Consider the following 56,956-nt stretch of genomic DNA (forward strand, 5'->3'; position numbering starts at 1 on the left):
CTTTCTCCAGGCGCAACCTGTGGTTTTCGTTGTACAGCGCGCTGTGGCCCGGGTCCAGATGCAACTGCCAGACGGCATCGTCGGCAGCTACCAACTGACAATGGGCGGCAATACTCTGGGTCAGGCCGGCCACGCCCAGACGCGGATACACTTCCAGCCAGCGGGCAGCAATGCCGGCGGCGGGTGGAAGGTCACTGACGTCCTCATCGACCACTGCGGTCTCTGCCGCCAGGTCAGCTGCGGGCTCCCAGTCACCCAGATACTGGCTGACATCCACCTCATCATCACCATCACTCGGATCGAAACTGTCGTCCATCGGTGGACCTTGCAGCCACTCGGGCGGTTCATCCGTCGCCGGCGTGGCTGGTGCATCGGAGCGCAACGGTTGCACAGCGGCCGCGGGTACCGAGACAGGTTCCGGCTGCGGCTCCGGCCCGGCCACCGCCTCAGGTTGCGCGACCGCCTCTGCGGCTGGCGATGCAGGCGCAGTAGCGGCTGCTGGCAGAGTGTCTGGTGTGGTAACAGCAACGGGTGTCGCCACCGGCGATATTGGCGCGGTCGGCCTGGAGGCTCCGGAATCAGCCTCGGCTTGGCTGATCCCTGAAGGCTTTCCCGACTCCGGGTCCGGCGTCGGTGCAGCCTGGGCGGCCGGTGGGCTGGAAGCCACGCCTGCCGGCGCAGCGGTTCCGGTATGCTCCAGCGTGCCGGGGCGGAACGCCAGCATGCGCAGCAATGCCATCTCGAAGCCGCCGCGCGGATCGGGCGCCAGCGGCAGATCACGGCGCCCGTGCAATGCCAGCTGATAGAACAGCTGTACGTCCTCGGCGCTGATACGTCCCGCCAATTCGAGCACGCGCTCCTGGTCACCGAGACTGTTATCTGCCGCCTCGGGCAACACCTGGGCAATAGCCACCCGCTGCAGTGTGGAAATCAATTCGGCCAGCACACCGGCAAAATCGGCGCCCTGCTCGGCCAGCTCGGCAACCGCGGCCAGCAGACCTCGCGCATCGCCCGCGGCCAGTGCGTTGAGCAAACCGAATACCTGACCATGATCGATGGTACCGAGCATGCTACGCACTTCAGTCGCCTGCAGCTGACCATTACCGAACGCGATGGCTTGGTCGGTCAGGCTCAGACCATCACGCATGGAGCCATCGGCCGCACGGCCGAGCAACCACAGCGATTCATCATCAAACGGAATCCGTTCTTCGGCGAGCACATGCCGCAGATGCTCGACGACCTTTTCCGGCAGCATGTTCTTCAGCGAAAACTGCAGACAGCGGGACAGAATGGTGACCGGCAACTTCTGCGGATCGGTGGTCGCCAGCAGGAACTTCACGTGCGCGGGCGGCTCTTCCAGCGTTTTCAACAGCGCATTGAAACTGTGGCTGGAAAGCATGTGCACTTCGTCGATCAGGTAGACCTTGTAGCGTCCGCGGGAAGGTGCGTACTGCACATTGTCCAGCAGCTCGCGGGTGTCCTCGACCTTGGTCCGGCTGGCCGCATCGACTTCGATCAGATCGACAAAGCGCCCTTCGTCGATTTCCCGACAGGCTGAGCAGATACCACAAGGCTCTGAGCTGACACCGGCTTCACAGTTCAGACACTTGGCGAGAATCCGCGCAATGGTAGTCTTGCCGACCCCACGCGTTCCGGTGAACAGATAGGCATGGTGCAGGCGGTCATGGTCCAGCGCATTGATCAGTGCCTGCAGCACGTGGGTCTGGCCGACCATTTCACGAAACAGGCGCGGACGCCATTTGCGGGCTAATACCTGGTAACTCATCGAGGGCTGCTGTCCGGTGTCATTTGCAAGCAGCTACTGTACCCCAAAGGGCCCGTTGAATGCGAGATCCACGCCCGCTGCCAACCATCGGATTCAGCGGCGTGAAAGCTCCCTGCTCGCAGGTCGTTCTCCATCCCGGCCACAGCAGACTCCGCTGGCCGGGATGCAGCCCGCCCCCCAGGCCAGCGAAGCCCGCGCTATGGGATCAGTCCTGAATGTAGTCGTTGAAGATCAATGAAATGCGGTGTGCCGAGGACGCAAGATTCGGCACATTGAGCGTCTGGCGGCGATTCGTATCGCCCCGCGGCGTGCTGACCACCGAAATGGTGCCATCGGCTGGCATGCTGGCCGGCATGTACACATCCACGCCCCACTGGAAGGGCTGGTCCGGAAAGTACGGCAATGGATCACCGGTCGTCAGCGCCGGTGTAGCCTGATCATCATGCACGTGGATGCCGATATTGCCGCTGCCGATGGCCGGCTCGAGGATATTCACCGCAGGCTGGACGGGCCAGAGCAAACTGGTGGTGGCGATTTCCAGCACATCATTATCTGCGCCGCGATCAGCCCACCATTCCATGTCCCGGGTAATCACCAGCGCGGCATGATCATCACTGACCTGGGTATTGGTTTCAATCGCCGAGCCTTCAGGAGAGGTATTCAGTCGCACCAGGGTACTGTTGCGAATCAATGGCTGACGGTAGAAATGGTGCTCTGCGCGCCCCGGTCGCAACAGGCTGAATTCATAATGCGCTGCCGGATCCAGCGTTACCGGCCCCCAGTTTCCGTCCGCGGCAATACCAAAGGAGTCCATTGGCGTTGCCTGCAGACGTTCGCCGGTGTCCGGGTCCACCTGCCACACCCGCAGGGTCGTGCCCGCTGCACCGGTATTGGCCGGAAAATAGACCGCTCGACCGGCAATTTCAACCTCATTGGCTTGTGGCAGGATCTCGGTCCGCGCCGGCTCGACGCCGGTGAAGAATTCAAATTGCGCGGCAAAAGACGCTTCCGAGGTGGCCGCTTGCACGTGGGTTTCATCGGGAACGTAGGCATTCACCTCGCCAAGGGTTTCATTTTCGTCGACAAACAAGCCCATGCAATTCGAGCCACCCGGACAATTCTCGCCGGTCGCGCCATCGATGGCCACATAACCCGCCACCTTGGCTTCACGGGTCGGCGCGGTCAGATAGTAACCGCATACCGCAGTACCCAGGGAATGGCACGCAAGATAGACCTGATCCGCGTCGAAATTACTCAGCACCTGATTGACAAAGAGGTCCAGATCGCCGCTCAGACCACCCGTCAACGCCCTCCCCACGTCAGCCTGGGACGCAGTGCTGTATTCAAACGCAACCACATGATCTTCCGGATAGCCGTTGCTGGCAAAACGCATGGCCTGAGTTTGATATTGGGAGGCGGAACCTGCTGTTCCGTGGACGAAGATGATTGGCAGAATGCGCTCCTCATCCAGATCCGGCATGCTCGGACTGCCCGGGCCCGGAGAGGCAACCTTATCCGAACTCGAACCGGAGCCGCCCAGGCAGCCGGCAAGCAATACCGAAGAAACGATCAGACAGAACAAGCCACGCGCGGGAGCGCCGACCTTGGTGAACTTCATATCCATGCTGTAAACCTTTTTATTGTTATCGATAAACTGCACATGAGACATTAGCCAAGATCCGCTCACCTTGCCACTGATCCGGATAACGCATTACCAACGAACAGGCGAACGGAATCGACCGTGGACGGAAGTCGGAAAAACAGATTGGGGAGAAAACAGGAAAAGGCGGCAGTAAAACGGAGCACTATGGGTGGCAACCCTGCCAGCCACACCCCGGCACACGATATAACCGCTGCGGCTGCTCCCTTCCAGGCCTGACCGGGTTCACGGTGAATCGTTGCGAGGGGACCGACAGGGTCACCATAGCGTGCCCTGCAGATGAGGGCCGCGCTATTGTAGCGGGTTGCTCGCAAGTTACAACCCGCGAAGCGCTCAAAACCAAAGGTTTTTCAGAGATATCCCAGTTCAGCCCTGCACGTCACCAGCGGTTATACTCGGCGCAATTCGATATCGGAGCCCTGATCATGCAACCCGAAGACCTGAAGCTGCTGGTAACCCGTGAAATGCCCTTCGGCAAATACAAGGGGCGGCTGATCGCCGACCTGCCGGGTCATTATCTCAACTGGTTCGCCCGCGAGGGCTTTCCCAAGGGTGAAATCGGACGCCTGCTGGAACTGATGCAGGAGATCGACCACAACGGATTATCGGCACTGCTCGACCCCTTGCGCAGCAAGCCTCCGGTCAGGCGCCAATGAACAGCGCGATCATCAGCGGAATATAGAACAGCGCCACCACCGTGCTCAGCAGGGCGCTGCCGGCAACCTGAGCCGGGGCCAGATTGAGCAGCGTGGCAATCACCACGGTATTGGCCGCAATCGGTGTGATGGAAATCAGAAAGATCGCCTGGTAGACGTCAGTGTCGTAGATCTGCGGCCCGTGGCTATCCAGCCACCAGAACAGCAGCGCAATCAGCGGCCAGACCACGAATTTACCGAAGAAGGCCAGCGCGGTGAAACGCAGGTTGCCAGCCAACCCGCGAAAGCTGAGGATGCTCATACCGATGATCATCATGCCGAAGATGCTGTAGGCTCCGCGCAGATTATCGAACAACGGCTCGAAGATATCCGGTATGCCTATGCCGCCCAGATTGAGCATTACCGCTGCAAAGAATGCATAGAGCGACGGCAGACGCGCCATCTTGATCAGGCAGTCGCGCACGCCATACAAACCGCGCGCCGCAAGATAGAAGCCGACCGAGTTCTCGTACAACGTGGTACCGAGCATGCATAGAATATAGATACTCAGGCCCTGTTCACCGAACAGCAGCAGGGCCACCGGTACGCCGAGATACCCGGTATTGCCGGTACCGACGGCCAGTGGAATGAGACTGGCACTGGCATCACCGACCCAGCGGCGAGCCACCACCAGGTGTGCACAGCCGATCACAGTACACAGCCCCAGCGTAAGGAAAGGCAGCAGGATCACTTCCGGCGACAGCGGCGCATTCATTACCCCCGAGAAGATCACCGAGGGCGTGATCATGTACATCATGATGCCGGCGATATGACTGCCGCTGGCCTGCAGAAATCGCCCGGCAACCCAGCCCAGTCCGACCGTCACGTAAAGCGGCAGCAATTTGTACAACAGGGCCAGCGCTGCCGTCATGGGAATCCCGCCAGAAAAAAATCTCAGTTTAACCATCCGCTCCGCGCATCACCACAAGCGGTGAGATGCTTTGTGAAAAATCAGCTACATCCATGCGCCGGCGGCCGAAGATGATAATATCCGGGTTCCATTTCTTTCGCGCCCGCAGGATCGTCCACGAATGGAAGTAATGAATACCCTGTTTGTGATCTGTGCCGGATTGCTGTGCGTCAGCATCCTGGCGAGTTCCATTTCCTCCCGACTGGGTATTCCGCTGCTGCTGATTTTCCTTATCGTCGGCATGCTCGCCGGCGAAGAGGGCCCCGGCGGTATCGCTTTCGACAACATCGACACTGTTTATGTCATCGGCAGCCTGGCACTGGCTATCATCCTGCTGGATGGCGGCATGCGCACGCGGGCGGAGAATTTCAAGGTCGCGCTCTGGCCATCCCTGTCGCTGGCCAGTTTCGGGGTATTGATCAGCGCCCTGATCACCGGCCTGGCGACCGCCTGGTTGCTGGAGCTGCACTGGTTGCAGGGGCTGTTGCTGGGCTCGATCGTCGGCTCTACCGACGCTGCGGCGGTCTTCTCGCTGCTGCAGGGCAAAGGCCTGAACCTGAAGCGACGGGTCGGCGCCACCCTGGAAATCGAATCCGCCTCCAACGACCCCATGGCCATCTTCCTGACCATCACGCTGGTGGAAATGCTGGTCAACGGTCAGACCTCCTTCAGTTGGTCGTTTCTGCTCATGTTGCTGCAGCAATTCGGTATTGGCGCCATCTGCGGTTTGGCGGGCGGCTTCTTCCTGACCTGGCTGGTCAACCGGGTCAGCCTCGATACAGGCCTGTACCCGCTGCTGATCACCAGCGGCGCCATACTGGTCTTCGCGGTTACCAACATCCTCGACGGCAGCGGCTTTCTGGCTATTTTCATTACCGGCCTGGTGCTGGGCAACAGTCGGCTGCGCAGCCTGCAGAACATTCTGCACATGCAGGACGGCATGGCCTGGCTGAGCCAGATCGGCCTGTTTCTCATGCTCGGGTTGCTGGTCACCCCCTCGGAGATGCTAACTATCGCACTGCCCGCCCTGGCAATTGCCTTATTCATCATCCTGGTCGCGCGACCGATTGCGGTACTGATCTGTCTGGCGCCTTTCGTCTTCTCCTGGCGCGAACGTCTGTTCATCAGTTGGGTTGGGCTGCGCGGTGCGGTACCGGTGATGCTGGCTATTTTCCCGCTGGTAGCGGGCCTGGAGCAGGCGCAACTGTTGTTCAATATGGCCTTTGTCGTGGTATTGGTGTCACTGCTGTTGCAGGGCGCCAGCCTGCCGATCGCGGCGAGATTGTGCCGCGTTGAAATTCCACCCACCCCCGAGCCGCTGCACCGCACCAGCCTGGACGTGGTGGTCGAAAGCGATTACGAACTGATGGTGTACCAGCTGAGCAATGCCAACTGGTGCGTAGGCGTGCATCTACGCGATCTGAAGATGCCGAAGGATACGCGCATCGCCGCGTTGTTCCGTGGCCGCAAACTCCTGCACCCTTCCGGCAGCACACGCCTGGAGTTGAATGACGTACTCTGCGTCATCGGCCACGCACGGGATCTGCCGGCGCTGTCCAAGCTGTTCAGTACCACCAGCGCTCCGTCCCGTCTGGACAGCCGCCGGTTCTTCGGTGACTTCATCCTTGAAGGCTCGGCATTGTTGGGCGATGTGGGCAAGTTCTACGGTTTCGAGGTGTCACCGGAAACGGCGCAGATGACCTTGGCGGCGTTTTTCGTCAAGCAGTTCGGCAACTATCCGGTGGTGGGTGACAAAACCGAATGGCAAGGCCTGACCCTGATGGTAGCGGCAATCGAGGATGACCTGATCCAGAAGGTCGGATTGAAACTGAACGATGGCAAGAAGGATCCAACCGCACCACCGGCGCCCTGATATTGCAGGCAGCGCCAGTTGACCAGTAACCTGCCATGAAACACAGAAAACCGGAGGCGCTATGAATATCAGTCAGGCGGCACGGACCACCGGCTTGACGCCCCGCATGATCAGGCACTACGAGAGTATCGGCCTGCTCCCCGGTACCACGCGGACGGCGGCAGGCTATCGACTGTTCAACGAGCAGGATCTGCACACCCTGCGGTTCATTCAGCGAGCTCGCAGCCTTGGCTTCTCCATCGAGCAGATCAGCCAGCTGCTGGCGCTCTGGCAGGACCGAGATCGCAGCAGCGCCGTGGTCAAGGGGCTCGCACGCCAGCATCTGCGGGAACTGGAAGAGAAGATCGCTGGGTTGCAGGCCATGCATGACAGCCTGTCGGAACTGGCCAGCTGCTGCCTGGGCGATGAACGGCCAGACTGCCCGATTCTTGAGCGCCTGGCTGACAATGAGCAGTCGGTCAGCCGGTAGTCTGCGGGGCAACCATCAACGCAGGAAGTTGAACAGACTCAGTCCGCTGACCTTGACGAAGCTCTGCTGCGCCGCCTGCAAGACAATACTTTCCATGCTCAGGCGGCTGAGTGCTTCAGCATAGTCCAGATCTTCCAGGCCTGATTGCACCGTGGTATTGATCAGGCTGGCTTCATCGTTTTCCAACTGAGTGGAGTCGATCACGTTGAGGCGCGCGCCGAGGCTTGTTTGCACACCCAGGACCTTGTTCATCGCATTGTCGAGGTTCTGCAGGCTGACCGACAGCATGTCGCTGCGCTGCAGTTTCCCCTCGGGGCTGTCGTAAGTGTTTTCCAGCGTATTGCGCAATAGGCGAACGGTATCAAGCACACTGCGCTTTTCTTCGCTGTTAACAGTGAATTCGTCGCCGGCAGCCAGGTCGCCGCTTAATGTCACCGCCATGCCAGCGTAGCCAATCTCATAGTTCCCATCAGCGTTCGGCTCTAACGCACCATCGGCTAGCTGAACGCCATCCGCACCTCTGACCTCATAGACAAACTGGGTAGGATCAGCAGGATCGGCGCTGATGACGATGCTGATACCGTCACGGGGAAAATCCTTCAAGAACGCCTCGTTATCCTCCACCGTGCCGGGAGAAACAGCCCCGCTGGCATTATTGGCTGGGGCGCTTGTCAGCCGAGTGGCATTGGGTACATCAACAAACAGCTCCTTGCCGTTGTCATTGATCGCCACCATCTTGGCGCTGCCAATCTGGATCGAACGCTGGCCCTCGTCACCGGCATAGGTATAGCTGCCATCGGCGTTCTTGACGAAAGGCTGGCTATCACTCTGGTAACCGCCGAACAGATACTCGCCACGGGCATTCTGACTGTTGAGCAGCCCATGGAGTTCGTTTTCACGCTCGGCCAGCTCCTGGGCCAAAGCCTGCCGGCCACCAGCGTCCAACGCACCATTACCCGCCTCCAATGCGATCTCCCGAACACGCTGCAGTACGTTATTCACCGAGTTCAGGATGGCCTCTTCCTGTGTCAGGCTGTTAGTAGCAGCCGTCAGGTTGTCTTTGTATTGGGCCAGCTTGCTGGCTTGCTGGTCCAGTTGCAGCAAACGCACCGAGGCGACCGGATCATCCGCCGGAGTGAGAATGCGCTTGCCGGAAGTGATCTGTTCCTGCGTTCGGGTGACCGCAGAATAGTTGTCCTGAATCCCGCGAACGCCGGTATTGAATGCCTGAATAGTGGAAATACGCATAGTTGTCGCCCCGTCAGCGCATGCTGTTGATCAATGTATCGAACACAGTGCGCGCAACTTGAATGATCTGTGCTGACGCGTTGTAGTACTGCTCGAACTGGATCAGATTGGCCGCCTCTTCATCGAGACTCACAGCCGAGACCGAATTCCGGTTGTTGGTGGCCTGCACCAGCATCGCCTGATTGGCATCCGCCTCGGTACGTGACTGCGCGGTGAAGGTGGCGACCTTCTGCACCAGATCGCCATAACCATCGAGCAGCGAGAAACCCCGCGCCCCGTCGCCCTGCCCCAGCACCTGACGGGTCTGCAGATCAGACATGGCCAGAGCGTTGCGGTTATCCGCCACGCCGGTATTGAAACCAACCGAGAAGCTGTCGCCATCCAGCGGCTTGCCGGATAACGTCATACTGAACGTGTGCCCATCGACCTCCCACTCAAAGGGCTGGCCAAGGGTAACCTCGATCTCCAGCGCCGGGTCTTCGCTGGTCAGCAGGCCCGTACCGGTACCGGTTTCGGTATAGGTGAACTCGGTGGCCAACCCCTTCAATGCCGCCAGATCCAGCGGCTGCGGCCCATCGACCATCAGCGGTTGATTGACATTGCCGGTACCGCGGTTGTTCAAGTCTGCCTCACTTCCCAGCGGCGCGGCGAAAGCCAGTTGCTGTGGTTCGGTCATGACCACCGAAAGCCCCTGCGCCGCCGAGCGCGTGGGCGTCAGCAGGTAGCGATCCCCAGCCTGGTAGTTGCCACTCTGATTGCCCAGATCGAGCCCATCGAAGGCGGCATAGCGCGGATCGCCTTCGCTCGCGTTCAGATCGAACGGACCGAGCACCCGGCCGTCAGCCACCCGCCGTACTGTGAACTCGGCTTCGCTGGTGAAGGTCAGCTCATAGTCCGAGGTACTCAATGCCGAGGTATCATCGATGCGCACATCCAGCGTCGACTCCGAGCTATTACCTTCGCGGCCACGGCTGCGCAGGCCCATATAGGCCTCGCTGTTGATATCCCCAAACAGGTCGCTGCCCACCTGGCCGTTAAGATCCAGTCCCTTGCCCAACTGCTGGTTGAACTCGCTGGCGATCGACAATGACATGCGACCCAGGGCATTGAAGGCCAGATCCAGCACATCCTCACGATAGTTGAGCAAACCACCCAGTTCGCCGCCGTTGATCAGCTTGGTAACGTCCTGAGCGGTGTTACCGCTGACCAGTTGAATATCCACCCGTGACGGGTCAGCGCGGCCCGGAGTGGCCTGCAGTATGGAGGCCTCCTTGCCGACCACCAGGGGCTGACCGGAACCTATGAACAGGTTGACGCTGTTATCGCCCTGATTGACCACGGTCACGCCGACATAGCCGCTGAGCTCGCGGATAGCTTCATCACGGGCATCCAGCAGATCATTCGGCACGGAGCCATTGGCCGAGGCCTTGGCAATGGCATCGTTGTAACCGGCCACCGACTGCGCCAGGCGGCTGACCTGCTGGGTGATGCCGGTCATCTGCTGGCTGATGAACTGATTCTGCGTGGACAGTTGTTGCTGCACCGAGTTGAAACGCCCGGCCAACCCCTGAGCCTCGGACAGAAACAGCTGACGCGCCGGTAGGCTGGCCGGGTCTTCGACGGCGGTCTGCAACGCATCAAAGTAATTCTGCATGCCGGTGGTGATTCCGGATGCGGTACTGGACAATGTGCTGTTCAGCTCCTCGATCTGGGTGTTATAGGCATTCACCTCGGATGCGGCCGACGTGGTCGAGCGCACCTGGTTGGTCAGAAACTGGTTATAGATACGCTGGATATCGACCACCTTGGTGCCGGTACCCATATAACCGGCACCGGTGTGCCCGGGGGGGTTGGCCGTCTGGATTGCCGTCTGGCGGGTGTAACCGGGCGTGTTGACGTTGGTGATGTTCTGCCCGGTAACCGAGAGATTGGTTTGCGCGGCGCGAAGCCCACTCAGACCGATGTTGAACAGATCTGCCATGCTTATGCCCTGCCTTCACTGGCGTTGGTATTCACGGCTGCCGTGGTATTTTCACTGATCAGCTTGCGTGCAATCTGCGATACCTTGCTGGCGTAACGCGGGTCGGTAGCGTAGCCGGCCTGCTGCAGTTCGCGGAAGAAGGCATCCGCGTCGCCGGTACGCGTCAGCGCCTGTTCATAACGACCATTGCTCTGCAAAAAGTCGACATAATCGTTGAAGCTCTGTTCATAGGAATCGTAGCTGCGGAAGGTCGCGCGCTCCTGCTGTTTAACCCCGCCGCGGTACTCGCTGGTCAGCACATTGGCTGAATCGCCCTGCCACTGGCCGTGGGTCTTGATGCCGAACAGGTTATGGCTGCTGCTGCCATCCTTCTCGCGAATGATCGACTTGCCCCAGCCAGTCTCAAGAGCAGCCTGGGCGACCAGATAATGCGGATCCACCCCCAGCCGCGCCGCGGCTTTCTCCGCCATCGGCAACATGGCCGCAGCGAACTCGGCCGGACTCTTGAAACGCGCCTTGGCATTGGTTGCCGCCACGGTTTCCGGACTGCTCTGGGCCGCCAGCACGGCGCGCATCGGCTGCCACTGACGGGAGGGCTCAGCCGACTCGACCGGGGTGGCTGTTTTCTCTGCCGCTGGCGTATTTCCGAGCACCACCTCACCATGCCCGACACTGATACCCAGACGCCGGCGCGCCAGCAAAGCCGAGTGGTCCGGGCGCTCGCCTGCGGCGGCACTGACAGCGGCAGCCGGCGCTGCCGCTAGAGCTTTTTCCGGCGACAGTTGCCGCAGCATCACGTCAGCCAACCCCATGCCCTGCTTTTCTGCAAGATGTACCGACAGCTGGCTGTCGTACATGTCCTGATAGAAGCGCGTCTGCGGGGTATTCAGCGGATTGCCCTCGGCGAATGCCTGGTTGGCATCGCGCATGCTCTTGACCATGACATTCAGAAACAGCGACTCGAACTGCTCGGCCACACGCTGCAGGTTCTCCGGGCTGTCGGCCTTACTGCCAGCCTTGAGCTGGGCCATGGCATTCAGGTCGGTATAGCTGAGACTGTTGCTCTGCATGGGTCTGTCCTCAGATGACAACCAGATCGGCGTTCAGCGCGCCGGCCTGTTTCAAGGCTTCAAGAATGGCCATCAGGTCGCCCGGTGCGGCGCCGACCTGGTTTACCGCACGGACGATTTCATCCAGCGAGACACCCGGGTTGAACACGAACATGCGGCTGTCGCCCTCTTCGATACTGATCTGCGAGCTCGGCGTGATGACCGTCTGACCACCGCTGAACGGCTCCGGCTGGCTGACCTGATAGTTCTCGCTGATAGTCACGGTCAGGCCGCCGTGGGTCACGGCCGCCGGCTGGACGCGTACGTCCTGGCCGATGACGATGGTGCCGGTACGGGAATTGATGACCACCTTGGCCGCAGCGTTGCCTTGTTTCACTTCGAGATTCTCGACCATGGCCATGTAATCGACCCGCTGGTTGGGGTCCAGCGGCGCGCGCACGCGGATAGAGCCACCATTGAGCGCCTGGGCCACCCCCGGGCCGAAGGTATCGTTGATCTGGTCGACCACCCGCTTGGCGGTGGTGAAATCCGGCCGGTTCAGGTTGAACACCAGATGATCGCTGCTGGCAAAGGGGCTGACGACGGCCCGCTCGACGGTAGCGCCGCTGGGAATCCGACCCACGCTGGGCACGTTCACGGTGATGCGCGAGCCATCAGCACCTTCGGCGCCGAAGCCGCCCACTACAAGGTTACCCTGGGCAATGGCATAGACCTGACCATCAAGGCCCTTCAATGGCGTCATCAACAGGCTGCCGCCACGCAGGCTCTTGGCGTTGCCGATCGACGACACTGTGATGTCGATGGTCTGACCGGGGCTGGCAAACGGCGGCAGATCGGCATGGATCGCCACTGCGGCGACGTTCTTCATCTGGATGCGCGTGCCCTGGGGTACGGTGATGCCGAACTCGGTCAGCATGTTGTTGAAGGTCTGCACGGTAAAAGGCGTCTGCGTGGTCTGGTCGCCGGAACCGTCCAGACCGACCACCAGGCCGTAGCCGATCAGTTGGTTGCTGCGGATACCGGCAATGCTGGCAATATCCTTGATGCGCTCGGCCTGGGCCAACGGGCTGACCAGTGCAAGGCACAGACAGATCAGAAATAATCGCATGGGTCTGCTCCTAGAAAGGCCACACCGGGCTCATGAAGAACTGGCTCAGCCAGCCGGGCTTACTGGCATTGGCAAAGGCACCGGTGCCGGAATAGGTGATGCGGGCATCGGCGATGCGAGTCGACTGCACGGTGTTGTCTGAGCCGACATCATCCGGGCGAATCAGGCCGGACAGGCGGATCAGCTCGTCTCCGTTGTTCAGGGTGATCCACTTCTCGCCACGTACCGCCAGCAGCCCGTTGGGTAACACATCGGCCACGGTGACCGTGATCGAGCCAGTCAGACTGTTGCTCTGGTTGGCATCGGCCTCGCCATTGAAGTCACGACCGCCACCCAGCTCGACGCCGGTGTTGATGCCGGCAATGCCGCTGCGACCGAACAGCATCGGGTTGGCGATACTGACGCTGCTGTCCTTGCTGATCTCATTCTCGGCCTTCTTCTGCGCCGCCATCCGCTCGGTGAGCACCACGGTGATCACATCGCCAATGCGGTTGGCCTTGCGGTCTTCATACAAGCTGATTTCAAACCCAGGCTGGTAGATGGCGCCATTGTTCAGTTCCTGAGGCATGGGCGTACGCGGCATCACTGGCGCATAGGCCGGATCGTTCGGCTTGGGCGGTGTCTGAACGCACGCCGCCAGGGTTGCCACACAGATTGCCAACAGGGTTACGCGCAGGGCTTTCATCTCATTGCACTCCAGGAACCGGTCGATCACAGGTTCTGACTGATGTATTGCAGCATCTGATCTGCGGTGGAAATGACCTTGGAGTTCATTTCGTAGGCGCGCTGGGTGGTGATCATGTTCACCAGCTCTTCCACCACGCTGACGTTGGAATTCTCCAGGGTGTTCTGCAGGACGGTGCCAAGGCCGTTTTCGCCGGGATTGCCGGCCTGCGGTGCGCCGCTGGAAGCGGTCTCCAGGAACAGGTTGCCGCCAATGGCCTGCAGTCCCGCCGGGTTTATAAAGTCGGCTGTCTGCAGTACGCCCAGCTCCTGAACGCCGGCATCACCAAACTGGGAAATCGATACAGTGCCGTCCTCGCCGACGGTGAAAGTCTGTACTTCGTCAGGCAGGGTGATGCCTGGCTCCAGCGGGTAGCCATTGGACGTCACGATGCGACCGTCGGAATCCAGGTGGAAACTGCCGTCGCGGGTGTAACCGATGTTGCCGTCGGGCATCAGGATCTGGAAGAAGCCGCGACCGTTGATCGCCATGTCCAGCGGCTGCTCGGTGGTCTGCAAGGTGCCGGTGGTGAAGATTTTCTGGGTGCCAGCCACGCGCACCCCGGAGCCCAGCTGCAGACCCGAAGGCAGCTGCGTATCCTGGGTGCTCTGGGCACCGGGCTGGCGCTTGATCTGGTACAGCAGGTCCTCGAACTCCGGGCGGTCACGTTTGAAGCCGGTAGTCGAGACGTTGGCCAGGTTGTTGGAAATGGTGCTGAGCATGGTGTCCTGGGCGGACAGACCGGTCTTGCTTACCCACAGTGCTGCGTGCATGCCTTGTCTCCTAGCTGGTCAGGAAGATCAGCTGATCTGCAGAAGTTTGTTGGTGGCCTGAGCGTTCTCTTCGGCGGTGCGCATCATCTTGATGTGCAGCTCGAATTGCCGGGCCAGGGATAGCATCGCGGTCATCTCTTCCACCGCATTGACGTTGCTGCCTTCGAGAAAACCGGTAACCAGGGTCACGGCGCCATCGGCCGGCTGTTCCTGACCGTCATTCATGCGCATCAAGCCATCTTCGCCCTTGTGCATGGCCGCCTGATCAGGCTTGACCAGCTTGATGCGATCCACCTCGGCGAGCACGTTGGGCGCTTCGCCCTGGGCACGGAAACTGATGGTGCCGTCAGTGCCGATTTCCACCTTGTCCGCCGGCGGCAAGGCGATCGGGCCAGCATTGCCGAGCACCGGCAAGCCGCCGCTGGTGCGGAGAATGCCGAACACGTCGATCTTCAGATTGCCGGCGCGGGTGTAGGCTTCGCCGCCGTCAGGTGATTGAACGGCGATCCAGCCGTCACCGTTCACCGCAATGTCCAGATCCCGTCCGGTTTCCTGCAGCGTACCGGCTGACATATCGGTTCCGGGGCGCTCGGTCATGGCGTATGCGCGGGTTGGCAGCCCCTCACCGAACACCGGCATGGAGCGGGCCTGCTCGAAATCCCGACGAAATCCGGTAGTGCTGACGTTGGCCAGGTTATTGGCATGGGCGCGCTGGGCCAGCATGTTCTGACTGGCGCCGCTCATGGAAAGAAAGAGGGATTTGTCCACGCTCTACTCCGCTTCGGCAATCTGACGGGAAATTGCCGTTTTGAATGATCTCGGAGTAGATAAAGCAGGGTTCATGCCAACTCATCAATAACGAAATATTGGCAGTGATTTCAAAGAGTTATAAAAAACAGAAAAAAGAAAACGGCAACAGCGGCAAATCAGATTGCCGCTGTTGCCGCTTTGTCGACGCGAGCGAGGCTTAACGCAGATTGATAATGGTCTGGGTCACTGCATCTTCGGTCTGGATGGTCTTGGCATTGGCCTGGTAGTTACGCTGGGCAACGATCAGGTTGATCAACATCTCTGACAGATCGACGTTGGATTGCTCCAATGCGCCGGACTGCACCAGACCTTGAGTGCCGGTACCCGGCGCACCGATTACCGCCTCACCAGAGTCGCTCGATTGCGCCCATGCTGTGTCACCCAAAGGTTTCAGCCCCTGCTGGTTGGCGAAGGTAGCCAATACCAACTGCCCTTGAGTCTTGGTCTGGCCGTTGGTGTAGCGGGCAATCAACATGCCTTGATCGTCGATTTCCAGACCAGCAAGATCACCGGTGGTGTAACCATCCTGAGATACCGCAGTTACTGCAAAGGCAGCGGAGTACTGCGTGGAACCATTGAGGTTCAGCTCGAAGCTCGTTGGTGAAATGGCGCCTGTAGGTTGCCCCGCCTTGTCCATCGGCGCCCAGCCGGTGATTGCTATCGGCTGCTGGGTCTGCAGCTGCCCGGTATCGGAGAATTTGAGTTGCGCCGGCCCTGCCACGTCATTCAGATCAACCGGCTTACCGCCGATCATCACATGCATATCCCAACTGTTGCTGTCGGTTTTGACAAAGTATTTGGTCATGACATGGGCGTTGCCCTGACTATCGTATACGTTCACTGACGTCGAGCTATTGAAAGTCGACGAGTCAGCAGGATCAAAGCTTGCTGTAGCGGCTACCTGACCCGCAGTTTCAGCAGCGGCACGCTGCTCAGGCGTGCGTGTTGACAGCAGTGCCGTCACACCAGCATCGTAGGTATCCTGATAGGCTTTTTGTGCATCCGCCTTAGCCGCTGCAATTTCCTCCGGGGAGGAGTTCGGATCAGAAATCACGCTGTCGAAGGCAGCACGAGCAGTCTCGCTTTGCGCTTTGATTGAGACAAGTTCCTCATCTGAAGGCGCCAGAACCGCATCATGCGCTTGTTTAAACGCACTCTCCCACGCCGGCAATCTGACACTCGCGGAATTCAGGTTCAAGGTCGAGGCTACCTTGCTGGTAGGGTTCGGGTTGGCCGCCCGGGTATCAACCCTGAGATCAGTCGGCACCCCTTCGGTGACCTTGCCAGTCAGCGGATCAACACCGTAACCCTGCAGCCGCTCGCCATTGTTGTTTACGATGAAACCTTCCTGGTTGGTGCCGAAATAGCCAGCGCGAGTGTAACTCAGCGCACCGTTGTTGCTGGTGACGAAGAAGCCGTTGCCGTTGATTGCCAGGTCCAGGCTGTTCTCCGTGTAGTTGATATTGCCCTGGGTAAAGATCTGCGCGACGTTGTTCAACACTACCCCACTGCCCTGGGCATTGCTGCCGGTACCCAGAATGGATGCCGCGTAGATATCGCCAAACTCCGCACGCGAGCTCTTGAAGCCCACGGTACTGGCGTTGGCAATGTTGTTACCGGTGATATTCAGATCGGAAGATGCCGCCCGGATACCACTGAGACCGATATTGAAAGACATGACTGACTCCTGTTGATACTTGTCGGACGACGTTACTTACCGATTGTGAAGACTTCTGACAGACCGATACTGCCCAGCCCCGCCAGGTTGAGAACCATTTCACCGCCGTGGCCCACTCCCAGCGAGACGCTATCCACGTTCGCCGGCAGCAAAGTGGCCAGCTGGATGGTTTCACCGTTGATGCTGGCCTGTGCCTCGAAACGGTATTTGCCGGCCGGCAAGACATTGCCGCTGGCATCTTTGCCGTCCCAGGCAAACTCGTTGATACCCGCTTCCTGCGCGCCCAGGTTGATGGTGGATACCACGCTGCCGGCATCGTCATAGACATTCACCGTTACCGCGCCACTGGCTTGCGGCAATGCCAGTTGCCCGGTAAAGCCGGCCTCGGGATCGATCATTGCCTGATCCGTTGGAATTATCACGGTCCGGCCCACCAGCGACGAGGCCTGCAGCGCCTGGGAGGACTGGAAACTGCTGGCCATGGCATCGATCGAGCTATTCATCTTCTCGATACCTTCAACGGTGCTGAACTGCGCCAGTTGGGCGATGAATTCGCCGTTCTCCTGGGGCGACATCGGATCCTGGTTATTCAACTGGGCGACCAGCAGTTCGAGAAATTCGTTCTTGCCCAGGTCATCACCCTTGGCAAAGCGGCCCTGATCAACCTGATATTGATCCAGCAGGCTGTTGCCGACGCTTATATTGCTCATTCGCCCACTCCCTTATTGGCCCAGCGTCAGCACGCGCTGCAGCATGGTTTTTGCGGTATTCATGATTTCCACATTGGTCTGATAGGCGCGCGAGGCAGCCATCATGTTGGCCATTTCTTCCACCACGTTCACGTTCGGGTAGAACACATAACCCTCTTCATTGGCCATGGGGTGATCGGGCTCGTAGCGCGATTGCAGCTCCGCATCCGACTCCACCACACCCAGCACCTGCACGCCCTGCCCGGCCTGATCCGTCGGTGCGAACAGCGAGCCACCGGCGGCCTGCTGTTCGTTGAATACGGTGGCAAACACCGCTTGGCGCGCCCGGTAGGTCTGGTCGACGCTGCTGGATACGGTCTCGGCATTGGCCATATTGCTGGCCACGGTATTGAGCCGCAGAGACTGTGCATTCATGCCGGAACCGGCAATATCAAATACCTGATTGAGCGACATGGTCAGTCTCCACGCAGGGCTGTCATCAGCCCTTTGAATTTGCTGTTGAGGAAAGTGAAGCTGGCCTGGAAGTCGATGGCGTTTTCCGTATAACGCGCCTGCTCGGCCTGGGTCTCCACCGTGTTGCCATCGACTGAAGCCTGGTAAGGCATGCGATAGCGCAGGCCGGCGGCCTGGTCGATGAAACCTTCCACATCGAGATGCCGGGCATGCGTGCGTGCCGCCTGGAAACCCTGATCGCCACCGGTCTGCTGGGCCTCCAGCACGGCGGAAAAATCCAGGTCGCGGGCCTGATAATTGGGCGTATCGGCGTTGGCGATATTGTTGGCCAACACCCCAGCGCGGTCGGCACGAAAGGCCAGCGCTTTCTCATGTATTCCCAGAGCGCGATCGAAACTCAAACTCATAATGACATTCCCCACTGTGGCCCGGCGGCCAGAGTTCTATTGCCGTTGCCATCAGCTTCAGCAATAGTTGTGCCATTATCATATAGACGTTATAAATCAAAGACTTATTGGTTTATGAGAAGATCGGGCGGCAAGGGATTTCCGCCCGGCGGCAAGCGTGTAACGGCTACCCGGCAAACAGCGGAACTCAACGGGCCTGGTAGATGATTCCCGGGCTGCATTGCACCATGCGGTATAACTCCGGCAGACCATTCAATGCCTCGGAGGCGCCGAGCATGAGGTAGCCACCGGGTTTGAGTGTGGCATGGATGCGGCGCAGGATGTCCTTTTTGACGTCTGCGGAAAAATAGATGAGCACATTGCGGCAGAACACGATATCGAACTTGCCGAGAATGCTGTAGCTGTCGAGCAGGTTGAGCTGACGAAACTCCACACGGCTGCGTACCGGCGTTTTCACCGACCAGCGGCCCGGCGCAAGCTCGTCAAAATAGCGGGTCAAGCGCTCCTGGGACAGACCGCGGGCGATGGCCAGACTGTCATACTGCGCAGCCTTGGCAGCTGCCAGCATGCTGGGGGAAATCTCGGTCGCAATAATCTGCGCACCACCGCGCAGCTGCCCCGGGTTGGCGCGCTCATATTCATCAATGGCCATGCTCAGTGAATAGGGCTCCTGCCCTGATGAACAGGCGGCCGACCAGATGCGCAGGCGTTGCCCGGGCTGATTGCTGATGAACTCGGGAATCAGCCGGCTTTTCAGGATCTCGAACGGGTAGACATCCCGAAACCACAGGGTTTCGTTGGTGGTCATGGCGTCTACGACGACCTCACGCAACCCCGAATGCGGTTGCTGCTGCATGTGCCGCATCAGTTCGGTAAGGTCTCGGATACCTCGCTGCTCCAGCAACCGGTTGAGCCGGCTGGCCACCAGATACTGTTTATTGTCACCGAGCACGATGCCACAGGTCCTTTCAAGAAAGTCCCGGAACAGGTTGAAGCTCTGATCAACTGCCGTCACACACAATGCTCCAATCCAGATGCATGAGGAACACCCTCACGCATTATGCCTCGCCTACCACCTGCAATCGTTGAATGACCCGTTCGGCGAGATCGTCGGGAGAGAACTTCGCCAGAAAATCATCCGCCCCGACCTTGCGCACCATCGCCTGGTTGAATACGCCGGAGAGTGATGTGTGCAGCATGATATGCAGGTCTTTCATCCGCGGGTCGGTTCTCACCTCGGCAGTGAGAGTGTAGCCGTCCATCTCCGGCATTTCGATATCCGAGATCATCATAAGCAGCGAATCGGCCGGTTGCACCCCGGCATCAGCCTGCGCCCGCAGCCAGTTCAGCGCCTCGCGACCATCATTGAGGGCAACCACTTCAATCCCCAGGGTTTCCAGACACCGAGCAACCTGCTTGCGCGCCACCGCTGAGTCGTCAACCACCAGCACCTTGTGGCTGGCTGCCTGTGTCAGCACCTTTGCATCGGCAGCGCGCTGCGGCACAGACTCTTCTCCGGCGATGACCTCGGCCAGTACCTTCTCGACGTCAATGATTTCCACCATCTGCTCGTCCACCCGCGTCACCGCGGTCAGATAATGATCGCGACCGGTGCCCCGTGGTGGCGGGTGTACGTCGGACCAGTTCAGGTTGACGATGCGCTCTACTGCTCGCACCAGAAAGCCCTGCACCCGATTGTTGTATTCGGTGATGATGACAAAGGCGCTGGACAAATCCTCCAGCGCACGCCCACCGGTCGCCTGGTTCAAATCAATGATCGGCAAGGTGCCACCGCGAATATGCGCCACACCGCGTACCACCGGATTCAGCTTGGGCAACAGCGTCAGGCGGGGGCATTGCAGCACCTCCTTCACCTTGAACACGTTGATGCCGTACAGCTGACGACCGCCCAGTCTGAACAACAACAACTCAAGTCGATTCTGGCCGACCAGTTGAGTGCGTTTGTCCACCGAGTCCATTATGCCCGCCATCAATCAACTCCTCTGAATACTGTTTGAACGGCATGGTCCTTGCTTGGCTTCACCCTTCAATAGAGAGACGCCGACATTCTGACGTGCGTCACCCCTGGGGTAAGGTTTGGATTCCATGCAGTTATCGGCACTTACAACCAGACTGATCGCGTTCTTTGCGCTGCTGAGTGCCGGCAGTCTGAGTGCCAGTCCGCTTATTGATCAGCTTATCGGCACCACCACCCATTATCTTGAGCAGAAAGTTGCCACACATCTGGCGGCCAGCACCCGTGACGCACGTTTCGAGATAAAGGTGAACAGACTCGACCCGCGCCTGCGCCTGCCGTTGTGTCCAGCCGATGCGATTCAGGCGAGCCTGGAAAGTCCCGACGTACCGGTCGGACGTGTCACCGTACGGGTCACCTGCGACAGCGAGGTGCAATGGCGGTTGTTCGTGCCTGCCACGGTGGAGTTGTATCATCAGGTGCTGGTGACAACGCGCCCGCTGCCGCGACATGGCGTCATTGCCGCGCAGGACATCACCCTGCGCGAGCGCAACGTCGGCAACCTCAGTGGCGGCTATCTGATGCAGCCGGAACAGGCCATCGGCATGCGCGTGCGCCGCCCGATTGCCGCCGATACCGTACTCAACCCCAGCCAGCTGGAGCAGGACGAGACGGTCAAGCGCGGCGACAAAGTGGTCATCAGCGCAGCCAATAGCCGAGTGTCGGTGCGCATGCCGGGAGAAGCACTGGAAAGCGGCAGTACCGGCAGCCAGATCCGGGTACGCAACCTCCGCTCCGATCGTGTAGTCAGAGCACGTATCATCGGTCCCGGCCAGGTCGAAGTGGCGATGTGATGTACCTGCCCCGAATCGGCTATACTGGCTGTCATTGCCCAAGCGCACAAAGTGTGCACTCGGTCACACATTTTATAACCCAGACCCCTAAAGTTCTGCCGATTGCAGCCGTTACAGCAGTAGGCATTCAGGTTCTGAGGACAAAATCATGGTCATAGATTTCAATACAAGCGGCACCAATGGCGCCGCACGCAGCAACCAGACCGGCGCGGCTGTCGGCAAGCGTGATGTAGCGGACCGCCCGACTGCCGAGACACAGAGCACCAGCGCACCTGCAACCGAATCACAGGTCAAGCTGAGCGACCAGGCTCAGCAACTGCAGGCGATTGAAGAACGCCTGCGTGATTTGCCGGAAGTCGACAGCGCACGCGTTGAGCAAATCAAGCAAGCCATTGCCGACGGCAGTTACCAGGTTGACAGCAACCGGATCGCCGACAAGCTGATCGCTCTCGAACAGTGATGTGATGGTGGCCGTGCAAACCAGCGGAGAATGAAGGATGCAGGATCTCAGCGAGCTTTTTGTTCGAGCCACAGACCACTGCGAGCAGTTCGCCGAATTGCTTGACCAGGAAAGACAGGCCCTGCTCGATCAGGACATGGACAGACTTGGCGCACTGACCCGGGCCAAGGCACCGCTGATTGAATCCCTGGCTGCCGACGAAAAGGCTCTTTCCGCGCAATGCAAGGCGCTCGGCAAACCCGAGAACCAGAGTCTGACCGATTTTATCCGCGCCTCGAACGCGCCGGCACTGGCTGACCATCATGCTGATTTTCTGGCCGCTGCCGAGCGCTGCCAGAGCGCCAATATGCACAACGCCAGGCTGATTCACCACAGTCAGCATATCAACTCCTCCCTCCTGGACCTGCTGCGCAATCAGGGCGAAGCCAGCCAGAATGTGTATGATCGCCGCGGCAATGCCAGTCGAACAGCGTCCCAACGCCCGATAAGCCGCGCCTGACATGGATGTTGCTGGCATGAAATGCCAGCTCCATTGACTCAACTGCCAACGAGAACCCGTCGTGTCAATGTTATTTGAACAAGCTTCCACCCCGCAGCCTCCCCGGGAAGTCACCACCAGTATCGAAATCCATTCCCTGCTGAAGAACCTGCAGCAATCAAGAACCCCGTTGAATGTCACCTTCGATGGCCGCAGCCAGATCGTGCAAAGCTATATCGTCGACGTCGATACAGTGAATGATGCTCTGCTCATTGATGAAATGATCCCGTCCATCGGCGATAAATGGGCCGATCAGGGCGAAGCGTTTCGGATAGATGCATGGCTGGATGGCGTGCATATGCGCTGGCAAGGCGCTGACGCACACAAGGTGCTGGTGGAAGGTACTCCCGCATTCAGCATGCCGCTGCCCGCCCAACTGATCTACCATCAGCGCCGCGGCGCCTACCGCGCCAACGTGCAACGCAGCATCGACACCTGCCTGGAACTGATCCACGCCACGCATCAACGGCGCTTCGAGGGAGAGCTGCTGGATATTTCCGCGACCGGCTGCAAGGCGCGGCTGTCAGGTAATCACGTCCAATCGCTGCAACCGGGTGAATGCTATGAGCTGAGTCGGCTACTGCTGCCGGATACTATCCGCCTCGACATCAATGTGGAGATACGGCACCGCGAATACCATGAAGCCACGGATACCACAGATGTCGGCCTGCGCTTTCACCACCCCGGAGCCCAGGCCCAGCGACATATCGATCGCTTCGTGCATTATCTCCAGCGCGAAGCGCGCCGCCTGGCCAAGGAAGACCTGTTCTAGAAAAGCCGAGCTGCAGCTTCCCGCTCAGGCCGGTCGGTGATCGTCATCCTCTTCGTCCACCGGCTGCGATTGAACATCAACCTCTTCCTGCATCTGATCAATAACCACCTGCTCGTCGACCCGCGGGTCGATGGCCGCTGCCAGCGGCGAGCTGGCCAGGTTACCGGCAGCAGGCATGAATTGAATCGGCGCCTCGTCAACCAGATGCTTGCCGGTAACCCGCTCGGGCCGAACAACCACCACCAGCAGCAGGCTGCTGCAGGCCATGAACACGTACAGCATGGGCGCACCGCCGACCTTCATCAGCACCGATCCGAGCAACGGCCCGATACTCGCACCCAGGCCAAAGGTGACCAGCAGCATCGCTGATAACAACACCCGCTCTTCCTGTTCGACGTGGTCATTGGCCAGCGCCACTGCGAGCGGGTACAGGGTGAAGGCCAGCAGGCCGAACAATGCAGTCAACAGCAGCAACATCTGTGGCCAGGCAACCAGTGCAATGAGCAGCGCAATCGTGGTCAGGATAACCGCGTTCACCTGAATCATCCGGCTGCGGTCCAGACGATCAGACAACCACCCCGCCGGCCACTGCGCCACTAGACCGGCGCCGATCGTGACCGCCATATACACCCCGACATGCTCGGTATCCAGGCCCACGGAACTGGCGTAGGCCGGCGCCAGGCCATAGAAAGAGCCGAGCAAAAGGCCGGCCACGCCTATGGTTGCCAACGCCTGGGGGATACGCTTGACGAATAGCCGTATCTCCAGCGGCGCCGGATGCAGAGGCGCCGGGTGCAGACGCTTGGTTACCGCCACCGGCACCAGGCACAATGAAGAACACATGGCTACCAGAATGATATGGCGTACGCTGAGCTCGGGCATCATGGTCAACACCAGCTGCCCGAGGCCCAGACCGAGGAAGGTCACCAACATGTAGCCCGCAAATACCCTACCCCGCTGATGCGATTCCGCCTGCTCATTCAGCCAGCTTTCCAGCACCATGTACTGACACATCATCGCCACACCCACCAGCCAGCGCAGCACCATCCAGACTTCCACACTGGAGGTCAACGCGTGGCCGAGCACCGAAGCGGTCACTACCCCTGCACTGGCAACAAAGGCACGGATATGCCCGACCTGGGCGATCAACCGGTGCCCTACAGACGCTCCCATGACCAGGCCGACGTAATAGGCGGTCATCAGCACACCCATCCAGATCTCACTCACGCCGGCAGCGGATAGACGCAGCCCCAGATAGGTACTGAGCAGACCACTGCCCAGTAGCATCAACAACGTGGAGAAATACAGCGACGAAAAGGAGGCGAAGGTACTGGGCAATGGAAGCTCCCGTTAAGCTGGGACACCGGCAGCGCGGCGAAAATGACAGCATTGTTGCTGCCGGACAAAAGTCATTCGTTACACAGGATAGCAGCTACGAGCGGGCCGGGAGGCCCGGAAATGGGCAAAATTCTGCTGCGGATATAGAGAAATGGTGCGCGAGCCCGGATTCGAACCGGGGACCTACCGCTTAGGAGGCGGTTGCTCTATCCAGCTGAGCTACAAGCGCAGACGACCGCAGGGCATCAATTTTGTGCTGCGCATAATACCCGAACAAAGCAGGACTTGACCACCTTGACAATTGCTGCCAAAGTTCGATCTCAAATGGCCAGCGCCGGAAATCCGTCGCAGAAACGAGACGTAAATCCGACACTTTGCGCGCCTTTGGAAATAATGGGTATAGAGTTGAGCAAAATGCCTTTATCCATTGTCTATGTGTCAGGGATTTTCCAAGTCCTGACGAGATGGCGGTTTGGATGGCAGGAAGCCATGCGGATTCCAACTGGCCGGGATCGATTCATTAGCTAAAGCGATAATTGTTGCCCATGAAAACAGCACTTCAGCACTACACCAGCCGGACAGCTGACAAGTTCGTTGTTCGTCTTCCCGAAGGCATGCGCGACCGCATTGCCGAAGTTGCCAAGCAACACCACCGCAGCATGAACTCGGAGATCATTGCACGCCTGGAACACAGCATGCTGGATCTCCCAAGTCTGCCTGAACAACCATCGCGCCAGACTCTCAATGAGCAGCGCCTGGAAGACCTGAATCATCCAGAACGGGAAATGCTCCTGCGCTTCAGAGACATGAGCCGTCGTCAGCAAAACGCGCTACTCGCTCTGCTGGCAAACGAGCAGGGCTGATTACCCGGCAGGAGCTGATTCGCCTCCTGCCTGCTCTTCCCGCCCGGATCGCAATAATGAAAAACCCCGCTCAGTTGCCTGAGCGGGGTTTTTTTCTGTCGGGATAAAGGTCAGCCGACGAAGGTGAGCAGAATGCCCGCCGCCACAGCCGAGCCAATAACACCCGCCACGTTGGGTCCCATGGCATGCATCAGCAGGAAGTTCTGCGGGTTCGCCTCCAGTCCCACCCTGTTGGAGACGCGCGCGGCCATCGGCACCGCGGACACGCCAGCAGAACCGATCAGCGGGTTGATGGGGTGCTTGCTGAACCGGTTCATCAGTTTGGCCATCAACACACCGCCGGCCGTCCCCACACAGAAGGCAACCATACCCAGCACCAGGATGCCGAGCGTCTTGAGCTGCAAAAAGGACTCCGAAGACAACTTGGAGCCCACCGCCAGGCCCAGGCCGATGGTTACTATGTTGATCAGCGCATTGCGACTGGTATCAGCCAGACGCTCGACCACGCCACTCTCACGCATCAGGTTACCAAAGCAGAACATGCCCACCAGCGGCGCCGCATCGGGCAACAGCAGGGAGATAAGCAGCAGCAGCACCAGCGGGAAGACGATCTTCTCGGTCTTGCTGACGACCCGCAGCTGGGTCATGACAATGGCACGTTCCTTTTCCGTGGTCAGCGCACGCATGATCGGTGGCTGGATCAATGGCACCAGCGCCATGTAGGAATAGGCCGCAACCGCAATCGGTCCGAGCAGATCCGGCGCCAGCTTGGACGTCACGAAGATCGACGTGGGCCCGTCCGCACCGCCGATGATGGCGATGGAGGCGGCTTCGCGCAGGGTGAACTCGAACCCGGGAATACCCCAGGCAGTCAATGCCAAGGCACCCAGCAGCGTACCGAAGATGCCGACCTGGGCCGCAGCCCCCAACAGCAGAGTACGCGGGTTGGCCAGCATGGGACCGAAGTCGGTCATTGCACCCACGCCCATGAAGATGAGCAGCGGGAACATGCTGGTGGGGATACCGATGTCATAGATGATTTTCAACAGGCCGCCAACTTCCGCCAGGCCGGCCACCGGCAGGTTGGCCAGCACGCCACCAAAACCGATTGGAATCAACAACAGCGGCTCGAAGCCCTTGCGAATCGCCAGATAGATCAAAAACAGACACACAATGATCATGAGCAACTGGCCGGGCGCCATATGATACAGCCCCGTGGTGTGCCAGAGCAGAGAAAGCTTGTCCATGAGGTGCTCCTTAAGCGATGGTCAACAAGGTATCGCCGACCATTACCGCATCGCCGACCTTGACGTTGACCGAACCGACCGCGCCGGACTTGATGGCGCGAATCTCGGTTTCCATCTTCATGGCTTCGAGGATCATGACAACATCGCCTTCATCTACCTGCTCACCGGGCTGCACCAGCACCTTGAAAATATTGCCGGCAAGAGGAGCCACCTGCGGATCACCTCCCCCAGCCGCCACCGGCGCAGCAGCGCTGGCTGACGCCGGAGCCGCGTCACCCAGTTGCTTGATACCGCTGATGTCGCCGCCATCGGCCACCTGAACCACGAAGTCCTTGCCGTTGACCGTAACAGTGTAAACACCCGGCTCGCCTGGCTGACTGGCCGGCGCCTGTTCCAGACCGGTGGGCGCTGGCTCGAAAGCAGCCGGGTTGCCGCGATTCTCCAGGAATTTCAGGCCAATCTGCGGGAACAATGCATAGGTCAGCACATCATCAATATCGTTCTCGGCCAGCTTGATGCCCTTCTCTGCGGCCAGATTGCGCAGCTCGAGGGTCAGCCTGTCCATTTCAGGTTCCAGCATATCCGCCGGGCGACAGGTAATGGCTTCGGCGCCGTTCAGCACCCGCGCCTGCAACTCAGCGTTGAAGGCTGCCGGAGCTGCGCCGTACTCGCCCTTGAGTATGCCGGCGGTTTCCTTGGTGATGGACTTGTAACGCTCACCGGTCAGGACGTTGATGACCGCCTGGGTGCCGACAATCTGTGAGGTGGGAGTAACCAGAGGAATGAAACCCAGGTCTTCACGTACGCGCGGGATTTCCGCCAGAACCTCGTCGAACTTCTCACCGGCGCCCTGCTCCTTGAGCTGGCTTTCCATGTTGGTCAGCATGCCGCCAGGCACCTGCGCCACGAGGATGCGCGAATCCACACCCTTCAGGTTGCCCTCGAATTTGGCGTACTTCTTCCGCACGTCACGGAAATAGGCCGCAACCTCTTCCAGCAGCTCCAGATTGAGGCCGGTATCGCGTGCCGTATCCTGGAAAATAGCCACAACGGATTCGGTCGGCGAATGCCCATAGGTCATCGACATGGAGGAGATGGCGGTATCAACGTTGTCGATACCCGCCTCAGCCGCCTTGAGGATAGCGGCGGTGGACAGCCCCGCCGTCGCGTGACACTGCATGTGCACCGGAATGCTCAGGGTCTGCTTGAGGCGCGTCACCAGATCGAATGCCACATAGGGGTTGAGAATACCGGCCATGTCCTTGATCGCAATGGACTCGGCACCCATGTCCTCGATCCGCTTGGCCAGGTCCACCCACATTTCCAGCGTATGTACTGGGCTGGTGGTATAGGAGATCGTACCCTGAGCATGTTTGCCGACCTGCTTGACGGCCTTGAGTGCGGTCTGCAGGTTACGCGGATCGTTCATCGCGTCGAATACCCGGAACACATCCACGCCATTGTCGGCGGCGCGCTCGACGAACTTTTCCACCACATCATCTGCATAATGGCGATAACCCAACAGATTCTGACCACGCAGCAGCATCTGCTGACGGGTGTTGGGCATGGCTTTCTTCAATGCACGAATACGCTCCCAGGGATCCTCACCGAGATAGCGAATGCAGGAGTCGAAGGTTGCACCACCCCAGGACTCGACCGACCAGAAGCCGACTTGATCCAGCTTGCCGGCAATCGGCAGCATATCGTCGAGACGCATGCGGGTAGCGAGGATGGATTGGTGCGCGTCGCGCAGGATGACGTCAGTGATACCTAATGGCTGTTGCTTCAGGTCGGTCATAAAGATATGGCCTTTTCTCTGTAGTTTTTTATAAGAGCGTTTTTTCAGGTGCGACGCGCACGATGCTGGCTGACAGCCGCACCTATGACAGCGAGCAACTCGGGATCGATTGGTTGCGGAGCGGCAGCGGCCATGCGTTTCGGCTTGGCGGCGGCAGGTGCAGCCTCGGGAAAGAATCGATTGATGACGAAGGACATCAGGTTGATCAAACCAACCAGCAGGACCAGAAAGACGAACACCGCGCCCACACCCAGCACCATCAGTTCAACGCCTTCCATTAACATCTCGGAAGAAGTCATTATTCTTATGTCTCCAGTATCAGAAAAGCGCACCACAAATGGACGCGCGTTCGGCATTTTTACGGAACAAGACTCCATTCCGCCGCGTCAAAACCGGCCTAATGTATCCTGATGTGACATTCATGGCAATCAATGCGACATCGGAAACGCAGCCAATCTAGAGCAGGAATAGCGTCGCCAACCCAAGAAAAATGAAAAATCCGCCGCTGTCGGTGATGGCGGTAATCAATACGCTGGAACCCAACGCAGGATCTCCGCCAGTGCGCAATCTGACCAATGGAATGATCACGCCCATCAGTGCAGCCAGCAGCATATTCAGGAACATGGCTGCCATCAGCACGACTGACAGGGCAACGCTGCCATACAAAATGAATGCAATAACGGCCAGCACCAGCCCCCAGCACACCCCGTTTATCATTGCCACACCTGTTTCCTTGCGCAGCAAGCGCCGCCCGTGCGCCACCTGCACCTGGCCGGTGGCAATGCCACGAACAATCATGGTGATGGTCTGGTTACCGGAGTTGCCGCCGATCCCGGCAACAATCGGCATCAGCGCTGCCAGCGCCACCAGCTGCTCTATCGCTCCCTCAAAAAGGCCAATGACCCGAGAGGCAATCAATGCGGTACACAGATTCACAGCCAGCCAGGCCCAACGGTTGCGCACGGACTTCCAGACCGAGGCGAAGATATCCTCTTCCTCACGCAAACCTGCTGAGTTGAGCGCGTCGGTTTCGCTTTCCTGGCGTATGTAGTCAAGCACGTCATCAACCGTCAGACGACCACGTAAAACCCCGCCCTCATCTACTACCGGCGCGGTTACCAGGTCATAGCGCTCGAATGCCTGAGCTGCCTCGCTGGCAGGTGTCTGCGGATCAAAGATCACCGGGTCAGCCGCCATCACCTCCGCGACCACCGCGTCCGGCGAACTCACTAACAACTTCTTGACTGGCAGTACGCCCTGCAACCGCCCATCGTTATCGACGACAAACAGCTTGTCGGTATGATCAGGCAACATATCGAAGCGACGCAGGTAACGGCTGACTACTTCCAGGGTGACATCATCGCGGATGGTCACCATATCGAAGTCCATCAAGGCGCCAACCTGGTCTTCATCGTAGGACAATGCGGATCGGACCCGCTCACGCTGCTGAGCATCCAGCAGGTCCATCAGATCACGAACCACGTCGCGGGGCAGGTCCGGCGCCAGATCTGCCAACTCGTCTGCATCCAGCAAATTGGCCGCAGCAATGATTTCCTGATTATCCATGTCTGCAATCAGGGTTTCGCGCACCGCGTCAGACACTTCCAGCAGAATCTCACCGTCTCGATCGAATCTGACCAATTGCCAGACAGCCAGGCGCTCATCGAGTGGCAGGGATTCGAGAATATGAGCGACATCTGCCGGATGAAGCTCCACCAGCAGCCGCTGCAGTTCGGCCTGGTTCTGCTGTTGCAGGAAAGTTTCCAGCAGCTCTTCCTTGTCGCTGTCACCCTGATGCAGCAACTGCAGCACCTGCTCGACACGGTCCTGCAAACGCTCTGGAGACTTTCTGTTCAGCTCTGACATTGGTGCGTCCTCCAGCGAGACAGAAGACTGGGTCGCAGCCAGGCGGCAACATACCCTTATTCAGTCTGGCAGGCTTTGCGCAGGCATGATGACTGCTTTTCAGGAGACGAAAAAAAACCCACTGGATGACCAGTGGGTTTCTTCGTTTGGTGCACTCGGGAGGATTCGAACCTCCGACCGCTCGGTTCGTAGCCGAGTACTCTATCCAGCTGAGCTACGAGTGCGTTTCTTGCTGCGTAGTATATAGGTTTTGAGCCTCCTGTCAAATATTATTTTCTTTAAATTTCAAGAACTTAACACTTGACAACCTATACACAAAAAGTGGCGGAGAGGGAGGGATTCGAACCCTCGACACCCTTTTGAGATGTACTCCCTTAGCAGGGGAGCGCCTTCGGCCACTCGGCCACCTCTCCGTAACACGCGCAGAATATTAACCGCGCGGCTCCGCTAATGCAATGAAAAATTTAAGAAAATTAATCATTTGACGCGTCTTCTTTTTCCTTCTGGATGCGTTGGTAGATTTCTTCACGGTGAACGGCCACTTCTTTCGGAGCATTGACCCCGATACGCACCTGATTCCCCTTCACGCCCAGCACAGTTACCGTTACTTCATCACCTACCATCAGGGTCTCACCAACCCGTCGAGTCAAAATAAGCATTCCATTTCTCCTTGCTCAATAATCAGGACACAGCTCTGCGATAAAACCGGCTTATTGCGTGTCAGCCGTTAAGCTTGCATGAATGTGACCACAACCGGCACCGTGCGTTCGATGTCGAAGGGGCAATTCATATTGGTCTGAAGCGACACGCGGGCACGACAACCAGAAACCGTGCCCACCGGGACAGCCATTCGGCCACCCCGTAAATCCTGCCATCAAATCTGATCGGCATCCTGCTCGGGCGCATCCAGCTCGAAGGCCGAGTGCAGCGTGCGCACCGCAAGCTCCAGATACTTCTCATCAATGACCACGGAAATCTTGATCTCCGACGTGGAGATCATGAGGATATTGATACCATGCAGCGACAACGCCTCGAACATCTTGCTGGCTACACCCGCATGGGAGCGCATGCCGACGCCCACAATGGATACCTTGGCGATGGCGCTGTCACCGGCCACTTCGCGCGCACCGATTTCAGCAGCGACCTTGTTCAGTATCTCTTCGGTGCGTCGCTGATCAATGCGATTCACGGTAAAGGTGAAATCGGTAGTCTGATCCTGGGACACGTTCTGCACGATCATGTCGATTTCGATGTTCGCCGCACTGACCGGCCCGAGAATCTTGTAAGCCACGCCGGGGGTATCCGGCACGCCGCGGATGGTCAGTTTGGCTTCATCACGATTGAACGCTATGCCGGAAATGACGGGCTGTTCCATTGAAAGATCTTCCTCAAGGGTAATCAGGGTCCCGGGACCCTCTTTGAAACTGTGCAACACACGCAGTGGCACGTTGTATTTGCCGGCGAACTCGACCGCACGTATCTGCAATACCTTGGAGCCGAGGCTGGCCATTTCGAGCATTTCTTCGAAAGTGATCTTCTCCAGGCGACGAGCCCCTTCAACCACCCGCGGGTCGGTCGTATAGACGCCATCGACATCAGTATAGATCTGGCACTCGTCAGCCTTCAGCGCCGCTGCCAAGGCTACCCCTGTGGTATCCGAGCCGCCACGCCCCAGCGTGGTGATATTGCCGTGCTCATCCATACCCTGAAAACCGGCGACAATCACTACCTTGCCGGCGTCCAGCTCAGCCCGCAGCCTGCCTTCATCTATATGCTGGATACGCGCCTTGCCGAAGGAGCTGTCAGTTTCGATACGAACCTGAGCGCCGGTATAGGAGATGGCGGGTACGCCAATGGACTGGAGTTTCATGGCCAGCAAGCCAATGGTTACCTGCTCGCCGGTAGACAGGATCACATCCATCTCGCGAGGATCAGGTTGAGCACTGATTTCTCGCGCCAGACCGATCAAACGGTTGGTTTCACCGCTCATGGCGGATACCACGATGATCAGGTCATGCCCCTCAGCCTTGCATGCCTTGATTTTCTCGGCCACCTGGGCAATGCGTTCCACACTGCCGACCGAGGTACCACCAAACTTCTGGACAATAAGTGCCATGTGTTGCACCAACTCCCAATGCAGTATCGGTTATCCCGACCCTTGTATCGGACCGCCTTCGGCAGCCCGACCCTCTTTTGCTATTACTGCTGCGCGATCCACTCGGCTGCGCTGGCCAATGCAGCATCCAGCGCCGCCACATCGGTTCCGCCGCCCTGTGCCATATCCGGACGACCGCCGCCCTTCCCGCCCACCGCCTGTGTCGTGTTACGAATCAGGTCGCCGGCCTTGAGCCTGGTTGTCAGATCCTTGGTGACGCCGGCTACCAGCACCACTTTGCCGTCCAGCTCACCACCAAGCAGAATCACCGCCGAGCCCAGCTTGTTCTTCAGCTGGTCGATCAGGGCCAGCAATGCCTTGCCATCCAGACCATCCAGACGCTTGACCAGCACATTCATGCCGCCCAGCTGCTGCGCCTCACCGGCCAGATCATTGCCCGCAGCACTGGCCGCCTTGGCCTTGAGTTGCTCCAGCTCCTTCTCCAACTGGCGGTTGCGATCTATAACCGCAGCCAGCTTGTCCAGCAGGTTGTCACGCGAGCCCTTGACCATCTGGGCGGCCTGTCCCAACTGCTCTTCCGCCTGATTCACCCAGTCCAGCGCTGCCTGACCGGTAATCGCCTCGATACGACGCACGCCGGAAGCGATACCACCTTCGCTGATAATCCTGAACAAACCGATATCGCCGGTACGATCGACATGCGTGCCGCCACACAGTTCGACGGAAAAACCGCCGCCCATGGTCAAGACCCGCACCTCTTCACCATATTTCTCGCCGAACAGTGCCATGGCGCCCTTGGCCTTGGCAGTCTCGATGTCGGTGATTTCGATGTCCACCGCCGAGTTCTGAAGAATCTGCTCGTTGACCAGGCGCTCCAATTCCCGCAGCTGCTCGGGACGGATCGCTTCAAAGTGACTGAAGTCAAAACGCAAACGCTGACTGTCGACCAGCGAGCCTTTCTGCTGCACATGCTCACCCAGCACCTTGCGCAGTGCGGCATGCAGTAGATGCGTAGCCGAGTGATTACCCTTGGTTGCCTCACGGACACTGTTATCCACCACAGCGCGGATGGACGCTCCGCGGTGCAGACTGCCACTGCCCATCACACCATGATGCAGATGGGCGCCGCCGGCCTTGGTGGTATCACGTACATCGAAGCGCACCCCGGCACTTTCCAGATATCCGGTATCGCCTACCTGCCCGCCGGATTCGGCGTAGAAGGGAGTCTGATCCAGGACTACCACGCCCGAGTCGCCTTCATTCAGTCTGTCAACCGCCTGACCATCACGGTACAGGGCAACAATCCGCGCCGAGCCGACGGTCGCCGTGTAGCCATCGAAGCGGGTCTCGCCGTCGATCTTGACTACCTGATTGTAGTCCACGCCAAACTGGCTGGCCGACCGGGCGCGCTCACGCTGGGCCTGCATGGCCACTTCAAAGCCGGCCTCATCGATGGTCAGATCACGCTCCCGAGCAATATCACCGGTCAGATCCATGGGGAAACCATAGGTATCGTATAGCTTGAAAACGATGTCCCCGGGGATCTCGCTGCCCTCGAGCCCGGCCAGATCCTGCTCGAGAATCCTCAGACCCTGCTCCAGGGTCTTGGCAAACTGTTCTTCTTCAGCTTTCAGCACACGCTCGATCTGCGCTTGCTGCATTTTCAGTTCCGTGAAGGCATCACCCATTTCTTCAGCCAGGGCCGGCACTATCTTGTGGAAGAAGCTACCGGTCGCACCCAATTTGTTGCCATGCCGACAGGCCCGGCGAATGATGCGGCGCAATACGTAACCACGACCTTCATTTGACGGCAGCACGCCATCGGCGATCAGGAAGCTGCAGGAACGGATATGGTCGGCCACGACCTTCAACGAGGCCTGGCCTTCATTGCTGCACCCAATGGCCTGAGCCGCTGCGTTCAGCAGGCTCTGGAACAGGTCGATCTCGTAGTTCGAGTTCACATGCTGCAATACTGCGCTGATGCGCTCCAGCCCCATGCCGGTGTCCACACTGGGCGCGGGCAATGGATGCATCACGCCATCAGCAGTGCGGTTGAACTGCATGAAGACGTTATTCCAGATTTCGATGTAACGATCGCCGTCTTCTTCGGGACTGCCGGGAGGTCCACCCCAGATTTCCGGACCGTGGTCGAAGAAAATCTCGCTGCATGGACCACAGGGGCCGGTATCGCCCATCGCCCAGAAGTTATCGGAGGCATAGGGCGCGCCCTTGTTGTCACCGATACGCACCATGCGCTCTGCCGGCACGCCGACTTCGCGGGTCCAGATGTCGTAGGCTTCATCATCACTGGCGTAAACGGTGACCCAGAGTTTCTCGCTGGGTAGATTGAGCCACTTGTCCGAGGTCAGAAATTCCCAGGCATAAAGGATGGCGTCACGCTTGAAATAATCGCCGAAACTGAAGTTGCCCAGCATTTCGAAGAAGGTATGGTGACGCGCTGTGTAGCCGACGTTTTCCAGGTCATTGTGCTTGCCACCGGCCCGCACACATTTCTGGCTGCTGGTAGCGCGGGTGTAGGCGCGCTTTTCCAGTCCCAGGAAACAGTCCTTGAACTGATTCATCCCGGCATTGGTAAACAGCAGCGTCGGGTCATTTGCCGGCACCAGCGAACTGGAGGCAACTCGGGTATGCCCCTTCTCTTCAAAGAAGCGAAGGAAGGCTTCTCGGATATCAGCGCTTTTCATAGGTCCCTTATCATGGATCAGGTCGGCCAGGCTCACGCCAGGCAAAGATCATCATTATATAGGCATAGCAAGACAGCATGCATCATGCTACAGGTTCGATTCTGTCTATCGGTACAATAGCTGCCGGATCAACCTGGCGCATAGGGATCGGCAATACTTCCCGGCCCGCCCACCAGGGCCACGGCCCTCACCGGCGTGCCGGCGCGCAAGCGCAATAGCCCGGCCGTTTCCGGCGCCACCACCAGCGTACCTGCGGCCACCCGCCCGGCAGCAGCGGTGATGCGGCAGTTCTCGCGCTCGCGGTTGTGTACCAGCCAGGTCTGCGCCTCGTCACCCGGTGTGCCGATCGCCAGTATCAGCAGCTGACTCTCATTGATGCTGCGAATATGGTTGCGCGGCGCCTCGATGGTAATACCGCCATCGAAAATGTCGATATAGCCCTGATAGTTCAGACCTTCCTCGGTCAGCATAGCCAACGCTGGCGCCGAATCGGGGTGCACGCAGGCGATGGCAGCGCGCGCCTCCGGACTGAGAAAACAGGTATAAAGCGGGAATTTCGGCATCATCTCCGCGATGAACGCTTTACTGCCGGTGCCCGTGAGGTAATCGGCACGGGCAAAATCCATGCGGAAAAAGTGCCGACCGAGACTGTCCCAGAACGGAGAGCGGCCCTGCCGATCCGACAACCCCCGCAGTTCCGCCATTACCCGCGGTGAAAAGTCACTGGCGAACTCCGCCATATGAATGAACCGCGCCTTGGATAACAGACGCCCGTTCAGACTGTGCCGGTGGGGCATATCCAGATACAGGGAACACAGCGCCGTCGCACCGGTAAGGTCATTGTTCAGAAACAAGGTCGGCTGCTGACGATAGACATCCAGCTCGCGACTGGCAGTGACCGTCAGACCCACCCGATAGCTGTACCATGGCTCGCGCATACCAGCAGCAGCAACCATGCCGCTGGTCCCCACTACCTGACCCTTGGCATCTTCCATTACGAAAAGATAGTCGGCATCTTCCAGTGGCAGATCACCGGCGAAACTGGCCGCCACGGTTTGTATCCGCCGGCCAAGCCGATCCTCGCTGGCCGGCAAGCTGGTCATCCCCGAACCGGCTTGAGAAGCCAGCTCAAGCAAGGCCGGCAAATCGTCCATCCGCGCCGCGCGCACCAGCATGTCAGGCACCTCCAATCAATCTGAGCGTGTCACCTTCGGTGACTTTCAGCAGGTCAGCCATCTGCGCACCTAGGGTCAGCGGCTCGCCCGGTTGCCAGGCCAGATCGCACAGACAGGCACGAAAATCCCGTATGCGCTCGTTAGCCACCAACCAGTTGCCGGTAGCCGGTCCCGGCTGACCGATGCGTACCATGGCTGTCTCGCTGTAACGCACCGAGGTCAGCTCGGCAGTCCTGGCCTGGACGACCGGGCCGCCATCGAAAATATCCACGTAATTTTCGCTCTCGAAGCCTTCCTGCAGCAGGATGTCATACACCAGCTGCGACGCCGGACGCACCTGACCGATCGCCTCCTGGGCCGCATCTGGCAGCATGGACACGTAGATCGGATAACCCGGCATCAGCTCAGCCAGCATGCTGCGTCCATGACGACTGCTCAACCGTTCGGCCTCGCGATAATCGACATCGAAAAAGTGACGGCCCAGGCCATCCCAGAACGGCGCATTGCCCTGCTCATCACTGATCCCGGACATTTCCACCGCTGTCGAGTCGGCAAAGCGCTGTGGATGCGAAGCCATGAACAGCAAACGACCACAGGCGTTGAGCTTGAGAGTCGCGTAGTTTCCCTTCCAGGGCGAGTCCAGATAGAAACCAGTCAGCAGGCTGTGGCCGGTCAGGTCATGACACAGCGACAAGACATGGGTCCGGTTATGCAGGCTCAGCTCACGGGACGCATGAACAAAGATATCGTTGCGGAAGGTATGGAACGGCTGACTGAAACCGGCTGCCGACATGATGCTGCTGCAGCCGGCCAGACAACCGGTTCCCAGATCTTCCAGCACAAAGAAATAACGTTCTTCCCCGGTAAAGGTGACCGACTCATCCATTGCCGCTTCGGTACCCTCGATGATCACCGCGAGCTGCTCGGGGTCCGCCGGCAGCGAGGTGATACCTACCGGGCTGGCAATCGCCAGCCGCTCTATTTCGGGCAGATCGGCAAGGGTACACAGCCGCTGGATGAGCATGACAGACCTCCCAGGCTTATTTGATCAGACGCAGCAGCGCGGCACGCATCCGCCCGAGCGCTTCACGGATATCCGCTTCGGGGATGATCAGGCTGGGAGCCAGCCGCACTACATCGGCCCCGGCCTGCAGCACCAGCAGACCCTCCTCCTGTGCGAGCCTCATTACCTGACCGGCCTGACCGCGCCAGCGCTCCGCGAGCACGGCACCGATCAGCAGGCCCTGGCCGCGGATTTCCGAAAACACACCGAGCTCATCTGCCAGGATACGCAGCCCGGCGGTCAACTGAGCCTGACGCTCACCCACACCGTCCAGCACCTGCGGCGTGTTGATGATATCCAGCACCCGCTCGGCAACCGCACAGCCCAGCGGGTTGCCGCCATAGGTGCTGCCGTGGGTGCCAACACTGAGCGCAGGTGCAACCCGGTCGATGGTCAGCATGGCCGCGATCGGGAAGCCGCCACCAATACCCTTGGCGCTGGTGAGAATATCCGGCGCCACGCCGCTGTGCATATAGGCATACAGCTTGCCGGTACGGCCCATGCCGCTTTGCACTTCATCAAAGATCAGTAGGGCATTGTACTTATCACACAGCGCCCGCACGGCCTTCAGGTACTCGATGGACGCCGGGATGACCCCGCCCTCGCCCTGTACCGGTTCAACCACCACGGCACAGGTGCGCTCGGAGATCTGCGCTTCAAGGGCTGCGATATCGTTATAGGGCACATGACTGATGCCGGAGATGGCCGGTCCGAAACCCTGGGAGTACTTCGGCTGGCCACCGACGCTGACGGTAAACAGCGTCCGGCCGTGAAAGCTGTTGCTGCAGGCGATGATCTCGTGCTTATCCGGCCCGGATTGGTCATGCGCCCAACGCCGCGCCAGTTTGAACGCCGCCTCGTTGGCCTCGGCGCCGGAGTTGACGAACAACACCTTATCGGCAAAGGTCGCGGCCACCAGCTTGTCAGCCAGACGCAGCGCCGGCTCATTGGTCATGATGTTGGAAACATGCCACAGCTTCTGGGCCTGCTCGGTCAGCGCCTCGACCAATTGGGGGTGGGCATGTCCCAGGGAGTTCACCGCGATGCCACCAGCCAGGTCGATATATTCGCGGCCCTGCTGATCCCACAGGCGCGAGCCATCGCCGCGCACCGGTATCATTTCCACGGGGGCGTAATTGGGCACCATCAACCGATCGAAATCGGCGCGATTGACCTGCATTGACTGCGACATTCCTGCAACTCTCCTGTGTTCGCCCTGAGGGCGGATATTGAATGCGGCACGCCCTGGCATGCCGACTTTATAGGGTGGCCCGGCGATCCTGCGCCTGCAGGGCGCGATACTGGTTTCGGTCCTCACGGGGCGTGACGCCGAAGCCGTTGCGGTAGGCGCTGGAAAAGTGCGGACCTGACGAAAAACCGCAGGACAGACCGATCTGGATGATCGACTTGCTGGTCTGCTGCAGCATCTGCCGCGCCCGATTCAGGCGCAGCTCCAGATAATACTGCGACGGTACGCTGTTCAGATACTGTTTGAAGATCCGCTCCAATTGCCGCCGGGAAACACATACATGCCGGGCGATCTCATCGGTGGTGAGCGGTTCCTCGATATTCGACTCCATCAGGATCACCGCCTGGGTGAGCTTGGGATGCGTGCTGCCCAGGCGATTGCGCAAAGGCACCCGCTGCTGTTCGCTACCGTCACGAATCCGTTCCACGTTGAGATCTTCGGCAATCAGGGCAGCCAGGTCCGCACCGTGATGCTCGCCGATCAAAGTCAGAAACAGGTCAGTGATAGCGCAGCCGCTGCTGCTCAGTCGACCGTCATCCTGTTCAAACAGTCGCGTGCCGGCCTGAGCCAGGGGAAAGCGTTGCCGAAAATCTTCCAGCATGCGCCAGTGCACCGCGCACTGACGACCATCCAGCAACCCGGCCATGGCCAGCGGGAAAACGCCCTCTTCGAGGCCGCCGAGGGTCACTCCATCGCGCGCCAGCGAGCGTAGCTGCAACACCAGAGCGGAATTCAGCGAACCAGGCAGCCGATCCGCATCGGCCACCAACCACAAATGCGACAGATCTTCCGGCGCATTACCCCAGCGCCGTGCGGGCAATTGCCAGCCCTCTGGTGACGATATCGGCTGGTCGTCAAGGGTGTAGCAGTCCACCTGATAGAGTGGGGTCTCGGCCATGCGATTGGCCGAACGCAGCACTGCCAGTGCCGGCATCATGACCGCCGGATGACACCCAGGCCACAACAGGAACGCCATGCGACGCGACTCGCTGTCATTCGACGACCCGCCTGTGGCAGTAAACGCGCCCATGTTCCCGTCTGATCCCGTGATTCAAATTCAATGCTGCATTGTGCCACATGCCACGACCTGTGACACCGGACCGCAGACCACGGAAATAAAAAAAGGGAGACATCACAATAATCTCTCCCTACGGGCACTCACCATGCAGAAGGGGCGCCCTGCCAATCCGAGGCCTGGCAGCACCCTGTTTGCTGCGCGCGACAGCGCGCAATCAGTTCCCCGGCGCGGCCATCTTTTTCACTGCCATGCGTGTCATTTCGTCATAGATAAGCTGCGGCTGGGCCTGTTTGACTGCCCAGGCTTCACGACCTTTTTCGTGGGGCAGAATCATGAAGATCCCAGCCGTGCTCTCTCGGCAGACCAGGTCTGCGATGTCTGCCGCGGAAATGGGCGAGTTTTCCAGCAGTTTGGCGATATCTTCCTTCGATTCACTGTCCGGCCCCCGAAAGGAGCTCAGCAGATTGGTCTGAAAAAACGACGGGCAGACCACGTTGACCTGCACGCCTTTGGGCTGCAATTCGCACAGCAGGCTTTCCGAGAGCGCCACTACACCAGCCTTGGCGACGTTGTAATTACTCATGCCCGGCGCCTGCATCAGTGCGGCCATGGAAGCGATATTGATGATACGCCCGCTGCCCTGGGACACCAACATGGGCACGAAGGCCTTGCAGCCCTTGACTACACCCATGAGATTGATGCTGATCTGCCACTCCCAGTCTTCCAGCGTGAGATCCTCGAACCAGCCGCCTGAGGCCACCCCGGCATTGTTGATCAGCACATCAACGCCCTGCATCAACTCTTCACAGCTCTGCGCCAGAGCCGCCAGCTGGCTGTAGTCGCGCACATCACAGCGCCGGGTGAAGCCGCTGCCGCCCGCCGCTTCTACCAGCCGCAGCGTTTCGCCGAGCCCTTCCTCCTGAATGTCAGCCAAGGCCAACCGCGCACCCTCTTGTGCATAACGCAGTGCCAGTTCACGCCCCAGCCCGCTGCCCGCACCCGTAATCACCACCCGCAAACCTGTCTTGTGCATACCGCCTCCGCTCACCACTGCCATCACTGAGTCACTTGTTGTTTTTGTATCACTTCCTCGTTTCCGCCAGTCTAGCCGGGCCGGCCCACTGGCAGGTGGGAAAATGAGCAAAATAAGTGTCACGAATGGCGCTAACTCAACAGCAGCCTCACAAATGCGCTTACAGCTCGTTGCGTCTGTAGTTACGGGTATAGATGTCTTCGCCCATGGCCCTGATCTGGCCATCGATCAGGGCATCGAAGGGTCGGAGAAGATCGGCAAAGTCTGTCTCGGGTTCGATCATCTGCAAGGCCATGGTTCCTGCCTCGATCGTCGACAAGGCACCGGTTGCCGGCGCCTTGCGCAGCCTATAGCGGCTGGTCAGCCCTTCAGGGAGAGCCACCTGTGATAACTGTTGCAGCAGCGGATTCAGATACAGCAACTTACGCGCCTTGCGCCAGGTACCGTCGAGCAGAACCAGTCGCCGCGGCCGATCACCCTGCCCCGCAGCCGTCAGCAGCGGTACCTGCGGCCCCGGAAACAGCAATTCCGTGCGCCATCCGCGATCGGCAATTCGCTCAACCCAGTCCGGCGGCAGCTGTTCGGCAATCAGTAGATGGGCATTACTCAGGCCAGCCACCAGCAAGCGCGCCGTATTGAGCGCATGCCTGCGTTCATCCGGATGCTGGATCACCAGGATTTCAGTGCGTGGCGTGAGGTTCGGGAGCAGATGACACAGGCAAAGCTCAACCGGCCGGCCGCAGCGCGGGCATCGGGGCCGTACAGTGTGCGATTGCGAGGGCGGGGACATGAACCCACTCAGATGACCAGTGAGCCGAGCAGTCTAGAGGCCGGTTGTCAGCCATGCAACGACCGCCATGGCAACGGAATAAAAAAACGGTCACCCGAGGGTGACCGCCAAAGGCCTTGCGAGCCATGCACATTAAGGGTTGTCCTGAGCGGCGCGCGAAGTGGCTGCTGCGTTTTTCAGGGCGCCCTGGAAATCAATAGGTTCAGGAAGTCTTCTTGCCTGTCTTGCGCGCATCCTTGTAGATAAACACGCCAACCCCGGCCAGAAAAACCACCATGAGGGCAACAGTCAGCAAACCGGCAATCACTGCGTCATCAATAAACATGAGGGCATCTCCGCATCCATGTATGTCTGTGTATGGTTGGAGAATACCCATGAATTCCATCCGGGTTCTTGACCCGGATCAATTAACCGCTGCTTTCAGCGTTTTTTCGGCTTTTTCTTTTTTGAGCCTTTCTTGGACTGCTTTTCTGTCACAGATGGAGAAGGCAGAGGGAAGGCTTTTTCAAAAGCGGCGCGCACCTTGAGCAGGCGTGACTCGTGGATATCGTGCAGGCGACTGTGCCGAGCTTCGGCAAGATCGATAACCGGGGCGGATTCGGGTTGGTCGGACATGCAGTCTCCTTGGGAAGGAGGTAAGCCTACCACTGCTTCAAGCCCTGATGTCAACCAGCAGCCCCTTGCGTGGCAGGTCTGGAGAGCCTGGCGCAGTGGCCTCGGTTGATTCCGCTTCTTCTATAGTCTGCGGTACCGGTTCTTGCGACTGCTGTCGCTGGCCATGCTGCTGCGAGGCGTACTCCTCCACCGGCAACTCCGACAACGGATCGCCCGGCACTCCTTCGGTCGCATCCGGCCTGATCTTGCGCTCGGGCTTGAAGGCGTCCTGCTGCACACCTGGTACTGGAAGGCCGGGAATAAGCATGAATTTATCTGCCTGCATCACTGTTTATAAGATGGTACTCATGTTATCGACCATCAAATCATGACTTTTACTGCATTCAGCGTGACCTCCGTCACAGAACAACATTTTGCCCAGCAGCCCCGCTGATCTTCCAACCTGACAAACCAGCGCATCAATGGGTTTGTGAGCACAGTTCTATCGGGTACCATATGCGCCCTTTACGCATGGGCAGGAGTGAGGCATGACAGTATTTACCCCGGGACAACGCTGGGTCAGTGACAGCGAATCAGAACTGGGATTGGGTACGGTGTTATCACAGGACGGCCGATTATTGGTCATATTGTTCCCGGCCAGCGGTGAAACCCGCCACTATGCCATGCGCAACGCTCCGCTGACCCGCGTACGGTTCAGCCCGGGCGACAGCATTACTCACCATGAAGGTTGGAGCCTGACGGTCAGCGACGTATCCGAAGTCAACGGCCTGCTGCAGTATCAGGGGTTGCGCGAAGATGGCAGCCATGATGAGTTCAGCGAGACCATGCTGGACAACTTCATCCAGTTCCGCCTGGCCAGCGACCGTCTGTTTGCCAGCCAGATCGACCCCCTGCCCTGGTTCGGCCTGCGCTATGAAAGCCTGCGCCATTACTGTCGCATTCAGCGCTCACCCTTGTTGGGCCTGGCCGGTGTCCGCACCCAGCCAATCGCCCACCAACTGCACATCGCCAAGGATGTCGCCGACCGCGTAGCACCGCGCGTCCTGCTGGCCGACGAAGTGGGCCTGGGCAAGACCATCGAGGCCGGACTGATCATCCATCGTCAGATCCAGACCGGTCGAGTACGCCGGATCCTGATCGTGGTACCGGAGAACCTGCAGCACCAGTGGCTGGTCGAAATGCTGCGGCGCTTCAACCTGCGCTTTGCCCTGTTCAACAGTGATCGTTGCGAGGGTGCCGAACAGAACCCCTTCGAGGAAGAACAGCTGGCGCTGGTGTCGCTGGAGTTTCTGCTCGCCAATGACAAGGCCGAGCAATGGCTGCTGGCCAGTGATTGGGATCTGCTGGTCGTCGACGAGGCGCATCACCTGGTCTGGCATGAAGAAGCGGCCAGCCCCGAATATACGCTGGTGGAGCAGCTGGCCGGGCAGATCCCTGCCGTGCTGCTGCTGACCGCCACACCCGAACAACTGGGTCAGGCCAGTCACTTTGCCCGCCTGCGCCTGCTCGATCCTGACCGTTTCCATGATCTGCAGGCGTTTCGTGATGAAGCGGAACGCTATCAGCCCGTGGCCGACGCGGTACAGCAACTGCTGGATACCCAGACACTGACAACCGAAAACCGTCAGGCGATCAGTCAGTGGCTTGGCGACAGCGCAGAGAACCTGCTCGACACTCTGCAGGCCGGTGGCGAGGAAACTGAAGACGCCCGCCGCAGCCTGGTCCGTCAGCTACTTGACCGCCATGGCACCGGGCGCGTTCTGTACCGCAACACCCGCGCCGTGATCAGCGGTTTTCCCGAGCGCGAATTGCATGCTTATCCGCTGCCCTGCCCGGCGCTGTATCAGGACATTGAAGACCGTTCCTCCCTGTATCCGGAAGTCGGCCTGCAGGACGAGTTCGAGCCGATGGAAACCGCCTGGTGGCAGGACGACCCACGCGTCGATTGGCTGATCGACACCCTCAAGGCGCAGAAGCACAATAAGGTACTGGTCATCTGCGCCCATGCCGAGACCGCGCTGGACCTGAACGATGCACTGCGTGTACGCAGCGGCATCCCTGCCACCGTATTCCACCAGGGCATGAGCATCATCGAGCGTGACCGCGCGGCGGCGTTCTTTGCCGATGAGGAATTCGGTGCCCAGGTGATGATCTGCTCGGAGATCGGCAGTGAGGGACGCAACTTCCAGTTTGCTCACCATCTGGTCATGTTCGACCTGCCGGCACACCCCGATCTGCTGGAGCAGCGCATCGGTCGTCTCGACCGTATCGGTCAGAAAAATATCATTCAGCTGCATGTGCCCTATCTGGAAGACACCGCCCAGCAGCGCATGTTTGAATGGTACGACAAGGCGCTGAACGCGTTCCGCGCCACCTGCCCCACCGGCAACGCCATCCAGCAGCAATATGGCGAAGCCCTGCAGCAACAACTGGAACAACCGCAGGATGAGCAATGGCAGGAGCTGATCAGCCAGGCGCAACAGACCCGCGCAGCACTGGAAGCGGAATTGCACAATGGCCGTGACCGTCTGCTGGAGCTGCATTCACGCGGCCACACCGGCCAGGCCCAGCGGCTGATCGAGACCATTGAAAAGCAGGACCAGGACTTCCAGCTGCCGATCTATATGGAACGCCTGTTCGATGTATTCGGTGTCGACAGCGAGGACCACTCGGACAATGCGCTGGTGCTGCGCCCCGGCGAGCGCATGCTGGATGCGGGCTTCCCGCTGGGTGACGATGAAGGTGTGACCATCACCTATGATCGCGATACCGCGCTGTCCCGCGAGGACATGCAGTTCATCACCTGGGAACACCCCATGCTCCAGGGCGGCATGGACCTGGTGTTGTCCGGCAGCATGGGCAACAGCTCGGTGGCGCTGCTGAAGAACAAGGCATTGAAGCCAGGCACCATGCTGCTGGAATGCCTGTTCGTCAGCGAAGCCATCGCCCCACGCGCGCTGCAGCTGCAACGTTATCTGCCGCCGACCCCGGTCCGCTGCCTGTTGGATATCAATGGCAACGACCTGGCCTCCAAGGTCGCCTTCGAGACGCTGGAAGCGCAGATCGACGGCTTGCCGAAACACCTGGCCAGCAAGATCGCCAAGACCCAGCGCGAGGAGGTCGAACGCCTGCTGGATCGGGCCGAAGCGCTCGCCGATATTCAACATGCGGCGCTGGTGGAACAGGCCTCAACCCGCTTCACCACCGAGCTGGATGAGGAAATCAACCGCCTCAAGGCCCTGCAACAGGTCAACCCGCTGGTGCGTCAGAGTGAGATTGATGCGCTGGAACACCAGCGCCTGCACGGCGTCGAGGTGCTGCATCAGGCCAAGATCCGCCTGGATGCCCTGCGTATTCTGGTGGTGGGTTAAGGTTCAGGCGGGAGCAGGGATATCCAGAAAGCGCCGCAGGTCATCCGCTCGGGCCAGCGCATCACGGCGGCCCAGGGCGATCAGCTCGTTGCAGTATTCGGCCTCGAACAACAGGTAACTCAGCAGGTCGCTGCCCGAGGTGCGGGTGGCGCCGCTGCCGCGTAGAAACAGCCGTAACCCGGCCGGCAACGCCGCTCGGTGGCGGGCTGCGATCAGGTCCACCGGCTCGCTGGGCGAGATTACCAGCACATCCACGTGGCGCACACCCTTGACGCCACTGCGCATGGCAAACGGCTGATAGGCTGCCAACCGGTTCATCCTCTCCAACTGCTCCAGATCGGTTTCCAGGTTGTCGATGAAGACGCTGTGCAACATATGCCCGCCCAGTTGCGCCAGGCTTGGCGGCGCAGGCGTGTTCAACACCGGTCCGGGTTGCCCACCAGCCGGCAGTTGCGAGCCGTGATGCGTCACCCCGATTACCAGCACCTTGTTGGCCCCCAGGTGCAGCGCCGGACTCAACGGCGATTGCTGACGCACTGCACCATCGCCAAACCAGCTGCGGTTGAGCAATACCGGTGGGAACAGTAAGGGAATAGCCGTAGAGGCCATCAGATGATCCAGCCCCAACCGTGTCTGCACGCCGATGCGCCGGTGGCGCTGCCAAGGCGTGATGCGGTCACGGCCCTGATAGAAATACACCGACTGCGAGGCCTTGTAATCGAAGGCGCTGACCGATATCGCGCGCAGTTGCCCAGCCTGCAATGCCTCTTCGATGCAACCGAAGCGCATGCGCTTTTCCAGCAAGTCCCGCAGCGGGCGGTTGTCCAGCAGCGCCGTGGTCCGCCCGCCGGAACCACCCAGCAGATTGGTACGGCTCCAGCGCCAGGCCTGTGCCATCAACCCCGGCCAGTCGGTACGCATCACATGATGACTGCGAAACCCAGACCAGACCTCCAACATGCTGTCCACCGCGGAATGCAGATTGCCGGCATGGGTAGCCAGTGCCAGAGCGTTGATTGCGCCAGCCGAGGTGCCACAGATGATGGGAAACAGATTCGGTGTGGCTTGCGGCGTCAGTTCCGCGATACCCGCCATGACGCCGACCTGATAAGCCGCGCGCGCACCGCCGCCGGATAGAATCAGCGCCAGACAATCCTCCTTGTACGGCCTGGCTTCCATGGTCAGTCAGCTCTCCGCTTGCGGCGCTTGCGCTGGCGTTCGGGATAGGGGCGCGCCTCGCCCTCGGGGCGGGTCTTGAAGCGCCGGTGCACCCACATGTACTGCTCCGGCTGCTGTTCGATCTGCTGCTCGACCCATTGGTTGATGCGCAGCGCATCGACTGCTTCGTCACCCATTGGAAAGTCTTCCAGTGGCGGGTGCACCTTGAGCAGATAACCCTGGGCGTCGGGCAGACGCGTCTGGGTAAAGGGCACTACCCGAGCCTTGCCCAGCCGGGCAAAAGTCGCCGTGGCAGTGACGGTGGCGGCGGTGATCCCGAATAGCGGGACGAATACACTGGCCTTGCGACCGTAATCCTGATCCGGGGCGTACCAGATACCACGACCCTTGCGCAGCGATTTGAGCATGCTGCGGACGTCTTCGCGCTCCACGGCAATGGCATCGGCATTGTGTCGCTCGCGACCGCGACGCTGTACATAGTCAAAGGCCGCGTTCTTGTGCTCGCGGTACATGCCATCAATAGTCACTTGCTGGCCGAGCAGCGCTGCCCCGATCTCCAGGGTGGTAAAGTGCAGCGACATCAACACCACGCCCTGCCCTGCAGCGGCAGCTTGTTGCAAATGCTCCATCCCTTCAATCCGGGCCAGCTTCGCCAGGCGTTGCGGCGGCCACCACCAGGCCATCGCCATCTCGAACAGGGCAATGCCGTTGGAAGCAAAATTCTCCCGCAGTACCCGTTCACGCTGCGCCTGGCTCCACTGCGGAAAACACAGCTCGAGGTTGATCCGGGCAATCTCCCGACGCTCGCGCATCAGATGATACATACTCCAGCCGACCAGCCGACCCAGGCCCAGCAATACCCGATAGGGCAAACGGATCGTCAACCATAACAGACCAAGCCCGAACCACATGGGCCAGTAGCGTGGATGCAGCAGTGCAGATTTGAAACCGGGACGAGACATCAGACGACCAATTTGCTGAAAAAACCCATTCTACCCAAGCCGCCGGCCCGATGGGAAACCGTCATGGCCAAAAGCAACCCGCCGCACTGTTCCCGGTTTCGGCTTGCCGTCGGCCTTTTCAGGCTATATAAGTGTGCCCACCAAACGCTCTATGGATCTGCCATGACTTCTGAAACAAATCTGGACCTGCTCAACAACGACCCCGTCTTTCATCTGAAGGGCGGCATGCTGACCATGACCGTGGTGGAGTTGGTGCGTCAGGCCCCTGAACGCTTCGCCATGCAACTGGCCGAAAAGGTCGAACAGGCACCGAATTTTTTCCAGGACACGCCGGTGCTGATCAGTCTGGAAAAACTGGATGCCAGCATGGACATCGCCGGACTGATCGCCCTGTTGCGGATCTGCCGGGACCATGGACTGCAACCCGTAGCGCTGCGCGGCGCGGAACAGTTCCGCCCGCTGGCGCAGCAAGCCAGCCTGGTGCTGCTACCCCCAGGTCGCGGTCGCGACAAAATCATCGAGACCCCGGAACCTGCGCCGCAAGCTGTTGCCCAACAGGCGGAGGAAGCTCAGGCGCCAGCGGCGGCAACACCCCAGCCAGCAGAAAGCACACCGAGCAGAGTTATTACCGAACCGGTACGCTCAGGCCAGCAGGTCTACGCCCGTGGCGGCGACCTGATAGTGCTGGCCCCGGTCAGTGCCGGCTCGGAGCTGTTGGCTGATGGTCACATCCACGTTTATGGCCCGCTGCGCGGCAGAGCGCTGGCTGGGGTGCGGGGGGATACGCAGGCACGCATTTTCTGCCAGTCGCTGGAAGCCGAGCTGGTCTCGATAGCAGGACAGTACAAGGTGGCGGAAGACTTGCGACGACAGCAATGGAAAGAAGCGGTTCAAGTCTCGCTTGAAGGTGACATCTTGAAGATAGCAGCCCTTTGACAGATACTGTTTCACCATTCGGGGATGCCCATGAACCGTGGCTCAGCGCTGATCGCCGGGGCCCCCAGACGAGTCAGTAAAAACAGCGCCTATTGCAGGTTGTTTGGTGCCTCACAATTCAAATTCAAGATCACTCAGGAAGGTCATTTTGGCAAAGATCCTAGTCATCACCTCAGGCAAAGGGGGCGTTGGTAAAACCACCACCAGTGCCGCCATCGGTACCGGACTCGCTCTGCGTGGCTATAAGACGGTCATCGTCGATTTCGACGTCGGTCTGCGTAACCTCGACCTGATCATGGGTTGCGAGCGTCGCGTCGTCTATGACTTCGTCAACCTGATCAACGGCGATTCGAACCTCAATCAGACGCTGATCAAGGACAAGCGCTCGGACAACCTGTACATCCTTCCTGCGTCCCAGACGCGTGATAAGGACGCACTGACGCTCGATGGCGTGCAAGGTGTACTTGATCAGCTCAAGGAAACCTTCGACTTCATCGTCTGCGACTCCCCCGCCGGCATCGAGAAAGGCGCGCATCTGGCGATGTATTTTGCCGATGAAGCCATCGTCGTGACCAACCCGGAAGTGTCCTCGGTGCGCGACTCCGATCGCATGCTCGGCCTGCTGTCGAGCAAATCCCGCCTTTCCGAACAGGGCGAGAAGATCAAGGAACATCTGCTGCTGACCCGCTACAGCCCGCAGCGCGTGGAAAACGGCGAAATGCTCTCGGTCAGCGACGTCGAAGATATCCTGTCGATTCCGCTGCTGGGCGTCATTCCCGAGTCCCAGGCTGTACTCAAGGCATCCAACCAGGGTATCCCGGTGATCATGGACGACAAGAGTGATGCCGGTCAGGCTTACAGTGATGCCGTCGAACGCCTGCTTGGCGAAGAAGTGCCCCATCGCTTCCTCGAAGCTCAGAAGAAAGGGCTGCTCAAGCGCCTGTTCGGAGGATGACGATGAGCCTTTTCGATTATTTCAGCCGCAAGAAGAAACAGGATTCTGCGGCCTCCGTAGCCAAGGAACGTCTGCAGATCATTGTTGCCCACGAACGCGGGCAGCGCAGTCAGCCTGACTACCTGCCGCAACTGCAGCAGGAAATCATCGATGTGATCAGCAAATACGTGCCGATCGACCGAGATCAGGTGCATGTCGCTCTGGATAATCAGGATGACTGCTCGATTCTGGAACTCAACATCACCCTGCCCGAACGCTGACAGACAGGCGCCGTCCATTGACGGCGCCGCGGTAACCCCATGCCCCTGACTCATATCGGTATCCTCCATGAGGATCCGGCTTTTCTGATCGTCAACAAACCTACCCTCTTGCTGTCCGTCCCCGGCCGCGCCGAAGACAACAAGGACTGCCTGATCACCCGCCTGCAGGAAAACGGTTATCCGGAAGCGCGCATCGTGCACCGGCTGGATTGGGAAACCTCCGGCATCCTGGTCATCGCCCGTGACCCGTACAGTCATCGCGCGTTGTCGCGCCAGTTTCAGGACCGCGAAACCGGAAAGACCTACATTGCCCTGTGTTGGGGGCAGCCGCAGACAGACGCCGGGCATATCGACCTGCCACTGCGTTATGATCCCCCCAACAAGCCACGGCATATCGTCGATCATGAGCTGGGTAAATCGGCGCAGACTTTCTGGCGCGTGACCGAGCGCAATGGCGACCACTGCCGGGTCGAGTTGACACCGATCACCGGGCGGTCGCATCAATTGCGCGTGCACATGCTGAGTATTGGCCACCCGCTGCTGGGGGATCAGTTGTACGCCCACGGCGCAGCGCTGGCCGCCTGCCCGCGCTTGGCCCTGCATGCCGCCCGGCTGGAGATAAATCACCCGCAGACGGGCGAGCGCATGGCCTTCGACTGCCCTGCCCCCTTCTGACCTACAGGAGTTCCCATGTCACTCAACAACGCCAGCCAGGATCTTGCTGACTTCATCCAGGCTTCGCCTACTCCCTTTCATGCGGCCCAGAGCCTGGCCGAACGCCTGCGTGCCGCTGGCTATCAGCAGCTGGATGAGCGCGATGAATGGGTACTGGATGACGATGGTCGTTATTTTGTCCTGCGCAACCAGTCATCGCTGATCGCCTTCAGTCTCGGTCAGCTGGAAACACTACAGAGCGCCGGCCTGCGGATGATCGGTGCCCACACCGACAGTCCCTGCCTGCGGGTCAAGCCGCAGCCGGAACGGAATCGCCATGGTTTGTGGCAGCTGGGCGTGGAAGTCTATGGCGGCGCCCTGCTCGCACCCTGGTTCGATCGCGACCTGTCACTGGCGGGCCGAGTCACCTGCCGCGACGGCAGCGGTCAGTTGCACAATCTGCTGATCGATTTCAAACGCCCGATCGCCATCATCCCCAGCCTGGCCATCCACCTCAACCGCGACGTCAACAGCGGTTTTGCAGTGAATGCCCAGACCGATCTGCCGCCGGTGCTGGCACACAGCATTGAGCCCGGCCGCGACCTGCGCGCGCTGCTTGCCAGCGAAGTGACCACGCAATATCCCGAACGCGAGCCGATGCAGGTGCTGGATTACGAACTGAGCTTCTATGACACCCAGCCGCCAGCTGTCCTGGGGCTGGATAATGATTTTCTCGCCGCTGCGAGACTGGACAACCTGCTGTCCTGCCATGCCGGACTGACGGCGCTGTTGAACAGCGATGCTGATCAGGCCTGTCTGCTGGTCTGTACAGACCATGAAGAAGTCGGCTCCAGCTCTGCCTGCGGCGCCGACGGGCCCTTCCTTGAGGATGTGCTCAAGCGTCTGCTGCCGGATGAGATCGAACGCATTCGCGCCATTCAGCGCTCAGTACTGGTCTCGGCGGATAACGCCCACGCCATCCATCCCAACTATGCTGACCGCCACGACGGCAACCACGGCCCGCAGCTCAATGCCGGGCCGGTCATCAAGATCAACAGCAACCAGCGCTATGCCACCACCAGCGAAACCGCTGCACTGTTCCGGCACCTGTGTCAGCAGGTGGATGTGCCGGTGCAGAGCTTTGTCGTGCGCAGCGACATGGGCTGCGGCAGCACCATAGGCCCGATCACCTCCAGCCGACTGGGCGTACGCACCGTGGACATAGGCGCTCCCACCTTCGCCATGCACTCGATCCGGGAGCTGGCCGGTTGTCGCGATGTGGAGTATCTGATCACGGTGCTGACGGCGTTCTGTAACTGTTCGGAGGTGTAACAGAAGCGACCGTCAGACTTACCGGTAGAAACGGCCTCAGGCATCTGCCTCGCTGGCCACCAACACAATCTTGCCCACAATCTGATCCCTGGCCAGTTCGGCAAAAGCCTCTTGCGCCTGATCAAAGGAATAGGTCTTCGCCACCAGGGGTTTCAATTGTCCTGATTCGAACAGCGGCCAGAGTTGCCCTTCCATGCGCGACAGCAACTCTGCCTTATAGTCGGCACTGCGGGTGCGCAGGGTCGAGCCGGTCAGTTGCAGGCGCTTGACCAGCACCTTGGCCAGGTCCAGCTCGGCCTTGCGTCCGCCCATCAAGCCGATCATCACCCAACGGCCATCCAGTGCCAGCAGGTCGAGATGCTCCGGTGCGTAGTTGGCCCCTACCGGATCAAGCGCCACATCAAAAGGACCGTCAGCCTGCAGAGCGCTGATGCCTTCATGGCGCAGGACACCGCCCTCAGCACCCAGCGCCTTGCAGGTGTCCAGCTTCTCCTGACTACCCAAGGTCACCCAGCAGGGATTGCCGAAGGCTTTGCACAACTGGATCGCAGCGGTGCCCACACCGCTGGCACCGGCATGAATCAGCACCTTCTCACCGGGTCGGGCTGCGCCCAATTCGAACACGTTCAACCAGGCAGTGGTGAACACCTCGGGAATAGCCGCCGCGTCCGCCCAACCCATACCCCGGGGTACCGGCAGCAGATGGCGCGCATCAACCACTACTTCATCGGCCATACCGCCGCCTGCCAGCAGAGCACAGACTCGATCACCTACCGCCCATCGGGTTTGACCACAAACCTCAATGACTTCACCGGCGCATTCCAGCCCCAGAATATCGGTAGCGCCCGGCGGCGGTGGATAATTCCCAGCCTTCTGCAACAGGTCTGCGCGGTTGATTCCTGCAGCGTGGATACGCACCCTGACCTGCCCCGGTGCGAGCGCTGCAGCAGCCTCTGTACGCCAGCTCAGTACCCCGCCTTCAGCTTGCAATCCTCTCACGGTGCCTCCATAGTTATCAGTCAAATCAGTTTGAAAAGGGAACCCTTGGGCCCCTGTCGAGCACTAAAGAATACCCTCACCTCTCCGGACACGATACCTTTGATGACAGTTTCCAACATCCTGCGCAAGTCCTGTGTAATTGCCCTGCTGAGCATCGGCGCCAGCGCCTTCGCTGCAGAGACAGCCAACAGCGCAATGCCGATATTCGATCTGGAGAGTCTGCAACCGACCCGCGAACAGATGATTGCCAGCCTCAACACCGTTGAGCTGCTGCGCCGTCATCACTACAACCGCATCAGCCTGGATGACGCCCTGTCCAGTGAAATATTCGATACCTATCTGCGCCAGCTCGACCCCCAGCGCAGCCTGTTTACCGCCGCGGATATCGATACCTTTGAAGAGTACCGTCATCAACTCGATGATCTGCTGCTCAAAGGTGATTTGAGCATCGGTTTTGCCATGCACACCCGGCAGATCCAGCGTGCCGATCAGCGCATGATCTATGCACAGCAACTATTGCGCGAAGGCATCGGTACGCTCGACTTCGACAGCGATCAGAATATCCTGATTGATCGGGAAGAGGCCGACTGGCCCACCGATGACAAGGCTCTGCATACCCTCTGGCGCCAGCAGATCAAGGATGAGGTGCTGCGCCTGAAACTTGCCGGGCGTGAGCAGGACGCGATTCAGGATCTGCTGGAGAAGCGCTACCACAACGCGCAGAAACGTCTGTATCAGACCCGCAGCGAAGATATCTTCCAGAACTACATCAATGCCCTGGCCCAGGTTTATGACCCGCACACCCAGTATCTGTCGCCGGACAACGCGGAAAACTTCGACATCAACATGAGCCTGTCGCTGGAAGGCATTGGCGCCGTCCTGCAGAGCGACAACGACCACACCAAGATCGTGCGTCTGGTTCCTGCCGGCCCGGCGGAGAAAAGCAAGCAGCTGGCACCAGCAGACCGCATCATCGGCGTAGCCCAGTCCAAGGGCGAGATGATCGACGTTGTCGGTTGGCGTCTGGATGAAGTGGTCAAACTGATCCGTGGCCCCAAGGGCTCGACTGTACGCCTGGAAGTCATTCCAGCCAGCAACCCGCCGAGCGACATGACCAGCCGCGAAGTCGCGCTGGTACGCGAAGCGGTGAAGTTGGAGGACCAGGCAGCCAAATCCTCGGTGCTGGAGTTCAACGAACAGGGCAATGACTACCGCATCGGCGTCATCGAAGTCCCCGGCTTCTATATCGATTTCAAAGCCTACCGCCGCGGCGATCCTGATTACCGCAGCACCACGCGTGACGTACGCCGCCTGCTCAGTGACCTGCAGGAGCAGCAGGTGGATGGCATAGTGCTGGACCTGCGCAATAACGGCGGTGGCTCGCTGCAGGAGGCCACTGAACTGACCGGCCTGTTCATCGACCAGGGCCCCACGGTACTGGTTCGCGATAGCAAGGGTGATGTGCAGGTATTGGACGACCCGGAAGCCGGCGTGACCTACAGCGGTCCCATGGCGGTCATCGTCAACCGTTTGTCCGCCTCGGCCTCGGAGATCTTTGCCGGCGCCATGCAGGATTATGGTCGCGCACTGGTCATTGGTGAGCCGACCTTCGGCAAGGGCACCGTGCAGTCGATTCAGCCGTTGAACCATGGTGAGCTGAAGTTCACTCTGGCGAAGTTCTATCGGGTTTCCGGTCAAAGCACCCAGAACCGCGGCGTAGTGCCTGATATCTCCTATCCCTCCCTGCTGGAGACGGTGGAGATCGGCGAAAGCAGCCTGCCCCGCGCCCTGCCGTGGGATACCATCCCGGCAGCTCGCTATGAGCCCGACAGCAAACTCGACAAGTACATACCGCTGCTGACCGACAAACACAAGGCGCGCGCCGCCGATGATCCGGAGTTTGCCTACACCCTGGCGCGGATCGACCTGAACCGCAGCATGCAGGAACGCAAGTATCTGCCGCTGAACGAAGCCCGCCGTCGCGCCGAGCAAAAGGATTTCGAAGACAAGTTGCTGGCAATGGAAAACACCCGGCGCAAGGCTCTGGGCGAGGAGCTGCTGACTGCGCTGGACAAGGAGGACCCGCTGATGGACGGCACCGGCATCCCCTCCCCCATGGCAGAAGAGGAAGTCGAGGATCAGGACGATCCGTTCCTGGCCGAAACCGGGCATATCCTCATTGACCTGCTGGAACTCAGGCGCCAGGTCGCCCAGGCCGGCTGAGCGCCTGCCAGGGCTATCATCACTCCAGTTATCCAACGCTGAAAAACCTGCCCGGACTCCCGGGCAGAGTCATTTCCGCGCCTCACTCCCTCCTACCACGCTGTCAGAGATTCCCCACAGCAATGCCATCTGCGAGTGACCGCCTGGCCGCGAGCCGTTTCGGTTATTAAAAGTCAACTGAAGGGTTACCCACAGTTACTGTGGATAAGTCTGTGAACAAGACTTGGGGAACTTGGGCTAAGGCCCGACTGGATGCGGCTCAGGCCCGCCTGAACATTTTTTAACCAATCACAAAAATCTTGAAAAACAGCCACTTACGATTCTGGATGGGCGGTTGGGGAAGAGGTGATTTGTCGCTTGCGTGTTACCGGGAGAATGTGCATAACGGTAACACCGCCGAGGCCGCAACGTCTGTACCGGGCCTCGGCAAGTGTTACCCGACGAGTTATTCCTCGTCCTGCTGAATGCCCAGCAGTTCCATTTCGAACACCAGAATGGAGTTCGCCGGAATGATCGGGCTCGGGCTACCGGCACCGTAGGCCAGATCGCTGGGCACCGTGACTTTCCACTTGTCACCGACACGCATCATCTGCAATGCCTCGACCCAGCCCGGAATCACACCGCCGACCGGCAGATCGACCGGCTCGCCACGACTGAGGGAGCTGTCGAAGACGGTGCCATCGGTGAGCTTGCCTTCGTAATGTACCGAAACCACATCGCTGGCCTGCGGCTGAGCGCCGTCGGCAGCGCCGGATTCGATCACTTCATACTGCAAACCGGATTCCGTGGTGATCACGCCCTCACGCTCGGCGTTCTCAGCCAGGAATGCTGTATTGGCTTCCAGGGTTTCAGTATTGAGGTTGGTCGCGCGCTCTTCGGCGCGGGTTTGCAGTTCTGCAAACGCCGCCATCAGATCGGCCTCTTCGACGCGTGCTTCAGTACCAGACAGAGCATCTTCCATGCCCAATGCCAGTGCCTGGGTATCGATATCGTCCAGTCCGTCCTGCAACAGGCTCTGCCCCATATTCAGACCGATACCATAGGAGGCCTGCTGGATGGGGGTGGTGAGTTCGGGTTCCTTTTCACTGCAACCCACCAAAGTGATAACGCTGAGTGCAATACTCGCTGCCAGCAGATTCCGCTTCATGCCTACCTCTTTGACTAGCCCGCTCGGGGCGAAAATAAAGCACGAAGCATAACAGCGCGGGAAAGGCCATGCTACCGCTCAGCCGGGCCTGGATGATCTATTGGTTAAAAAGAAGCGGGGGCCGCAGCCCCCGTTTATAACCTCGCTCAGGTGCGTCTACTTTGCTGACCACCCTTGCGTCCAGCCTCCGCAGCACGCTGCGGATTATTCTTGAAGTTGCCACCACTGGCTTGACCGCCCTTTCTTCCGGCTTCCGATGCACGTTGCGGATTCTCGGCGAAGTTGCCTTTACCACCTTTACGTTGAGTCATGTCACAGGCCTCCAATCAGAGTTGTAAACACCCAGGTGCACGGCACCTATTTTATTGGATGACTCCTCAGTCGGGAGGTTCGTCTTATTTTCGATCAACCGACCAAACGGTATCTTGCCAGCCGGGCCCCGCCTCGTTTGCAGCGCGATGCCGGGCAAGCCGATTAGAAAAATCACAACTCCCGCACCGTTTTTCTGTCCAATCGGTAATCGTCCAGCAAGCCATGGAGACCTGTCATGACCAATCCCAGTCCACCGCTATCCAATGATGTGTTTCTGCAGCGTTACGGCGAGACGCTGCTGGCCAAGGCAGCGCCGCTGTTTGAGCAGGCTGCGTTAAATGCCCGTCAAGCGGGATTGAATGCCACAGTGCACACTTCAGGCAGCCCGTCCGAGTTGTGCCTGGAGGTGAGGGAGACGGAACATAGCTATGCCAGCCATTACCGCATCGAGGCGGACATGGCGCATCAATGCGTACACCACGTACTCTACTTCGTAGCCGATGGCGCCACGCGTACGCTTGATGGTGGGCTTGATTCGATCAACGCCATGGTCATCGATACGCAGTTGGCCAGCTTGTTTCGGGATGGTTTTGCATTGACCCTGCCGGCGGTATCGGCGCGGCACCCGGCCGGTTTCTGGTGACGGCTGTCAGCGCGGCTGCACAGCAGGATTACGCAGATCATTAACGTACCGATCAAGTGACAACAAGGCGTGGCGAGCGGCCTGTTCACGCACCGCATTGCGCTCGCCATCGAATTTGCAGGTTTCACTGAGCACGCGTTGTTCACCGGCAAC

Annotated in this window: 55 protein-coding genes, 3 tRNA genes and 1 other RNA gene (2 of these 59 only partly in view); 16 read left to right on the top strand and 43 right to left on the bottom strand. The window is 59.3% G+C overall.

The window, feature by feature from the left end:
* The 3 genes from dnaX to ffs all read right to left on the bottom strand — a co-directional run.
* A protein-coding gene (gene dnaX, locus BLU11_RS10575) for a DNA polymerase III subunit gamma/tau (RefSeq protein WP_090273309.1) crosses the window boundary here: on the bottom strand, positions 1-1,786 show its 5' portion. 212 nt of this gene lie to the left of the window's left edge; 1,786 of the gene's 1,998 nt are visible here — the first part of the coding sequence; it begins with the start codon at positions 1,784-1,786; its stop codon lies beyond the left edge, outside the window.
* Between the two features lie 205 nt (positions 1,787-1,991).
* Positions 1,992-3,410 (bottom strand): hypothetical protein, encoded by a 1,419-nt coding sequence (locus tag BLU11_RS10580; protein WP_157718658.1) that lies wholly within the window; start codon positions 3,408-3,410, stop codon positions 1,992-1,994.
* 194 nt (positions 3,411-3,604) lie between these two features.
* Positions 3,605-3,701: signal recognition particle sRNA small type (gene ffs / locus BLU11_RS10585), an RNA gene on the bottom strand.
* Positions 3,702-3,871: 170 nt separating this feature from the next.
* Here ffs and BLU11_RS10590 point away from each other — a divergent pair.
* Entirely contained in the window at positions 3,872-4,102 is a 231-nt protein-coding gene (locus BLU11_RS10590; RefSeq protein WP_090273311.1) for a DUF3820 family protein, read from the top strand.
* Here the strand turns inward: BLU11_RS10590 and BLU11_RS10595 are convergent.
* Positions 4,089-5,012, bottom strand: a complete 924-nt coding sequence (locus BLU11_RS10595) for an AEC family transporter (protein WP_090273312.1) — start codon at positions 5,010-5,012, stop codon at positions 4,089-4,091. The two genes, BLU11_RS10590 and BLU11_RS10595, sit on opposite strands and share 14 nt — an antisense overlap.
* A 160-nt stretch (positions 5,013-5,172) precedes the next feature.
* On the opposite strand from BLU11_RS10595, the gene BLU11_RS10600 reads away from it, so the two are divergent.
* Positions 5,173-6,924 carry a potassium/proton antiporter gene (locus BLU11_RS10600; RefSeq protein WP_090273313.1) on the top strand — a complete coding sequence of 584 codons (1,752 nt, stop codon included), beginning with the start codon at positions 5,173-5,175 and terminating at the stop codon, positions 6,922-6,924.
* A gap of 61 nt (positions 6,925-6,985) precedes the next feature.
* On the top strand, positions 6,986-7,393 hold the full coding sequence (gene cueR / locus BLU11_RS10605) for a Cu(I)-responsive transcriptional regulator (protein ID WP_090273314.1): 408 nt from the start codon (positions 6,986-6,988) through the stop codon (positions 7,391-7,393).
* Between the two features lie 15 nt (positions 7,394-7,408).
* Here the strand turns inward: cueR and flgL are convergent, their stop codons facing one another.
* From flgL to BLU11_RS10670, 13 genes are all read right to left on the bottom strand, one after another.
* Positions 7,409-8,641 (bottom strand): flagellar hook-associated protein FlgL, encoded by a 1,233-nt coding sequence (flgL, locus tag BLU11_RS10610; RefSeq protein ID WP_090273315.1) that lies wholly within the window; start codon positions 8,639-8,641, stop codon positions 7,409-7,411.
* 13 nt (positions 8,642-8,654) lie between these two features.
* The gene (gene flgK, locus BLU11_RS10615) at positions 8,655-10,622 is read right to left on the bottom strand and encodes a flagellar hook-associated protein FlgK (protein WP_090273316.1); all 1,968 of its coding nucleotides are present in this window, start codon (positions 10,620-10,622) and stop codon (positions 8,655-8,657) included.
* Positions 10,623-10,624: 2 nt separating this feature from the next.
* Positions 10,625-11,692, bottom strand: a complete 1,068-nt coding sequence (gene flgJ, locus BLU11_RS10620; protein WP_090273317.1) for a flagellar assembly peptidoglycan hydrolase FlgJ — start codon at positions 11,690-11,692, stop codon at positions 10,625-10,627.
* A gap of 10 nt (positions 11,693-11,702) precedes the next feature.
* Positions 11,703-12,800: a flagellar basal body P-ring protein FlgI gene (locus BLU11_RS10625; protein ID WP_090273318.1), complete on the bottom strand. Its 1,098-nt coding sequence runs from the start codon at positions 12,798-12,800 to the stop codon at positions 11,703-11,705.
* A 10-nt stretch (positions 12,801-12,810) separates the two neighbouring features.
* Positions 12,811-13,485 carry a flagellar basal body L-ring protein FlgH gene (gene flgH / locus BLU11_RS10630; RefSeq protein WP_090273319.1) on the bottom strand — a complete coding sequence of 225 codons (675 nt, stop codon included), beginning with the start codon at positions 13,483-13,485 and terminating at the stop codon, positions 12,811-12,813.
* A 26-nt stretch (positions 13,486-13,511) separates the two neighbouring features.
* Positions 13,512-14,297 carry a flagellar basal-body rod protein FlgG gene (gene flgG / locus BLU11_RS10635; RefSeq protein ID WP_090273320.1) on the bottom strand — a complete coding sequence of 262 codons (786 nt, stop codon included), beginning with the start codon at positions 14,295-14,297 and terminating at the stop codon, positions 13,512-13,514.
* A 27-nt stretch (positions 14,298-14,324) separates the two neighbouring features.
* Positions 14,325-15,065 (bottom strand): flagellar basal-body rod protein FlgF, encoded by a 741-nt coding sequence (flgF, locus tag BLU11_RS10640; RefSeq protein ID WP_090273321.1) that lies wholly within the window; start codon positions 15,063-15,065, stop codon positions 14,325-14,327.
* A 199-nt stretch (positions 15,066-15,264) separates the two neighbouring features.
* On the bottom strand, positions 15,265-16,785 hold the full coding sequence (locus BLU11_RS10645; RefSeq protein ID WP_090273322.1) for a flagellar hook protein FlgE: 1,521 nt from the start codon (positions 16,783-16,785) through the stop codon (positions 15,265-15,267).
* A gap of 32 nt (positions 16,786-16,817) precedes the next feature.
* Complete coding sequence (gene flgD, locus BLU11_RS10650; RefSeq protein ID WP_090273323.1) at positions 16,818-17,495, bottom strand: flagellar hook assembly protein FlgD; 678 nt, start codon at positions 17,493-17,495, stop codon at positions 16,818-16,820.
* Positions 17,496-17,507: 12 nt separating this feature from the next.
* Entirely contained in the window at positions 17,508-17,948 is a 441-nt protein-coding gene (gene flgC, locus BLU11_RS10655; protein ID WP_090273324.1) for a flagellar basal body rod protein FlgC, read from the bottom strand.
* Positions 17,949-17,950: 2 nt separating this feature from the next.
* On the bottom strand, positions 17,951-18,355 hold the full coding sequence (gene flgB, locus BLU11_RS10660; protein WP_090273325.1) for a flagellar basal body rod protein FlgB: 405 nt from the start codon (positions 18,353-18,355) through the stop codon (positions 17,951-17,953).
* A gap of 187 nt (positions 18,356-18,542) precedes the next feature.
* A complete protein-coding gene (locus tag BLU11_RS10665; RefSeq protein WP_090273326.1) occupies positions 18,543-19,370 on the bottom strand; it encodes a CheR family methyltransferase in 828 nt (275 codons plus the stop codon).
* A 43-nt stretch (positions 19,371-19,413) separates the two neighbouring features.
* Positions 19,414-20,346 (bottom strand): chemotaxis protein CheV, encoded by a 933-nt coding sequence (locus BLU11_RS10670; RefSeq protein WP_090273327.1) that lies wholly within the window; start codon positions 20,344-20,346, stop codon positions 19,414-19,416.
* Between the two features lie 115 nt (positions 20,347-20,461).
* On the opposite strand from BLU11_RS10670, the gene flgA reads away from it, so the two are divergent.
* The 4 genes from flgA (at position 20,462) to BLU11_RS10690 (ending at position 22,954) form a co-directional block, all read left to right on the top strand.
* Entirely contained in the window at positions 20,462-21,184 is a 723-nt protein-coding gene (flgA, locus tag BLU11_RS10675) for a flagellar basal body P-ring formation chaperone FlgA (RefSeq protein WP_090273328.1), read from the top strand.
* A 148-nt stretch (positions 21,185-21,332) separates the two neighbouring features.
* Positions 21,333-21,644: a flagellar biosynthesis anti-sigma factor FlgM gene (gene flgM / locus BLU11_RS10680; protein ID WP_090273329.1), complete on the top strand. Its 312-nt coding sequence runs from the start codon at positions 21,333-21,335 to the stop codon at positions 21,642-21,644.
* Between the two features lie 37 nt (positions 21,645-21,681).
* Positions 21,682-22,143 (top strand): flagella synthesis protein FlgN, encoded by a 462-nt coding sequence (locus tag BLU11_RS10685; protein ID WP_090273330.1) that lies wholly within the window; start codon positions 21,682-21,684, stop codon positions 22,141-22,143.
* 67 nt (positions 22,144-22,210) lie between these two features.
* Complete coding sequence (locus BLU11_RS10690; protein WP_090273331.1) at positions 22,211-22,954, top strand: flagellar brake protein; 744 nt, start codon at positions 22,211-22,213, stop codon at positions 22,952-22,954.
* Positions 22,955-22,978: 24 nt separating this feature from the next.
* Here the strand turns inward: BLU11_RS10690 and BLU11_RS10695 are convergent, their stop codons facing one another.
* Together BLU11_RS10695 and BLU11_RS10700 are read right to left on the bottom strand one after the other, a co-directional pair.
* Complete coding sequence (locus BLU11_RS10695) at positions 22,979-24,292, bottom strand: MFS transporter (RefSeq protein ID WP_090273332.1); 1,314 nt, start codon at positions 24,290-24,292, stop codon at positions 22,979-22,981.
* 152 nt (positions 24,293-24,444) lie between these two features.
* A tRNA-Arg gene (locus BLU11_RS10700) sits at positions 24,445-24,521 on the bottom strand.
* A gap of 316 nt (positions 24,522-24,837) precedes the next feature.
* Here BLU11_RS10700 and BLU11_RS10705 point away from each other — a divergent pair.
* A complete protein-coding gene (locus BLU11_RS10705) occupies positions 24,838-25,155 on the top strand; it encodes an Arc family DNA-binding protein (protein WP_407920208.1) in 318 nt (105 codons plus the stop codon).
* A gap of 110 nt (positions 25,156-25,265) precedes the next feature.
* On the opposite strand, the gene BLU11_RS10710 is transcribed toward BLU11_RS10705, so the two are convergent.
* From BLU11_RS10710 to BLU11_RS10790, 18 genes are all read right to left on the bottom strand, one after another.
* A complete protein-coding gene (locus BLU11_RS10710; RefSeq protein ID WP_090273334.1) occupies positions 25,266-26,402 on the bottom strand; it encodes a sodium ion-translocating decarboxylase subunit beta in 1,137 nt (378 codons plus the stop codon).
* Between the two features lie 10 nt (positions 26,403-26,412).
* Positions 26,413-28,200 (bottom strand): sodium-extruding oxaloacetate decarboxylase subunit alpha, encoded by a 1,788-nt coding sequence (oadA, locus tag BLU11_RS10715; protein ID WP_090273335.1) that lies wholly within the window; start codon positions 28,198-28,200, stop codon positions 26,413-26,415.
* Between the two features lie 44 nt (positions 28,201-28,244).
* Complete coding sequence (locus tag BLU11_RS10720; RefSeq protein WP_090273336.1) at positions 28,245-28,499, bottom strand: OadG family protein; 255 nt, start codon at positions 28,497-28,499, stop codon at positions 28,245-28,247.
* A gap of 157 nt (positions 28,500-28,656) precedes the next feature.
* The gene (gene mgtE, locus BLU11_RS10725) at positions 28,657-30,066 is read right to left on the bottom strand and encodes a magnesium transporter (protein ID WP_090273337.1); all 1,410 of its coding nucleotides are present in this window, start codon (positions 30,064-30,066) and stop codon (positions 28,657-28,659) included.
* A 147-nt stretch (positions 30,067-30,213) separates the two neighbouring features.
* Positions 30,214-30,290: transfer RNA gene (locus BLU11_RS10730), tRNA-Arg, on the bottom strand.
* Between the two features lie 98 nt (positions 30,291-30,388).
* Positions 30,389-30,479 (bottom strand) — tRNA-Ser (locus BLU11_RS10735).
* Between the two features lie 60 nt (positions 30,480-30,539).
* Positions 30,540-30,725: a carbon storage regulator CsrA gene (gene csrA, locus BLU11_RS10740; RefSeq protein ID WP_090273338.1), complete on the bottom strand. Its 186-nt coding sequence runs from the start codon at positions 30,723-30,725 to the stop codon at positions 30,540-30,542.
* A gap of 215 nt (positions 30,726-30,940) precedes the next feature.
* Positions 30,941-32,182, bottom strand: coding sequence for an aspartate kinase (locus tag BLU11_RS10745; RefSeq protein ID WP_090273339.1), 1,242 nt, complete (start codon positions 32,180-32,182; stop codon positions 30,941-30,943).
* Between the two features lie 83 nt (positions 32,183-32,265).
* Entirely contained in the window at positions 32,266-34,887 is a 2,622-nt protein-coding gene (alaS, locus tag BLU11_RS10750) for an alanine--tRNA ligase (protein ID WP_090273340.1), read from the bottom strand.
* Positions 34,888-35,015: 128 nt separating this feature from the next.
* A complete protein-coding gene (astA, locus tag BLU11_RS10755) occupies positions 35,016-36,062 on the bottom strand; it encodes an arginine N-succinyltransferase (protein WP_090273341.1) in 1,047 nt (348 codons plus the stop codon).
* A gap of 1 nt (position 36,063) precedes the next feature.
* Complete coding sequence (locus BLU11_RS10760) at positions 36,064-37,086, bottom strand: arginine N-succinyltransferase (RefSeq protein ID WP_090273342.1); 1,023 nt, start codon at positions 37,084-37,086, stop codon at positions 36,064-36,066.
* A gap of 16 nt (positions 37,087-37,102) precedes the next feature.
* Positions 37,103-38,317, bottom strand: a complete 1,215-nt coding sequence (locus BLU11_RS10765) for an aspartate aminotransferase family protein (protein ID WP_090273343.1) — start codon at positions 38,315-38,317, stop codon at positions 37,103-37,105.
* Positions 38,318-38,384: 67 nt separating this feature from the next.
* A complete protein-coding gene (locus BLU11_RS10770) occupies positions 38,385-39,404 on the bottom strand; it encodes a GlxA family transcriptional regulator (protein ID WP_407920209.1) in 1,020 nt (339 codons plus the stop codon).
* Positions 39,405-39,606: 202 nt separating this feature from the next.
* Positions 39,607-40,425, bottom strand: coding sequence for an SDR family oxidoreductase (locus BLU11_RS10775; RefSeq protein ID WP_090276411.1), 819 nt, complete (start codon positions 40,423-40,425; stop codon positions 39,607-39,609).
* Positions 40,426-40,585: 160 nt separating this feature from the next.
* On the bottom strand, positions 40,586-41,215 hold the full coding sequence (locus BLU11_RS10780) for a tRNA-uridine aminocarboxypropyltransferase (RefSeq protein WP_090273345.1): 630 nt from the start codon (positions 41,213-41,215) through the stop codon (positions 40,586-40,588).
* A gap of 202 nt (positions 41,216-41,417) precedes the next feature.
* Entirely contained in the window at positions 41,418-41,540 is a 123-nt protein-coding gene (ccoM, locus tag BLU11_RS19685; RefSeq protein ID WP_269433191.1) for a cytochrome c oxidase subunit CcoM, read from the bottom strand.
* A 95-nt stretch (positions 41,541-41,635) separates the two neighbouring features.
* Complete coding sequence (locus tag BLU11_RS10785) at positions 41,636-41,830, bottom strand: hypothetical protein (RefSeq protein WP_090273346.1); 195 nt, start codon at positions 41,828-41,830, stop codon at positions 41,636-41,638.
* Positions 41,831-41,867: 37 nt separating this feature from the next.
* Positions 41,868-42,137, bottom strand: coding sequence for a hypothetical protein (locus BLU11_RS10790; RefSeq protein ID WP_157718659.1), 270 nt, complete (start codon positions 42,135-42,137; stop codon positions 41,868-41,870).
* A gap of 220 nt (positions 42,138-42,357) precedes the next feature.
* Here BLU11_RS10790 and rapA point away from each other — a divergent pair, with 220 nt between their 5' ends.
* The gene (gene rapA / locus BLU11_RS10795) at positions 42,358-45,201 is read left to right on the top strand and encodes an RNA polymerase-associated protein RapA (protein ID WP_090273348.1); all 2,844 of its coding nucleotides are present in this window, start codon (positions 42,358-42,360) and stop codon (positions 45,199-45,201) included.
* A gap of 3 nt (positions 45,202-45,204) precedes the next feature.
* Here the strand turns inward: rapA and BLU11_RS10800 are convergent, their stop codons facing one another.
* Positions 45,205-46,380 carry a patatin-like phospholipase family protein gene (locus tag BLU11_RS10800; RefSeq protein ID WP_090273349.1) on the bottom strand — a complete coding sequence of 392 codons (1,176 nt, stop codon included), beginning with the start codon at positions 46,378-46,380 and terminating at the stop codon, positions 45,205-45,207.
* A gap of 2 nt (positions 46,381-46,382) precedes the next feature.
* The gene (locus BLU11_RS10805) at positions 46,383-47,342 is read right to left on the bottom strand and encodes a lipid A biosynthesis lauroyl acyltransferase (protein WP_090273350.1); all 960 of its coding nucleotides are present in this window, start codon (positions 47,340-47,342) and stop codon (positions 46,383-46,385) included.
* A gap of 162 nt (positions 47,343-47,504) precedes the next feature.
* On the opposite strand from BLU11_RS10805, the gene minC reads away from it, so the two are divergent.
* The 5 genes from minC (at position 47,505) to BLU11_RS10830 (ending at position 51,479) form a co-directional block, all read left to right on the top strand.
* Positions 47,505-48,278, top strand: coding sequence for a septum site-determining protein MinC (gene minC, locus BLU11_RS10810; RefSeq protein WP_090273351.1), 774 nt, complete (start codon positions 47,505-47,507; stop codon positions 48,276-48,278).
* Between the two features lie 148 nt (positions 48,279-48,426).
* Positions 48,427-49,233, top strand: coding sequence for a septum site-determining protein MinD (gene minD, locus BLU11_RS10815; RefSeq protein WP_090273352.1), 807 nt, complete (start codon positions 48,427-48,429; stop codon positions 49,231-49,233).
* 2 nt (positions 49,234-49,235) lie between these two features.
* A complete protein-coding gene (gene minE, locus BLU11_RS10820; RefSeq protein ID WP_090273353.1) occupies positions 49,236-49,493 on the top strand; it encodes a cell division topological specificity factor MinE in 258 nt (85 codons plus the stop codon).
* A gap of 39 nt (positions 49,494-49,532) precedes the next feature.
* Positions 49,533-50,168, top strand: coding sequence for an RluA family pseudouridine synthase (locus BLU11_RS10825; protein ID WP_090273354.1), 636 nt, complete (start codon positions 49,533-49,535; stop codon positions 50,166-50,168).
* A 15-nt stretch (positions 50,169-50,183) separates the two neighbouring features.
* Complete coding sequence (locus BLU11_RS10830; protein WP_090273355.1) at positions 50,184-51,479, top strand: M18 family aminopeptidase; 1,296 nt, start codon at positions 50,184-50,186, stop codon at positions 51,477-51,479.
* Positions 51,480-51,515: 36 nt separating this feature from the next.
* Here BLU11_RS10830 and BLU11_RS10835 read toward each other — a convergent pair whose 3' ends face one another.
* A complete protein-coding gene (locus BLU11_RS10835) occupies positions 51,516-52,478 on the bottom strand; it encodes an NAD(P)H-quinone oxidoreductase (protein ID WP_090273356.1) in 963 nt (320 codons plus the stop codon).
* Between the two features lie 102 nt (positions 52,479-52,580).
* On the opposite strand from BLU11_RS10835, the gene BLU11_RS10840 reads away from it, so the two are divergent.
* Complete coding sequence (locus tag BLU11_RS10840) at positions 52,581-54,701, top strand: carboxy terminal-processing peptidase (RefSeq protein WP_090273357.1); 2,121 nt, start codon at positions 52,581-52,583, stop codon at positions 54,699-54,701.
* 445 nt (positions 54,702-55,146) lie between these two features.
* On the opposite strand, the gene BLU11_RS10845 is transcribed toward BLU11_RS10840, so the two are convergent.
* The gene (locus tag BLU11_RS10845; protein WP_090273358.1) at positions 55,147-55,848 is read right to left on the bottom strand and encodes an FKBP-type peptidyl-prolyl cis-trans isomerase; all 702 of its coding nucleotides are present in this window, start codon (positions 55,846-55,848) and stop codon (positions 55,147-55,149) included.
* Between the two features lie 146 nt (positions 55,849-55,994).
* A complete protein-coding gene (locus BLU11_RS10850; protein ID WP_036990560.1) occupies positions 55,995-56,159 on the bottom strand; it encodes a con-10 family general stress protein in 165 nt (54 codons plus the stop codon).
* A gap of 236 nt (positions 56,160-56,395) precedes the next feature.
* Here BLU11_RS10850 and BLU11_RS10855 point away from each other — a divergent pair, with 236 nt between their 5' ends.
* Positions 56,396-56,803: a hypothetical protein gene (locus BLU11_RS10855; protein WP_090273359.1), complete on the top strand. Its 408-nt coding sequence runs from the start codon at positions 56,396-56,398 to the stop codon at positions 56,801-56,803.
* 6 nt (positions 56,804-56,809) lie between these two features.
* On the opposite strand, the gene BLU11_RS10860 is transcribed toward BLU11_RS10855, so the two are convergent.
* On the bottom strand, positions 56,810-56,956 hold the 3' portion of the coding sequence (locus BLU11_RS10860) for a CinA family protein (RefSeq protein WP_090273360.1). Its footprint extends 351 nt past the window's final position; the window shows 147 of its 498 coding nt (coding positions 352-498); the start codon falls outside the window, past its right edge — the gene reads right to left on this strand; its stop codon occupies positions 56,810-56,812.

The organism is Halopseudomonas litoralis, from assembly GCF_900105005.1.
Taxonomy (GTDB): domain Bacteria; phylum Pseudomonadota; class Gammaproteobacteria; order Pseudomonadales; family Pseudomonadaceae; genus Halopseudomonas; species Halopseudomonas litoralis.

What these genes read in the sequence shown, in the direction of transcription:
- BLU11_RS10625 (WP_090273318.1), bottom strand. Translation starts at nt 12,800, where the DNA reads ATGCGATTATTTCTGATCTGTCTGTGCCTTGCACTGGTCAGCCCGTTG.
- flgB (WP_090273325.1), bottom strand. Translation starts at nt 18,355, where the DNA reads ATGAGTTTGAGTTTCGATCGCGCTCTGGGAATACATGAGAAAGCGCTG.
- BLU11_RS10845 (WP_090273358.1), bottom strand. Translation starts at nt 55,848, where the DNA reads ATGAAGCGGAATCTGCTGGCAGCGAGTATTGCACTCAGCGTTATCACT.
- BLU11_RS10840 (WP_090273357.1), top strand. Translation starts at nt 52,581, where the DNA reads ATGACAGTTTCCAACATCCTGCGCAAGTCCTGTGTAATTGCCCTGCTG.
- BLU11_RS10690 (WP_090273331.1), top strand. Translation starts at nt 22,211, where the DNA reads ATGTTATTTGAACAAGCTTCCACCCCGCAGCCTCCCCGGGAAGTCACC.
- astA (WP_090273341.1), bottom strand. Translation starts at nt 36,062, where the DNA reads ATGCTGGTGCGCGCGGCGCGGATGGACGATTTGCCGGCCTTGCTTGAG.
- BLU11_RS10800 (WP_090273349.1), bottom strand. Translation starts at nt 46,380, where the DNA reads ATGGAAGCCAGGCCGTACAAGGAGGATTGTCTGGCGCTGATTCTATCC.
- minC (WP_090273351.1), top strand. Translation starts at nt 47,505, where the DNA reads ATGACTTCTGAAACAAATCTGGACCTGCTCAACAACGACCCCGTCTTT.
- BLU11_RS10645 (WP_090273322.1), bottom strand. Translation starts at nt 16,785, where the DNA reads ATGTCTTTCAATATCGGTCTCAGTGGTATCCGGGCGGCATCTTCCGAT.
- alaS (WP_090273340.1), bottom strand. Translation starts at nt 34,887, where the DNA reads ATGAAAAGCGCTGATATCCGAGAAGCCTTCCTTCGCTTCTTTGAAGAG.
- BLU11_RS10805 (WP_090273350.1), bottom strand. Translation starts at nt 47,342, where the DNA reads ATGTCTCGTCCCGGTTTCAAATCTGCACTGCTGCATCCACGCTACTGG.
- rapA (WP_090273348.1), top strand. Translation starts at nt 42,358, where the DNA reads ATGACAGTATTTACCCCGGGACAACGCTGGGTCAGTGACAGCGAATCA.
- flgL (WP_090273315.1), bottom strand. Translation starts at nt 8,641, where the DNA reads ATGCGTATTTCCACTATTCAGGCATTCAATACCGGCGTTCGCGGGATT.
- BLU11_RS10720 (WP_090273336.1), bottom strand. Translation starts at nt 28,499, where the DNA reads ATGACTTCTTCCGAGATGTTAATGGAAGGCGTTGAACTGATGGTGCTG.
- BLU11_RS10595 (WP_090273312.1), bottom strand. Translation starts at nt 5,012, where the DNA reads ATGACGGCAGCGCTGGCCCTGTTGTACAAATTGCTGCCGCTTTACGTG.
- BLU11_RS10855 (WP_090273359.1), top strand. Translation starts at nt 56,396, where the DNA reads ATGACCAATCCCAGTCCACCGCTATCCAATGATGTGTTTCTGCAGCGT.
- BLU11_RS10770 (WP_407920209.1), bottom strand. Translation starts at nt 39,404, where the DNA reads ATGGGCGCGTTTACTGCCACAGGCGGGTCGTCGAATGACAGCGAGTCG.
- BLU11_RS10785 (WP_090273346.1), bottom strand. Translation starts at nt 41,830, where the DNA reads ATGTCCGACCAACCCGAATCCGCCCCGGTTATCGATCTTGCCGAAGCT.
- ccoM (WP_269433191.1), bottom strand. Translation starts at nt 41,540, where the DNA reads ATGTTTATTGATGACGCAGTGATTGCCGGTTTGCTGACTGTTGCCCTC.
- oadA (WP_090273335.1), bottom strand. Translation starts at nt 28,200, where the DNA reads ATGACCGACCTGAAGCAACAGCCATTAGGTATCACTGACGTCATCCTG.
- flgA (WP_090273328.1), top strand. Translation starts at nt 20,462, where the DNA reads ATGCAGTTATCGGCACTTACAACCAGACTGATCGCGTTCTTTGCGCTG.
- BLU11_RS10765 (WP_090273343.1), bottom strand. Translation starts at nt 38,317, where the DNA reads ATGTCGCAGTCAATGCAGGTCAATCGCGCCGATTTCGATCGGTTGATG.
- flgC (WP_090273324.1), bottom strand. Translation starts at nt 17,948, where the DNA reads ATGTCGCTCAATCAGGTATTTGATATTGCCGGTTCCGGCATGAATGCA.
- BLU11_RS10775 (WP_090276411.1), bottom strand. Translation starts at nt 40,425, where the DNA reads ATGCACAAGACAGGTTTGCGGGTGGTGATTACGGGTGCGGGCAGCGGG.
- flgK (WP_090273316.1), bottom strand. Translation starts at nt 10,622, where the DNA reads ATGGCAGATCTGTTCAACATCGGTCTGAGTGGGCTTCGCGCCGCGCAA.
- BLU11_RS10850 (WP_036990560.1), bottom strand. Translation starts at nt 56,159, where the DNA reads ATGACTCAACGTAAAGGTGGTAAAGGCAACTTCGCCGAGAATCCGCAA.
- BLU11_RS10590 (WP_090273311.1), top strand. Translation starts at nt 3,872, where the DNA reads ATGCAACCCGAAGACCTGAAGCTGCTGGTAACCCGTGAAATGCCCTTC.
- BLU11_RS10780 (WP_090273345.1), bottom strand. Translation starts at nt 41,215, where the DNA reads ATGTCCCCGCCCTCGCAATCGCACACTGTACGGCCCCGATGCCCGCGC.
- BLU11_RS10705 (WP_407920208.1), top strand. Translation starts at nt 24,838, where the DNA reads ATGAAAACAGCACTTCAGCACTACACCAGCCGGACAGCTGACAAGTTC.
- BLU11_RS10790 (WP_157718659.1), bottom strand. Translation starts at nt 42,137, where the DNA reads ATGCTTATTCCCGGCCTTCCAGTACCAGGTGTGCAGCAGGACGCCTTC.
- flgM (WP_090273329.1), top strand. Translation starts at nt 21,333, where the DNA reads ATGGTCATAGATTTCAATACAAGCGGCACCAATGGCGCCGCACGCAGC.
- BLU11_RS10760 (WP_090273342.1), bottom strand. Translation starts at nt 37,086, where the DNA reads ATGCTCATCCAGCGGCTGTGTACCCTTGCCGATCTGCCCGAAATAGAG.
- BLU11_RS10830 (WP_090273355.1), top strand. Translation starts at nt 50,184, where the DNA reads ATGTCACTCAACAACGCCAGCCAGGATCTTGCTGACTTCATCCAGGCT.
- flgH (WP_090273319.1), bottom strand. Translation starts at nt 13,485, where the DNA reads ATGAAAGCCCTGCGCGTAACCCTGTTGGCAATCTGTGTGGCAACCCTG.
- minE (WP_090273353.1), top strand. Translation starts at nt 49,236, where the DNA reads ATGAGCCTTTTCGATTATTTCAGCCGCAAGAAGAAACAGGATTCTGCG.
- BLU11_RS10710 (WP_090273334.1), bottom strand. Translation starts at nt 26,402, where the DNA reads ATGGACAAGCTTTCTCTGCTCTGGCACACCACGGGGCTGTATCATATG.
- cueR (WP_090273314.1), top strand. Translation starts at nt 6,986, where the DNA reads ATGAATATCAGTCAGGCGGCACGGACCACCGGCTTGACGCCCCGCATG.
- flgG (WP_090273320.1), bottom strand. Translation starts at nt 14,297, where the DNA reads ATGCACGCAGCACTGTGGGTAAGCAAGACCGGTCTGTCCGCCCAGGAC.
- mgtE (WP_090273337.1), bottom strand. Translation starts at nt 30,066, where the DNA reads ATGTCAGAGCTGAACAGAAAGTCTCCAGAGCGTTTGCAGGACCGTGTC.
- BLU11_RS10670 (WP_090273327.1), bottom strand. Translation starts at nt 20,346, where the DNA reads ATGGCGGGCATAATGGACTCGGTGGACAAACGCACTCAACTGGTCGGC.
- flgD (WP_090273323.1), bottom strand. Translation starts at nt 17,495, where the DNA reads ATGAGCAATATAAGCGTCGGCAACAGCCTGCTGGATCAATATCAGGTT.
- BLU11_RS10685 (WP_090273330.1), top strand. Translation starts at nt 21,682, where the DNA reads ATGCAGGATCTCAGCGAGCTTTTTGTTCGAGCCACAGACCACTGCGAG.
- csrA (WP_090273338.1), bottom strand. Translation starts at nt 30,725, where the DNA reads ATGCTTATTTTGACTCGACGGGTTGGTGAGACCCTGATGGTAGGTGAT.
- flgJ (WP_090273317.1), bottom strand. Translation starts at nt 11,692, where the DNA reads ATGCAGAGCAACAGTCTCAGCTATACCGACCTGAATGCCATGGCCCAG.
- BLU11_RS10580 (WP_157718658.1), bottom strand. Translation starts at nt 3,410, where the DNA reads ATGGATATGAAGTTCACCAAGGTCGGCGCTCCCGCGCGTGGCTTGTTC.
- BLU11_RS10745 (WP_090273339.1), bottom strand. Translation starts at nt 32,182, where the DNA reads ATGGCACTTATTGTCCAGAAGTTTGGTGGTACCTCGGTCGGCAGTGTG.
- BLU11_RS10600 (WP_090273313.1), top strand. Translation starts at nt 5,173, where the DNA reads ATGGAAGTAATGAATACCCTGTTTGTGATCTGTGCCGGATTGCTGTGC.
- BLU11_RS10825 (WP_090273354.1), top strand. Translation starts at nt 49,533, where the DNA reads ATGCCCCTGACTCATATCGGTATCCTCCATGAGGATCCGGCTTTTCTG.